This window comes from Mesorhizobium sp. M0088 (assembly GCF_040322895.1).
GTDB lineage: Bacteria > Pseudomonadota > Alphaproteobacteria > Rhizobiales > Rhizobiaceae > Mesorhizobium.
Window position 1 is genome coordinate 55,878 of sequence record NZ_JAMYUI010000032.1, and the last position, 40,724, is coordinate 96,601.

Sequence of the window (40,724 nt, forward strand, 5' to 3'; positions counted from 1 at the left end):
GATGTCGCCGAAGGCGACAGAGGGGGTCGGCACGACCGGACGCGACTCCCCTTCGCCGACAGAGGAGGTTGACGCTCTACGCGCGACGACCCCCTTTGGCCTGCCGGCCATCTCCCCCTCAAGGAGGGAGATTGGCTGTCATCACCGCTTTCGCCAATCACAAACTTGCAAATCGTGCTCGCGCGGATGAATGTGCCGGCATGACTGCCGCTTCCCCAAACAACAGACCTGACATCGCCGACTTGCTGGCCTTTTATGCCAGCGTGGGCGTCGACGAGGCGCTTGAAGACCATTCCGTGAACCGATTCGCCGAGGTTGCGCCAAAGCCCATGGAGCGCGCGGCGGCGTCTTCGGGCGATATCGCCGCACCGCAGCGTTCGACGAATATGTCTCGCCCCGAGCCAAGTGACAGATCAAGTGCGCCGCCGGTTGCGCGCCCAACGTCGGCCACCGTTCCCGACGAAGCGCAGGCGGCACTTGCCCGCCAATTGGCGACCACAGCAACGACGCTGGACGAGCTTCGCCAGCACATGGCGGCATTCGAAGGCTGCAATCTCAAGGCCACCGCCAAGAGCCTGGTGTTCGCCGACGGCAACCCGGAAGCCGCCGTGATGCTGGTCGGCGAGGCACCCGGCCGCGACGAGGACATCAAGGGCCTGCCCTTCGTCGGCCGATCGGGCCGGCTGCTCGACCGCATGCTGGCGGCGATCGGGCTCGACCGTACTTCAGTCTATATCGCCAATGTCATTCCCTGGCGGCCGCCGGGCAATCGCACGCCGACGCCGCACGAAACCGAGATCTGCCGGCCGTTCATCGAGCGGCAGATCGAACTGGTCAATCCGAAGGTGCTGATCAACCTTGGCGGCCCGTCAGCCAAGACCTTGCTCAACACCTCGGAAGGCATATTGCGGCTGCGCGGCAACTGGCGCGCCCACACGACGGCGTCCGGCATCGCCATCCCGGCCATGCCGACGCTGCATCCGGCCTATCTCCTGCGAACCCCGTCGCACAAGAAGCTGGCGTGGCGGGATTTTCTCGAAGTCAAGGCGAAGCTGCGTGCACTTGGGTGATTGGCCAATCTCCTCCACGAGGTGGGGAGATTGGCTGTCATCTCCGCTTTCGCCAATCTCCAATGTGGATAGGCGAACGCCGGCAAGAGCTATGACCTCAGACGTAATTGAAATGCCCCCCTCTCCCAGTCTAACCATGCCCTCATGACAACAGCCCAAACCTCCGCCGGCAGCCTCATTCGCGAGTGGCGCACCCGCCGCCGCATGTCTCAACTCGACCTCGCCATGGAGGCCGAAATCTCGCAGCGGCATCTGAGCTTCGTCGAAAGCGGCCGCGCCGCGCCCTCACGCGACATGGTGCTGCATCTGGCCGAGCAATTGTCGATACCGCTGAGGCAGCGCAACCAGTTGCTCCTCGCCGCCGGCTTTGCGCCGAGCTTCGGCGAGCGCTCATTGACCGACACCACGATGGCGCCGGCGATGGCGGCGGTCGAGATCGTCCTCAAAGGCCACGAGCCTTTCCCGGCACTCGCTGTCGACCGCCACTGGAACCTGGTTTCGGCCAATGCCGCCATTGCCCCCTTCCTTGCCGATGTCAGCGAGGCTTCGCTGCTGACGCCGCCGGTCAACGTCCTTCGCCTCAGCCTTCATCCCGGCGGCATCGCGCCACGCATCGTCAATCTCCAGGAATGGCGGACGCATCTGCTCGAGCGCCTGAAACACCAGAATGACGCGAGCGGCGACGCGGTGCTGATCGAACTCGAGCGTGAGCTGAGGACTTATCCGTCCGGCTTGAAAGGCAGTCGGCCGGTGTCGGTAGAGCCGAACCCCATCGTGCACCCGCTCAGGCTTGCGCACGGCGACCAGGTGCTGTCGTTCATCAGCACCATCACCGTCTTCGGCACGCCGCTCGACGTGACCCTGTCGGAACTGGCGATCGAATCGTTTTTTCCAGCCGATGAGCAGACGAGAACGGTGTTGGTGCGGTTGGCGAAGGAGCGGGCCGAGCTGTCGTAATCACCCTTCAGGCAAAGATGCCTTGCGCGTGCGGGTGCGCTCCAGGCCAAGCTGGCGTTCGCGCCAGATGATGAAAATGCCGGCGGCGACGACGATCAGGCCGCCGGCAAGCATATGGAGCGTGGCGACGTCGCCGAAGACGAGATAGCCGACGACGACGCCGAGGATCATCGACGTATATTCGAACGGCGCCACGACCGAGGCTTCGGCATGGCGATAGGCTGCCGTCATCAGGATCTGGCCGAGGCCGCCGCAGAAGCCGGCGGCAACAAGAAGAGCCGCCTGGAGCGGCGTCAGCGCCTGCCAGCCGAATGGCAGCGACAGCAGCGACATGACGCTCGCCGTCACCGAAAACCACAGCACGATGGTCGCCGTGCGCTCGCTTTGCACGAGATTGCGCACCAAGAGCATGGCGACGGCCGAGATCGCCGCGGCGACAAGAGCGGCAATAACGCCAAGCACTTCCTGGTCGTCGAGCGCCTCGTCGGAACTCAGCAGCGTCAGTTCCGGCCAGGAGATGATCAGCACGCCGACCAAGCCGACCGCGACCGCACTCCAGCGATAGACACGGATGGCCTCGCCGAGGAAGATGGAGCTGAACACCACCACCAGCAGCGGCTGCGCGTAGTTCAGCGTGATCGCTTCCGGCAGCGGCAGCCGGGTCAACGCAAAAAAGCCGAGCCCCATGGCGCAGACGCCGACCAGGCCGCGGGCGATGTGGTTGAACGGACGGTTGGTGGTGAAGGCAGTGCCGAGTTCTTTCCTGAAGGCCAGGAAGGCGATGATCGGGAAGATAGCGAAGAAAGAGCGGAAGAAGACAATCTGGCCGGCCGGAACCGTGCCTGCGGCTTTGATGCAGGTCTGCATGCCGACGAAGACCGCCACCGACACGATCTTGAACATGATGCCGGTTAGGGTGTCGTGCCCGCCGGCATTATCGCCGGCTGTGGCCGAGGGGCTGCCGGGGCCTGCTGTCACGCTCCCGACGCTTCTCGGATGGTCGCCCAGATACGCGCCGGCGTTGCCGGCATGTCGATGTGCTTGACGCCATAGGCGCGCCAGAGCGCGTCGGTCACCGCATTGAGCGCCGCCGGGGTCGAACCGATGGTGCCGGCCTCGCCCGCGCCCTTGATGCCGAGTGCATTGGTGGTCGAAGGCACGTTGCGGGTCTCGAAATGGAAGAACGGGAAATTGTCGGCGCGCGGCATGGCGTAATCCATGAAGCTCGCCGTCAAAAGCTGTCCGTCCTCGCCATAGATGGTGTCCTCGGTCAGTGCCTGGCCGATGCCTTGCACGACGCCGCCATGCACCTGGCCGGCGAGCAGGATCGGATTCACGGTGACGCCGAAATCGTCGACGATTGTATAGCGGACGATCTCGGTCGCGCCGGTGTCGGGATCGATCTCGATCTCGCAGATATGAGTGCCGTTGGGATAGGTGCATTCGTCCTGCACGAACTCGCCAAAGCCCTTGAGATCATCCGGCGTCTTGGCGGCCTTGGCGATGGCGGAAAAATCGATCGAGCGATCGGTGCCGACGATGCGGGCAACACCATCAGACAGCTCAATGTCGCCGGCCGAGGCTTCAAGCTCGTCGGCGGCGATGCGCTTGATCTTGTTGGCCAGATCCTCGCCCGCGCGGGAAGCCGATACACCCCCCAGCGGTATGGAGCGCGAGCCGCCGGTGCCGCCGCCGGCTTTCAATTCATCGGTATCGCCCTGGCGGACATGGATCTTGTCGATGTCGAGATTGAGCTTTTCCGACAGGAACTGGGCATAGGCAGTGGCGTGCCCCTGTCCGTTGGTCTGGGTGCCGATCTTCAGCGTCACCGTGCCATCGCCATTGAGTTCGACGAAGGCCGGTTCGGAGCCCGGAAAGGCACAGGCCTCGATATAGGTCGCCATGCCGAGGCCGCGGATTTTTCCGCCGGCCTTCGATTGCGCCAGCCGCTCGGGAAACGCTTTCCATTCGGATTGCTCAATGGCGCGCTCCATATGGCCTTCGAATTCACCGGTGTCGTAGAGGCGGCCGGTTTGCGTCCGGTAGGGAAATTGCTCCGGCCGGATGAAGTTGCGGCGGCGGATCTCCTCGACAGGCAGGCCGAGATCATGGGCGCAGGCATCGACCAGCTTTTCCAGCAGGAAGGCTGCTTCCGGACGGCCGGCACCGCGATAGGCATCGACCGGACAGGTGTTGGTGTAAAGGCCGGTCACCGAGACATCGAGCGCCTGGATATCGTAGACACCGGTCGACATGGTGACGCCGATATAGGGGATGAACGGGCCGTATTGCGAGATATAGGCGCCGATGTTGGCGAGCAGGTCCACCTTCATGCCGAGAAAGCGGCCGTCTTTGTCCAGCGCCATCTCAGCCGTGACGAAATTGTCGCGGCCTTGCGCGTCGGTCAGGAAGTGCTCCGTGCGGTCACCGGCCCATTTCACCGGGCGGCCAAGCCGCTTTGCCGCTTCCAGCACCAGCGGATATTCGCGGTAGACGAAGCTCTTCGGCCCGAAACCACCGCCGACATCAGGCGTGATGACGCGCAGCTGGTCCTTCTTGATCTTGAACACGCTGGCCAGGATATACTGCATGGAGTGCACGCCTTGCGACCCGGTGGTCAGCACGAAGCGCTTCTCCTCGACGTTCCATTCGCCGATCGCGGAGCGCGGCTCCATGTAGTTGCACACCAGCCGGTTGTTGACGAACTCGATGCGGGTGACATGGGCGGCCTTGGCGAAAGCCGCTTCGCTCTTTTTCTTGTCGCCCATGTGGTAGCTGAAGGCGCGGTTGGAACCAAGCTCCGGCCAGACCAGCGGCGTGCCTTCGGCCAATGCCGTTGCCGTCCCGGAGGCCGCATCTTCGCCGTCATAGTCGACATCGATCAGTTCGGCGGCATCCTGCGCCAAGGCTCGGCTGTCGGCGACGACGAAGGCAACGGCATCGCCGACATAGTTGACGCGGTCGCCGCACAGGATCGGGATGTCGCGCGTCGGAGCCTTGGTGCCGTCCGGCTGTTCCTGCATGACGCCGGATTTCAGATCGCCGAGATGGGCAAGATCCTTGCCGGTCAGCACCAGATGGACGCCAGGTGCCGTCTTCGCCGCCTCGGTCGAACCGATGGTGAAGCTGGCCTTGGCGACCGGCGAGCGCAGGACATAGCCATGCAGGACGCCAGCCGGCTGGATGTCGTCGGTATAGCGGCCCTGGCCCTGGATGAAGGCGGCATCCTCGCGCCGCAGCACGGATGCGCCCATGCCGAATTTCGGTGTGACGACGGTCATGGGTGCCTCGTGATGATGACAGGAGAAGGAACGCCTGAAATAGGCATTGCCTCAGTTTTGTCGAGGGGCCGTTTCGTGTAAAGAGCGCGGACTTCAAATTTCTTGGACCAGCGGACACAATCCGCCGCCAACGCAATCGACAGGAAAACCCACGGAATGCGCACGGACACCGGCCAGGTCTTCAAACTCGAAGACTATCGCCCCAACGACTACCTCATTCCGAAAACCGACCTTACCTTCCGCCTTTCGCCAGACGCAACGCGTGTCACCGCCGTCCTCACGATAGAGCGCCGTGACGACGTCTCCGTGTCGGCACCGTTGGTGCTCGACGGCGACGGGCTGACGCTTAAGCGCATCGAGATCGACGGCAAGAAGGTAAAACCGGCGGATCTGCTGGCGACGCCTGACCAGCTGACCATCCTCAAGCCACCGGCGGCGCGTCGCTTCCAGTTGCTCATAGAGACCGAGGTGGCGCCGGCGGGCAACGAAGCCCTGATGGGCCTCTACCGCTCGAGCAATGTCTACTGCACGCAATGCGAAGCGGAGGGCTTTCGCCGCATCACCTATTTCCTCGATCGTCCCGACATCCTGTCCGTCTACACGGTGCGCATCGAGGCAATGCGTGACGAAGCGCCGCTGCTCCTGTCCAACGGCAACCCGGTCGACAGAGGCGACCTCGGCGACGGCCGGCACTATGCCGTGTGGCACGACCCTTTCCCCAAGCCGTCCTATCTGTTCGCGCTGGTGGCCGGCAATCTCGGCCGGCTTGCGGACAGTTTCGTCACGCTATCGGGCCGCACGGTCGAACTCGGCATCTATGTCGAGCCCGGCAAGGAGAAGCTGGCCGGCTACGCGATGGATGCCCTGAAGCGGTCGATGAAATGGGACGAGGAGGCATTCGGCCGCGAATACGATCTCGACGTCTTCAACATTGTCGCCGTGTCCGACTTCAACATGGGCGCGATGGAGAACAAGGGCCTCAACATCTTCAACGACAAATATGTGCTGGCCGACCGGGAGACCGCGACGGACGCCGATTTCGCCAATATCGAGGCGATCATAGCGCACGAGTATTTCCACAATTGGACAGGCAACAGAATCACTTGCCGCGACTGGTTCCAGCTCTGCCTGAAGGAAGGCCTGACGGTTTTCCGCGACCACGAATTCTCCGCCGACCAGCGTTCGCGCGCGGTCAAGCGCATCGCCGAAGTGCGCACCTTGCGCGCCCACCAGTTTCCCGAGGACCAGGGCCCACTGGCGCATCCAGTGCGGCCGCGCCGCTACCGCGAGATCAACAATTTCTACACCGCCACGGTCTACGAGAAGGGCTCTGAAGTGGTGCGCATGATCCGCACAATTCTCGGTGCCGACGTCTTTCGCGCCGGCATGGACCTCTATTTCGAGCGGCACGACGGTGACGCCGCGACGATCGAGGATTTCATCAAGGTGTTCGAGGATGCGTCCGGCCGCGACCTGTCGCAGTTCGCGCTCTGGTATCATCAGGCGGGCACACCGAACCTGACGATCAGTTCGACGCACAATCCGGCCGCGCAGGAATTCACGCTCGAAATCGAGCAGTCGGTGCCGCCGACACCCTCCGAAAGCCGCAAGCGGCTGATGCACATCCCGCTGGCTTTCGGCCTGATCGGCGCCGGCGGCAAGCCTGTGCCGTATAGCGGCGTCGAGGGCGCCAGCGTCGAGGACGGCGTCATCCATATCCGCAAACGTCGCCACATGGTGCGGTTTTCAGGCGTCACCGAGCGCCCGGCCGTGTCGCTCAACCGCGGCTTTTCGGCGCCGGTGACATTGTCCGTCGAGCAGAAAGCCGACGACCAGTTCTTTCTCGCCCGCCATGACAGCGACGCCTTTTCGCGCTGGCAGGCCTTCAATACATTGCTGACCGATGCACTGATCACCGCCTTCCGCGAGATCCTCGGCGGCAAGCAGCCGGCCTTTGCACCGCGGCTGATCGAACTCGCCGGCAGCATCGCCGGCGACGAGACGCTGGAGCCGGCCTATCGAGCACTGGCGCTGGCATTGCCCGGCGAAGCCGACATCGCCCGCGACATCGGCCGGAACATCGACCCCGATGCTATCTATGCGGCTCGCGAGGCACTGGCGTTGGCGATCGGCACTGCGAACCGGGACGTTTTTTCGGGCCTTTACCGCAGCCTTGCCGACAAAGCAGCGTTCAGCCCCGACGCGGCGAGCGCCGGACGACGCGCCTTGCGCAACACCTTGCTGGATTATCTGTCGCTGCAGCCGGGTGGAGCAGCACTCGCCGCCAGGCATTTCCAGTCGGCGACCAACATGACCGACCGCGCGGCAGCACTTGCCGTGCTCGCGCATCGTCACCACGGTTCGCCCGAGGCGGTCGAGGCGCTGGCGGCTTTCGAGACGACCTATGGGTCCGACCCGCTGGTCATGGACAAATGGTTCCAGATCCAGGCCAGCGTTCCGGGGCCGCAAACCGTCGACACCGTGAAGGCCCTGACCAACCACCCGGCCTTCTCGATGGGCAATCCGAATCGAGTTCGCTCGCTAATCGGCACCTTCTCCAGCGCCAACCAGACCGGTTTCCATCGTGCCGATGGCGAAGGCTACTGGTTCTTTGCTCAGACTGTGCTTGAGGTCGAAAAACGCAACCCGCAAGTGGCGGCCAGGCTGGCGACGGCGCTCAGATCGTGGCGTTCGCTCGAACCTTTGCGGCAAGCCAAGGCCAGGGAAGCGCTGCTGTCGATCGCCGGCGCCGAAAACCTGTCGGCGGACCTTCGGGATATTGTCGAGCGCACGCTGGCGTAGGGAGAGCGATCTCCCCCACGTGGGGAGATCGACCATTTCGGCGTTATTTTAGTCGATTTTTAATCTTTTTTGGCCGGACCACTGGACAAGGCGAATCACCTTTGATTCTTTACTGACGATTCGGAAGTGCGGCGTTTGCCGGATCACCAAGCAGCATAGGCAATTCGGGGAGTGCCATTTATGGCGAAGGCGGACGCGTGGGGCGCGCCCGGACGGACGGTTTTTGCGCATCGCGAGACGCGCGGCGACGGTCTTGCCGGGAATACGCGGCTCATCGCCGAACCGGCCTACCGGCGGCTTCTGGCCGCCGAGCCGCTGCTGCGCCGATCGATACCCGTCCTCATCATCACCTTCCTGATCGTCATCGCGGCGCTGCGCGTGCTGTCGCTGATGAACGAGCGCGACGATGTCGAGCGCAATGCCAAGGCGATCCTGACGCTGGCGGCGGGCCAACTGGCCAGTTCGCTCGCCACCACCTCGGAAACGGTGCCCGGCGCCATACAGGATCTGCTGGAGACCACCAGCCGCCAGGGCGCGATGGGCCGCAGCCATGTGCTTGTCATCACCGACAGCGCTTTCAAGATCGTCGCGGTGACGCCGCGCTCCATGCCATGGCAGGGCCATTCGCTCGACGGCCTCGTCGAGGGCGGCCAGCCCCTGTTCATGTTCGGCGATCGTGCCGGCGTCATGGACGTCAACATCGACGGACGGGACTGGTACGCGGCGGTCAGCCTGGCGAATGGCGGCAAGGGCGCATCGGCGGCCCTGGTGCCACAGGACGCGGTTTTCGATGCCTGGCGCAAGACCGTTTCGCTGAACGTCACCCTGTTCGTGCTGACGGCCGGCGTGCTGATCGTCATCCTCTATGCCTATTTCGGCCAGGCGGCACGTGCGCAGGCGGCTGACCGCATCTATCTCGAAGCGCATCAGCGCATCGACATGGCGCTGGTGCGCGGCCGCTGCGGCCTGTGGGACTGGGACATGGTGCGCGGCAAGATGTACTGGTCGCGCTCGATGTACGACATGCTCGGCTACAAGCCCTGCGACACGATGCTGTCCTTCGGCGAGGTCGATCAGATCATCCATCCCGAGGACGGTGACCTGTTCGAGCTCGCCAACAGAATTGTCGCACGCGAGATCGATCATATCGACCAGGTGTTCCGGATGCGGCATTCCGACGGCCAATGGGTCTGGATGCGCGCACGGGCGCAGGTCATCGATCCGGAAGCCCCGGAGATCCAGCTGATCGGTATCGCCGTCGACGTCACCGAGCAGCGCCATCTGGCGCTGCGTTCCGAGGCGGCCGACCTTCGCCTCAGAACGGCGATCGAGAACATCAACGAATCCTTCGTGCTGTGGGATTCGACACAACGCCTGATCATGTGCAATTCCAAATACCAGCAAGACAACGGGCTTTCGGACCGCGACGTGATGCCGGGCACCGCGCGCGCGGCGCTGGAAGAACGCATGCTGGCCTTTGCTTCCGAACGGCGGCTTGCCCACACCAGCGGTCTGCAGGGCGGCGCCACTTTCGAGCGCCAGCTGGCGGATGGCCGCTGGCTGCAGGTCAACGAACTGAAGACCCGGGACGGCGGCATCGTCTCGGTCGGTTCCGACATCACCCAGATCAAGCTGCACCAGGAGAAGCTGGTCGACAGCGAGCGACGGCTGATGGCAACGATCCATGATCTCAGCCTGGCGCGGCGGGCAGAAGAGGAGCGTTCGCGCGAACTGGTCGACCTCAACCGCAAATACATGAAGGAAACGGAACGCGCCGAAGCTGCGAACCGGGCCAAATCCGAGTTCCTGGCCAACATGTCGCATGAGTTGCGCACGCCGCTGAACGCCATCATCGGCTTCTCCGAACTGATGGAACAAGGGCTGTTCGGCCCGCTCGGATCGGAGCGCTACGAGGAATATGCCACCGACATCAACAGCAGCGGCAAATATCTGCTGGGCGTCATCAACGACATTCTCGACATGTCCAAGATCGAAGCCGGCCAGTTCTCTCTGGACCGGGAAGAGATCGACCTCGGCCCGCTGATCAGCGAAACCGTACGCGTCGTTTCGCTGCAGGCGGCGCAAAAGGCCATCACCGTGGAAACGCGCATTGCCGATGCGCTGACGCTGGTCGCCGATCGCCGTGCGATCAAGCAGATCGTCATCAACCTTTTGTCCAATGCGGTGAAGTTCACCGGCCAGGGCGGCCACATATCGGTCAGGGCCCGCAACACATCCGGCGCGTTGGTGCTGACGATCGAGGACAATGGCTGCGGCATCCCCAAGGAGGCGCTCGGCAAGCTCGGACGGCCCTTCGAGCAGGTGCAGAACCAGTTCTCCAAGAGCCATGCCGGGTCCGGCCTTGGCCTTGCCATCTCACGTTCGCTGGCCGAGCTTCAGGGCGGCGCGCTGAAGATCCGGTCGAGCGAAGGTGTCGGCACGATCGTGTCGGTGCGCATCCCAGTGAAGAGGGCCGTGCTAGCCGTCAAGGTTGCGGCCTGAAGATTTCATTACCATTCCAAGCTTGATCCCACCTCGCAGGCCCGAGGTGAGATGCTTTGACAAAGCTATCTATTTTATCTATTTTAGATAGAAAAGAGAGGCATTGTCATGCGAGTGACTTCAACAGAATTCCAGCAGAATGTCGGGCGTTTTCAGGACGCCGCCCAGCGTGCGCCGGTCGCAATCACAAAGAATGGCCGGACCCACACGGTACTCCTGTCGGCGGCGATGTTCGAGGTGTTGGTCAAGGGACGAGTCGCCCGTGACGCGGAAGAACTGGACGATGAGACGCTGAACGCCATCGCCGAAAGCGCCGTACCGAGCGAATATGCCGGGCTCGATGCGATGCTCAAAGACTGGACACCGTGAGCCTGCCCAAACCTATCCCGGGTATGATGATTTCCTATTCGTACCTTTGGGTGAGAGAACACCAAAAAGGTGCGGGGGAAGGCCGCAAAAGCCGGCCATGCGCCATTGTCGCCGCGCGCCGGGTCGTGGAGGGCCGTGAATTCATAACGGTCGTTCCGGTCACACACTCGCCACCGGCTGATCCTGCCGATGCAGTAGAAATACCTGCGCCACTCAAAGCCCATCTCGGCCTCGATGACACGCCGTCATGGATCGTCGTGACCGAAACCAATGACTTCCTCTGGCCAGGTCCCGATCTCAGGCCCATCGCGGGGAGCAAACCGTCCCGGTTCGACTATGGCATGCTGCCGCCGCGTTTCTATGCCTATCTGCGCGACCGGATTTTGCAGTCTCACGCGAGCCGGGCGCTCCAGCAGATTCGGCGAACAGAGTAGCTGCAAGAGACTGGAAGACCACGAAACGTCTTCGGTTCCAGGGGACGATCGCTTCACGGTCATCCCGTACGAAGCAAAAGATCGAAATCCTTCCTGACCGTCTGCGACGTCTCCTTGAGGTGTGCTTCCAGCACACTGAAATCCGGCAGGTCGGTCACCGCCAGAAGCAGATCCGAAAGCCCCGGCGGAACGTCGTCGCGCTCGAAGGCTCCGGTGAGGCACAACCGCGTCATCTGGGTCAGTGCAAGATAGAGCGCGTAGGCATCGCCAAGCTCCTGCCTGGTCCCGGCATCGGCGAAGCCCGGTGCGAGGCGCGACAGGATCTCGGCGGTGCCGGTGGCACGTGGTCCGGCCCCGACCTGCCCGGTGATTTCAGCCACCTGGGCGATGAATTCGAGATCGATGAGGCCGCCGGGAATAAGCTTGATGTCCCAGAGATCGCGCGGCGGCTTTTCCTTCTCAATCATAGCCCGCATGTCCGCAGCCTCGGCCATCACCTTTGCAGCATCGCGCGGCTGTCCAAGCACCGCCGCTACTTCCGCTTCAACCTCGCCGCACAGGCTGGCGTCGCCGGCTATGGCGCGGGCGCGGGCCAGCGCCATGTGCTCCCAGGTCCAGGCTTCCTGGCGCTGGTATTTCTTGAAGGCATCGATATGGGTGGCCACCGGCCCCTTGTTGCCGGACGGCCGCAGGCGCAGGTCGAGTTCGTAGAGCACGCCCTCCGCCGTCGGCGCCGACACGGCCGCGATCAGCCTTTGCGTCATGCGGGTGTAGTAATGCGAAGGCGCCAGCGGCTTGTCACCGTCGGACTCTTCGGCATCCGGCGCGTGGTCGTAGAGCAGGATCAGGTCGACATCCGATCCGGCGGTCAGCTCGCGGCTGCCGAGCTTGCCCATGCCGAGCAGCGAAACCACGCCGCCGGCAATGGTGCCGTGGCGCGCCGCGAATTCGGCCGTCACCGCCTGCAACGCAGCCTCGATGGTGAGATCCGCCAGATCGGAAAAGGCGCGGCCGGCGCGCGCCGGATCGATCGAGCCGGCGAGCAGCCGGACGCCGATCAGGAATTTGTGCTCGGAGGCAAAGATGCGTAGCCGGTCGAGCACGTCTTCATAGAGCCGGTCGCCCTCGACAAAGGCGGAAAGCCGCGCCGACAGATAGGCGCGGTCCGGCAATTCAGTGAGCAAGGCCGGGTCGAGCAGACCATCGAAGACATGCGGCCGGCGCGTGATGATCGCTGCCAGCCGGGGGGCGGCACCCATGATCGTCGCCAGGAGCTTCAGCAGGGCCGGGTTGGACTGCAGCAGGGAAAACAGCTGGATGCCGGCCGGCAGGCCGGCGAGAAACTCGTCGAAGCGCATCAGCGCTTCGTCGGCCCGACGCGTCTGGCCGAAGGATCGCAGCAGCGCCGGCGTCAATTCCGTCAGCCGCTCGCGCGCCTCCGCCGACTGAGTGACGCGATAGCGGCCAAAATGCCAGCCTCGGATGACGCGGCAGATGTCGCTTGGCCGCTGAAAGCCGAGCCCGTGCAAGGTCTGCAGTGTATCAGGATCGTCGACATCGCCGGTGAAGACCAGGTTGCCGATGCCTGTCGACAGTTCGGGTGCTGTTTCGAACAGTGCCGCGTAGTGGCGTTCGACCTGCTGCAGCGAGGCGCGGAACGCTTGGGAAAAGGCAGATGCATCGGCAAAGGCGAGCATGCGGGCGATGCGCTCCAAGCCTTCATCATCTTCCGGAAGCATGTGGGTCTGCTCGTCGGCAACCATCTGCACGGCATGTTCGACGCGGCGCAGGAACCAGTACTGACGAGCCAGCGCATCGCGCGCCTCGGTGGTGATCCAGCCGCGGGTCGCAAGCTCGCCGAGCATCGGCACGGTCTCGCGGCCACGCAGTTCAGGGAAGCGTCCGCCGGCGATGAGCTGCTGGGTCTGGACGAAGAACTCGATCTCTCGAATGCCGCCGCGGCCGAGCTTGACGTTGTGGCCCTTGACCGCGATCTCGCCGTGACCCTTGTGGGCGTGGATCTGGCGTTTGATCGAATGGACGTCGGCAATCGCCGCGTAGTCCATGTATTTGCGCCAGATATAGGGCTGAAGCTCCTTCAGGAAGGCAGCGCCCGCGGCCAGATCGCCGGCCACCGGGCGTGCCTTGATCATCGCGGCGCGCTCCCAGTTCTGGCCGCGTGCCTCATAGTAGCGCAGTGCCGCCTCGACCGGGATCGCCAGCGGTGTCGAACCGGGGTCTGGGCGCAGTCTCAGATCGGTGCGGAAGACATAACCGTGTTCGGTGCGGTCCTGCAGGATGCGCACCAGGCGGCGCGTCAGCCTCGAAAACAACTCGGTGGCGTCGAGCGGATCGACGACGGCGGGCGCTTCCGGATCGAAGAAAACCACCAGATCGATGTCGGAGGAAAAATTCAGCTCGTGCGCGCCGAGCTTGCCCATGCCGAGCAGGATCCAGCCCGATTGTTTCGACGGATTGCCGATATCCGGCAGTTTGAGTTTGCCCTGACTATGCGCGTCGCGCAGCAGGAAGTCGACGGCCGCACGGGTACAGGCGTCTGCGAGGTCGCTCAACCGCCGAACCGTCAGCGCCGTTTCGGCCTCGCCGGCAAGATCGGCCAGCGCGATCAGGAAATGCGCCTCTGCCTTCCACTGGCGCAGCTCCATCATCAGTCCGGATTCCGAAAGGGTCTCCGCCAAATGCGCATGGTCGATGGCGGCGCCGATCGCTTTCAGCCGAGCCTCGACGGGCTGGTCGAAGAGGTCGTCGAGTATCCGCGGCCGGCGGCGTGCCGTATCGCGCAGGAACGGCGACAGATCGAAGACGGCGGCGAGGAAATCCTGGCCCTCCCCTTTGCCGGCCAGGAACTTGGCCAGCCGCGTCAACCCTTCTTCACGTGCGGCGGAAGCGATCTCGGCCAGTTCCAGCCGCGCGCGGTCCTTGTCCAGCGGGGCAAGCCTGGCCGTCGGCTTGAGCAGCCAATCTTTCACCCTCGCAGCCGTGCTCATCAGTGATCCTCCCGTGCCGGGAAACTCATGACCACGGATAATCCAGGATTGCCAGGCAAGAGTTCAAGCCGGCCATTGTGGAATGTCATGACCGCCTTGGCGAGGCTGAGGCCAAGACCGGAACCCGGCTGCGAACGGCTCTTCTCCAGCCGCACGAAGCGTTCCGTGGCACGCGCGCGGTCGCCGTCGTCGGGAATGCCGTGTCCATTGTCGGCAACAGACAGGCGAACGTCCGTACCGGCTCGCTCGAGCGTGACGCGCACCGCCGGCTGGGCATTGGCGCCGGTCGAATATTTGATGGCGTTGTCGACGATGTTCGACAGCGCCTGACCGATCAGTTCGCGGTTGCCGTTGACGGACACCGCCTCGCGCGCGTCTGCTTCCAGCGACACACCTGCCTCTTCCGCCACCGGCTCATAGAGCTCGACGACATCGCGCACGGCCTCCGCCAGATCGACGCGGTTGGTGTTTTCCGAGGAGTAGCCGGCCTCCAGCCGGGAGATCATCAGGATGGCGTTGAAGGTTTTTATCAGCTGGTCCGACTCGGCAATGGTGCCTTCCAGCGCCTGCCGGTAGTCTGATGTCTTGTGCTTGCCGGAAAGCGTCGCTTCGGCCCGGTTGCGCAACCGGGTCAGCGGCGTCTTCAGATCATGCGCAATGTTGTCTGAAACCTGCTTCAAGCCTTCGTTGAGCGTGGCGATCCTGGCCAGCATGGCATTGAGATTTTCGGAGAGCCGGTCGAACTCATCGCCAACCCCCGTCACCGGCAGCCTGCCCGACAGATCGCCGCCCATGATGCGGCGGCTGGCTTCCGACACGCTGTCGATGCGCTTCAGCGCGGCGCGACCGACAAAAAACCAGATCAGCAATCCGCCCAGCCCCATCATGCCGAGCGCCAGCATCAGCGCACGGCGGATGACCGCACGAAACCGCTCCGGCTCGCCAAGGTCGCGGCCGACCAGCATGATCATCTGGTTCGGCAGCCGCAGCACCAGCGCAATGGCGTTGTGGCCCTTTTCGCCCTGCGCCTGCGCATCGTTCTGCTCGGATTGGGTGGTGGTGCCCTGCTCGGCGGGAAGGTTGCGCAGGCGCTCGAGCTCTCCCTCGCCAAAACGCTGATAAGAGAACGGACTGCTGGTCCAGCCTTCGGTTTCGAGAACGCCCGGCTCCAGGCTCTGCACATTGCCGGTCAGGATCTGTCCGTTGGCGTCGGCGATCAGATAGAGGTTGGCGCCGGGCTGGCGCGAGCGGGCCTCGACTACACGGACCAACACCGGCAGACCGCCGCGTTGATAGGCGCGAGCCAGACCGAGCACCTCGTCATTGATGGTGTCCTGTGTCTGCCCGGTCAGCATGCGCGCCGACAACGAGGTCATATAGAAGACGAGCGCCACCGCGCAGAGCGCGAAGAGCAGGAGGTAAAGCGCCGAAAGCCGCGCTGCCGTCGTCTTCATGATGGCTGGCACGGAAAGAGCCATGCCGCAGCTAGCCGCTCTTCAGCATATAGCCGGCGCCGCGAACCGTATGCAGGATGGGCTTGTCGAAGCCCTTCTCGATCTTGCCGCGCAGCCGGGAGACATGGACGTCGATGACATTGGTCTGCGGATCGAAATGGTAGTCCCAGACATTTTCCAGCAGCATGGTGCGCGTCACCACCTGGCCGGCATGCCGCATCAAATATTCGAGCAAGCGGAATTCACGCGGCTGCAGCGTTATCTCGCGTGACGCACGGCGGACCGAATGCGACAGCCTGTCGAGTTCGAGATCGCCGACGCGGTAGACGGTTTCGGCTTCCTTGGCGCTGGCGCGACGGTTCAGAACCTCGACGCGGGCGAGAAGCTCGGAGAAGGCGTAGGGTTTTGTCAGGTAATCGTCGCCGCCGGCGCGCAGACCCGTGACCCGGTCATCGACCTCGCCGAGCGCCGACAGGATCAGCACCGGCGTTGTGTTGCCCCTGGACCGGAGACCGGCAATGACCGACAGGCCGTCGCGACGCGGCATCATCCGGTCGATCACCATCACGTCGTAGTCGCCGGCGTCGGCGAGCACAAAGCCGGTTTCGCCGTCACCGGCGACATGCGCGGTGTGACCGGCCTCGGCAAAGGCTTTCTGCAAGTAATCCGCAGCCTCGCGATCGTCTTCTATGACGAGAATCTTCATAGGGCTGTTATACGCGATTTCGCCGGAAGGTTGAGTGGCAGACATCTGCATTGTGGCCTTTGCCAAAGCGCATCGCGATCAAGATCGCTCGAAGCAGTGCGCGATAAAGCTGCTCGCTGCCGATGTCGTTGGCATCGGATCGCCGAAGCGCTTTTGAAAGTGTGCGGCAGCGGGCGATGGGAAGCCCGCTGCCGCCGGGGGAAGGCGCGATGACTGACTAACGCGCGTTCCTCCATGCTTTCCCGTACGGCGGCTCGGGGGTGTTGAACCGGCGCACTGGAAAAGTCCAACTTGCCGCCGGAACGCCCTCACCCACCTTGGAAAGGCCGAGAGAACGCTCCGGGGCCGAGCTCAGCCCTTGGCGACGGGCAGCGCGACGAAACGATTGGTGTCGTCGCGGGTGATCTGCATCAGCACTGCCTTGCGGCCGGATTTGACTGCATCGGTCATCGCCTTGGTGACGTCGTCGGTGCCGTTCACTTCGGTCGAATTGACCGATGTAATGACGTCGCCCGGCTGGATACCGCGATCGGCGGCATCGCTGTCGGGATCGACATCGGTCACCACCAGTCCCTTGCCGTTTTCAGATTTGGTAACGGTCAGGCCGAGATCGGCCAGCGTGTCGGGCTTGGCCGGGGCGGCGGGCTGCTGCTGGTCGACAGAGGCCTGCTTGTCGCTCGAGGGCAGTTTGCCGAGATCGACCTTGACCGTCTGGCTCTTGCCGTCGCGCCACACGGTGACGTCGACCGATTTGCCAGGCGAGAAGGCGCCGATCAACCGTGCCAGTTCCTTCGGCGAAGCGACATCCTTGCCGTCGACCTGGGTGATCACGTCACCGGCCGTGATGCCCGCCTTCTTGCCGGGACCATCGTCCTGGGCGCTGGAAACCAGTGCGCCGTTGTTGGACTTCAGACCAAGCGACTCAGCGATGTCGGAGGTGACCGGCTGGATTTCGACGCCGAGCCAGCCGCGCTGCACGGAACCGCTCTTCATCAGGTCCTGAACGACCTGCTTGGCGGTCGAAGCGGGAATGTCGAAGGCTATGCCGACGCTGCCGCCGGACGGCGAGAAGATCGCGGTGTTGATGCCGACGACCTGGCCGTTGAGGTTGAAGGTCGGGCCGCCCGAATTGCCGCGGTTGACCGATGCGTCGATCTGGATGAAGTCGTCATAAGGGCCAGCGCCGATGTCACGGCCGCGGGCGGAGACGATGCCGGCGGTGACGGTTCCACCAAGGCCGAACGGATTGCCGACGGCCACCACCCAGTCGCCGACGCGAACCTTGGAGTCATCGGCGAAGTCGACATAGGTAAACTTGCCGACGCCGTCGACCTTGAGCACGGCGAGATCGGTGCGCGGGTCGGTGCCGACCAGCTTGGCGTCGAGTTCCTTGCCGTCATGCATCACCACGGTGAAGGCCGAGCCTTCCGAAACAACGTGATTGTTGGTGACGAGATAGCCGTCATCCGAGATGAAGAAGCCCGAGCCCTGGGCAACCGGCCGCGGCTGATCGTTGTTGCGGTCGCGGTGGCTGAAGCGCCTGTTGCCGCCACCCTGGCCGTCCTGGTCACCAAAGCCACGGAATTCCTTGAAGAAGCGGCGCAGCTGGGGATTGTTGGGCAGGTTGTTCATGCCATCCTGGTCGTCGGACGGATCGGAGCCGTCATCGGCGGCCGGGCTGATCTTGGCCTTGACCTTGACGCTGACAACAGCGGGAGAAACGCGCTCGACGACATCGGCGAAGCCCGGCACCTGCGGCGCCTCGACACGCACGGCATCAGCCAGAACAGGGCTGGTTCCGCTGGTCAGCGCGCCGACACCGATCGCACCGGCCACGGCGACAGACGCGACGGCAGCCATGAGACGCTTGCGGGTGACGGAATATGAATTGGGGGCAATATTCATGGATCTCTTATCCTCTTTCAACGGACGCTGCTTGGTCGGCATCCTCGGAAAGGAGAATTAGAGCGGCACACATTACAGCGCCATTTCCGACACATGAAACTTTGGTAATGTTTGGGAGTGACGGCGGACGTCAGTCGCGGCGCAATATGGCGTCCAACGATGCCTGTTCTTCGGCGGACAGGGATTTTGTTGCCAGCACGCGGCGCGACCGCGCGGTCAGCACGATGAAAACGCCTCCCACCAGCAACAGCAGGACGGGCGTGCCCCACAGCAACGCATTGCGCAGGTCGAAACGCGGCTTCAGCAGCACGAACTCGCCGTAACGCGACACCACGTAATCCATCACCTGCTGGTCGGTGTCGCCGGCGACGAGGCGCTGGCGCACGAGGACGCGCAGGTCGCGGGCAAGGTCGGCATCGGATTCGTCGATCGACTGGTTCTGGCAGACCATGCATCGCAAGCCTTCCGACAGCGCCCGCGCCCGCGCCTCCAGCGTCGGATCAGGCAGCACTTCGTCAGGCTTCACCGCCAAGGCCGTGCCGGCAAAGAACAGCGCCAGCAGCAGGACGATGGAGATCGAAAGCCGCGCGTTCATGGCAGGGTCGCGGATGGCACCGCGCTCGCCTGCTTGCGCCGCCGCGACGGCGCGCCGACGCGCAGGCGCCGGTCCATCAGTGACATCGCCGCGCCCGCCATCATCATCAGGCCGCCGCCCCAGATCAACGTCACCAGCGGCTTCCACCACAAACGCACGACGACGGAACCGTCATTGCCCTCGTCGCCGAGCGAGATGTAGAGCTGCGAGAAACCAATCGTCCTGATGCCCGATTCCGTCGTCGTCATCTGCCGCACCGGATAAAACCGTTTGGCGGAGCTGATTTCGCCAACAGGGCTGCCGCTGACGCCGATCAGTTCGAAGCGGCCGAGATCCTCGCTGTAATTCGGTCCCTGGGCCGGATAAAGCCCGACGAAACGCAGCGTATGGCCGGACAGTTCGACGGTCTCACCGGCATGCATCGACAGGATCTTCTCGGTGCCGAAGCAAAGTGTGCCGACGATGCCGAGCGTGGTCAGGCCGAGGCCAAGGTGAGCGAAGGCAGTGCCGAAGACCGAGCGCGGCAGGCCGAGCAAGCGCCTGACCATGATCCCGGCGGCGACATTGCCGACCCCCGATTTGACGGCGAGATCGGTGAGCGCGCCAAGGATCAGCCAGACGGCAAGGCCAACGCCCAGGGCTGCGAACACCGAGGCGCCGTCGATGAACAAAGCGGTGACCAGCGTCGCCAGCAGCGCCGCTGCAAAGGCCACCATAAGGCGCTGCGCGACGGCGAAGACATCGCCGCGCTTCCAAGCCAGCAACGGCCCGAACGGAACCACGAGCAGCAACGGTACCATCAGCGGTCCGAAGGTGAGATTGAAGAACGGCGCGCCGACCGAGATCTTGTCGGCTGAAAAGGCTTCGACGGCGAGCGGATAGAGTGTGCCGACGAGGACGGTCGCCGTCGCCGTCGTCAGGAACAGATTGTTGAGGACCAGCGCCCCTTCTCGGGAAATCGGCTGGAACAGGCCGCCGGTCGTCAGCCGGGAAGCGCGCAGCGCAAACAGTGCCAGCGAGCCGCCGATAAACAGCGTCAGTATGCACAGGATAAACACGCCGCGTGTCGGATCGGTGGCAAAGGCGTGCACCGAGGTCAGCACGCCTGAACGCACGAGGAAGGTGCCGAGCAGCGACAGCGAAAAGGTCAGGATGGCGAGCAGCAGCGTCCAGATCTTCAGCGCCGAGCGCTTCTCCATGACGATGGCCGAATGCAGCAGCGCTGTGCCCGCCAGCCACGGCATGAAGGAGGCGTTCTCGACCGGATCCCAGAACCAGAAACCGCCCCAGCCAAGTTCATAGTAGGCCCAGTACGATCCCATGGCGATGCCGCCGGTCAGGAACATCCAGGCGACCAGCGTCCACGGCCGCACCCAGCGCGCCCAGGACGCGTCGATGCGGCCTTCGATGAGAGCGGCGACCGAGAAGGAAAAACAGATCGAGAAGCCGACATAGCCGAGATAGAGGAACGGCGGGTGTATGGCGAGGCCGAGATCCTGCAGGATCGGGTTGAGATCGCGGCCTTCGATCGGCGCCGGATTGAGCCGGATGAAGGGATTGGACGTCACCAGGATGAACAGGAAGAAGGCGGCGCCGATCCCACCTTGCACGGCAAGCACATTGGCGCGCAGCGTCGCCGGCAGGTTGGAGCCGAAAGCGGCGACGAGCGCGCCGAAGAAGGTCAGGATCAACACCCAAAGCAGCATCGAGCCTTCATGATTGCCCCAGGTTCCGGTGATCTTGTAGATCAACGGCTGCAAGGAATGCGAGTTTTCCCACACGCTTGCCACCGAGAAATCGGAGCTTGCATAGGCACTCGCCAACGCTGCGAAGGACAGCGCCGTCAAGGCAAAGCCGGTCACCGCGACCGGACCGCCGACGGCCATCAGGCGCTGGTTGTTCAGGCGCGCGCCAAACAGCGGCACCACCGTCTGCACCAGCGAAAGCGCAAACGCCAGGACGAGGGCGAAATGTCCGGTTTCAACCATGCCCGTGATCCATTGTCGCTCTCCTGCCGGAGCTATTCACTCTTGTTCTCCTGCCAGACGCCCTTGGCCTTGAGGCCGTCCGCAACCTCCTTGGGCATGTAGCGCTCATCATGCTTGGCCAGCACGCTATCGGCAACAAAAACCCCGTCCGGGCCGAAAGTACCCTCGGTGATGACGCCCTGCTCTTCGCGGAAAAGGTCGGGCAGGATGCCGGTGTAGGTGACCTTGACCGATTTGTGAGTGTCGGTCACCGAAAAGCCGACCGTGGCCCCCTGCCCGCGCTGGATCGTGCCTTTTTCGACCAATCCACCCAACCGGATGCGCTGGCCAGGCTGGACACTGGCGGTGGTGAGATCGGCCGGCATGTAGAAAAAGGAGGCCTTCTGGCCAAGCGCGTAAAAAGTCAGCCCGGTCGCGGCACCCAGGAAGACCAGGCCGCCCGCGATCACCGACAGTCGTTTCTGCTTGCGCGTCATGTCTTGTTCTACTCCGTCGCCGTCAGGCCAAGCGAGGCGGCAAAGGCGGTGAATTTCTTCGCCTGGTCACTGTCGGCTCCAAAGACGGCAACGGCGCGACCGAGCGCCTCACGCGCCTGATCGGCCTTGCCGAGCACGACATAGGAACGAACGAGCCGCATCCATCCTTCCGGGTCGCGCGGATTTTGCCGCAGTTTGTCGTCGAGGCCGGCGACCATCGTGTTGATCATGGTCTCCCGATCCTGCGGCGACATCGAGGATGCGGCGTCGAAATCGCCGGCATCGGGACCGTTGGTGGCGCCGGAAGCGACGTCGGAGCTGCCGGATTTGGCGAGCGCCTGCTCGACGGCACCGCGCCATGGCGAGTCCGGCGGCAATCTGCCCAGCATCGCCTGCCATGCCGTGGTCGCTTCCTTGGCGCGCCCCTCCTGCGCCAACGCCATGGCCAGGTAGAAACTCGCCTTCGCATTGGTCGGATCGAGCTTCAGGGCTGCCTCGAAAGCATCCTGGGCATCGGCCGAGACAATGCCGCCTGCCGCGCTGGCGATCGCCTCGCCGAGACCGGCCTGGCGAACGGCGCTGTCGCCATCGAGCCGAATGGCGTTGCGATAGGCTCCCGCCGCGTCGGAAAAGCGCTGCATGCGCAGATAGACCGGTGCGAGCACGTCCCAGCCCCTGCCGTCAGTGGGATTGGCGGCCAGATGGGCTTCGGCCCGCGCCACCAGCTCGTCGACCGAACTGTCGGCGGGATTCTTGGCCAACCGCTCGCTGAGCGGTTGCGACGGCAGGTCAGGAGAGCCAAGCTGGACATAGAGCCCCCAACTGACCAGCGGCACCGCCAGCACGGCTACGGTTGCCACCAGCCTTGCCGTGATCGACGCTCGGCCAGGGTTTGCGCCGCCGGCGGTACCCGCATTGTCAAGGCGAAGGATGCGGCGAGCGATCTCGGCGCGGGCCTCGGCGGCTTCGGCCGGCTGGATCAAGCCACGCGCGGCGTCGCGGTCAAGCTCGGACAATTGGTCCCGATAGACTTCGAGATCATGTTCGCCGCTCGACGACGCGCCCTTGGCGCTGGCGGCCAGCGGCAGCAGCACCGCCAGGCTTGCACCCAGCGTGAGAATGGCGGCTATGACCCAGAACAGCATGGTTCTTCCAATACCGGCAGAGCTCTGCCGTGCCAACAGATGCATGCTGCGACGCTTTGACGACGCCAGCCGACAATCGTCGGCAGACGGTCGTCAGGTCAGCGGCGTCCAGCTGCCATCGGCGTTGCGGCAAGCGGTTCCACGCGCCGTGACCCCGGCGCCGGCGGAAAACACCGTCTGCGTGTACTGGCGGCAGTCCTGCGAACCGACGCGGTACGGCTGGGCCGGAACCACCTCGCCGTAGCGCGAAGCCTGAGCGCCTTTCCACGTCACCTTCTGGCCGCTGGTCGTATATTCCAGCGCCTTGTATTCAGCCTCGAGCGCGCTGCGCTTCTCGGTCTCGCTGAGGCCGTTGCCGATCGTCCCGCTGATGAGGCCGCCGCCCATCGCCGAAATGATCGTCGTGGTCACCTTGCCGCTGGAAGGAGGTGTCGAGGCCGGTGTCACTGCTATGGCTGGACCCTTGCCGCTCAAGGTGGTGCAGCCGGAAACGGCCAGCAATGCGGAAACGAGAGCGACGCGAATCTTCATGCCAACAACCGATTTTCTTGAGTGGGAGCCTGCCATGGATGCGCCGGGGGCCGCGTCATCGGAGAAGTTGGCGTGGCCATAGTATTGATATTTGTCGGAAATTTGGCCGTTGGCAGCTGCGAGACCAATCGACATGCCGCCAATAACATCTCCCGTCCCTCTATGTCGATTGGCCCTGGTGAACATCACTGAAGGCTCCGCAATCGCACCACCGCCTTCAATCCGCCCATACCGGACCGTTCGAGCGCCAGAACGCCTCCATACTCGTTGACAAGGTCTGCGACAATGGCCAGCCCCAGACCTGTTCCGGGCTTTGTCTCGTCCAGACGCCGTCCTCGCTTCAGCGCCTCGCGCGCCTTGTCCTCGGGAATGCCCGGACCGTCATCCTCTATGCTGATCTCGAACAGGCCGGCCGGGTCGTCCTTGCCGGTCAAGGGCACGACCGAAACCTGCACCGCGCTCTTTGCCCATTTCATCGCGTTTTCAAGGAGATTGCCCAGCAATTCCTCAAGATCCTCGCGCTCGCCGGCGAAGACGATTTCGGCCGCCGGCAGCGACAGCGACAGATTTGTCTGCGGATTGAGCTTCTGCAGAACCCGCACCATGCGCTGCACCAGCGGCGTCACCGGCGTGCGATAGACGACGCTGTCGCGCTGTGCCGCGACGCGGGCGCGCTGGAGATAGTGTTCGACCTGCTTCTGCATGGAAGCGGCCTGTTCGGCGATCAGCTGCCCTTTGGCGCCGCCGAGCGCGCGGCCCTCGTTGAGCAGTACCGCCAGCGGCGTCTTCAGCGAATGGGCGAGATTGCCGACCTGTGTTCGCGACCGCTCGACGATGCGCCTGTTGTTTTCGATCAAGGCATTGGTTTCGTTGGCAAGCGGTTCGATCTCGGCGGGGAAGCGGCCGTCGAGCCTCTGGGCGGTGCCTTCGCGCACCATAGCGAGCGCGTTCCTGACCCGGCGCAGCGGCTGCAGGCCGAGCAGGATGGCGATCGCGTTGATGGCGATCATGCCGACGCCGAACAGGCTGAGATAGGTCAGCAGGCGGCGCTGGAAGGTAGCGATTTCCTGTTCGAGTTCGCTCTGGTTGCCCATGACGCGGAAACGCGCGGCCCGGTTCTTGGCGTCGAGAACGAATTCGCTCTCGAAAACTTCGAGTTGCTCGCCGTCGATGCCTTCAGCTGCGTAGCTGCGCTGAAAGCTGGCATTGAACGGCACGTCGGCAACGCTCGGTGATGGGATCGTCGTGGTCATCGACGACGAGTGGAGATCGCCATGCACGCCCTCCGAAGCGGGCTCGACCGACCAGTACCAGCCCGAATTCGGCTCCGAGAACCGAAGGTCGCCGAGGTCTGGCGCGCCGGTCAGCGCACCGCTGTCGGAGATGCCGATCGAACCGATCAGGTTGAACAGATGCGCCGAAAGCAGGCTGTCGAAGCCGCGCTCGCTGGCCTGGCGGTATAGGGTGGTGATCAAGGTGAAGATGACAACGAGCGTCACGATCGCCCAGACCGTGGAAAAGGCGATAACGCGGAACGTCAGCGAACGCGGCCACAAACGCAGCGAAAGCGGCGTCCTTGCGGTTGGTTTGAGCGGTTCCGAGTTACGCCTCCGGCTCACGCATGCGGTAGCCCATGCCGCGCACGGTTTCGATCATGTCGATGCCCATCTTCTTGCGCAGCCGCCCGACAAACACCTCGATGGTGTTGGAATCGCGGTCGAAATCCTGATCGTAGAGATGCTCGACCAGTTCGGTCCGCGAGACGACTTCGCCCATATGGTGCATCAGATAGGCGAGCAGGCGGAATTCGTGCGACGTCAGTTTCAGCGGCACGCCGTCGACATCGGCCTTGGAGGCCTTGGTGTCGAGGCGCAGCGGCCCGCAGGTCAGTTCGGACGAGGCATGGCCGGCAGCGCGCCGGATCAGGGCTCGCAGCCTCGCCAGCACCTCCTCGATGTGGAACGGCTTGGTGACGTAGTCATCGGCGCCGGCATCGATGCCGGAGACCTTGTCGCTCCAGCGGTCGCGCGCCGTCAGGATCAGCACCGGCATCTTGCGGCCGCCGCGCCGCCAGCGCTCGACCACACTTATGCCGTCCATCTGCGGCAGGCCGATATCGAGCACGACCGCGTCATAGGGCTCTGTGTCGCCAAGGAAATGGCCTTCCTCGCCGTCGAAGGCGCGGTCGACGACATAGCCGGCATCGACCAGCGCATCCGATATCTGCCGATTGAGATCCTTGTCATCTTCGACGACGAGTACACGCATGCGGAGTTCGATACCTGTTGAAGAGCTTTGTCAGATTGAAGGGCTTGGTCAGATGAAGAGCTTGTCAGATTGAAGACTGGGGCAGATATAGGCCGATTCCGGCGGCCTGGGAAACGTAGCCTAAGGTTGATTGGGTCAGTTCAGCGGAACGACGATCTCGGAACGGCGCGGACGTTGTCCGTCCTTGCCTGGAACGAGCACCACGATGACACAGACAGGCTGACCGCCGCGCGTCGATTGCGAGGCCTTGGCCAGCGTTCCGCCATTCTGCTCGGCCACCTGCTGGCCGATGGCGTAGCAATCGGACGCAGCCAGTACGATCGGGCTGGCCAGGTCGGGCGGCGCGATGACCGGTATCGCCATCGCCTGCGACGCGAACAGTCCGGCAGCACAAAGCGCCAGTGTCGCGGTTCGGAGGGGGGAGCGAAGCGTTTTCATGACCGGCGTTGTAACGCATCGGTGCTGAACGTGAAATGAACGGTGAACGCCGCTGAAAACATCCTCGCCACACCCCTGCAACGCGAGACAATCAACCTGGAATTTCACCGCCTCGAACAGGTGAAATCCCGCGAAAGTCCAGTCTAGACTCGGTTTTGACCATATTGAAAGCGCATCAGGCATTTTCCTGCGTTATCGCGCGAAAACGCAGCAGCCCGTGATGCACGAGCAGATCCTCGTCATGGCGGGCTTCGGCAAATTCCAGCGACAGTCGTGTCTGGCCGCGAGGGCCAATCACCAATGCTGCGTCGGCAAGGCGCGCCTGGATGGCGGCCATGATGGCTAGCGTTTCGGCGTCGCCATGGGCTTTCGACCAGACATGCAGCGTAATCAACTGATCATCGGTGTTCTCGGTGCTCGTATCCCAGTCGAAAGCAGAGGTCTGGCCGCAGGTCACGTACGGAAAAGCGGCATTGTCGGTTGGCCGTTCGAGCAGTCCGGCGCCGCCCAGCAAGGCCGATAGCGATGCATCGCTTTTCAGCCTGAGAAACAGTGCCTGCTGTAAATCGCCTGGCGCGGTCATCGTCTTTTCCTCCAGTTCTTGCGCTGCCGATTATTGCTTTTCGGAAGCTGTCCGCGTTCTGCGTGTTCTGACAGATATAGCCATTCGACGCGCGGAGGCGATGGCGATTCGTCATCGGAATGATGGATGCCGATGATCTCGAAAGGGCGACTTTGCCAACACCATCGTCCGCGGGCACCGCGCCGTGAACATGGACTCTCGATTCCTGGTTACATATTCTCGCTACAGGGTCGCATGACGATCCACGAAGCAATTTCGGAAGCTGACGATGCTCGATGCAGAAAAGACCAGGGCTGCCTCGCGGTTGTTGGTAGGCCACTGGGACCAGGGCACCCGTCTCGGCGCCATACCTGAGGCGTTGCGCCCACAAACACGGCTCGAAGGTTACGCCATCCAGTCGCATGTCCTGGATCGCTCGGCGGCCTCGCTTTTCGGCTGGAAGATTGCCGCGACCAGTCTGGCCGGACAAAGGCACATCAATGTCGACGGCCCGATGGCCGGACGTCTCCTGGCCGAAAAAGCGGTGGAGGTCGGCGGGACCGTTTCCCTGGCGACGAGCAAGATGCGCGTGGCCGAGATCGAGTTCGCTTTCCGATTCGGACGCGAACTGCCGCCTCGTCCGGCACCCTATGAAATCGCTGAAGTGATGAAAGCCGTGGCGACCTTGCACCCGGCGATCGAAATTCCGGACTCACGCTATGACGATTTCTGCGCCGTCGGGGCGCCGCAGCTCATTGCGGACAATGCCTGCGCCAATCTGTTTGTCATCGGCGAGGCGGCGGAAGACGACTGGCGCGGCGTGGACCTTGCAAAGCACCCCGTGGTCGCTTTCGTTTCCGGAAAGTCGCAGCACAACGGATCGGGAGCGGCCGTGTTGGGCGATCCTCGCATCGCGCTCACCTGGCTCGTCAACGAGCTGTCGGGCCTGGGCATAGCGCTCCAACCGGGACAGGTGGTGATTACAGGCACCTGCGTGACGCCGATAAGCGTCGAGGCAGGCGACGAAGTCACCGGCGATCTCGGCCGGTTTGGCCGCGTCTCGGTGCGGTTTGTCTAGGCTCCGCGCTGCCTGGCCACGAAACTGCGCACCGCCAGCACCAGCACGGTGATGATGATCAGGATCACCGAGAGCGCGGCGATCGCCGGGTCGATGTTGTCGCGCAGGCCCATCCACATCAGCCTCGGCAGGGTGATGGCGTTGACCGAGGTGATGAACAGGGTGACGCCGATTTCTTCCCAGGACAGCACGAAGGAGAGCAGTGCCGCTGTGATGATGCCGAACTTGATGTTGGGCATGATGATGCGGGTGGCGCGCTCCCACACAGTGGCCCCTAAGCCCCGCGCGGCAAGGTCGATGCGCCGGTCGAGCTGGCTGAGCGAGACCAGCATCAGCACGGTGGCGAAGGGCACCGTCATCACCGAATGCGCCATGGCGACGCCGAGCCATGTGTCATAGCCGAAGAACGTGCTGAAGCCCGAGATCGAGGTCAGCAGGAAGTAGAGCGTGATCGCCGAGACCACCGGCGGCACCACCATCGGCAGTAGCACGAAGCCGACCAGGGCCGCGGTGAAGCGGGGCTGGAACATCCAGACGCCGAGGCTGAAGCACAGCGCGAGCACGGTTGAAAAGGCGCTGCTGACGACACCGATGCGGATCGAGAGCAGGATCGATTGGAGCCAGCGCGGGTCCTCGACCAGCGCCCGGTAGTGGCGCAGCGACAGTTCGCCCGACGGCATCGCCAGCATGCGGCTCGGCGTCAGCGACACCGGGATGACGGCGAGCAGCGGCATCAGCAGGAACAGCGCCACGAGGGCGGCGATGATCAGCGAGACGGGACCGGGGCGGTAGGTCGGCATCAGATCAACTGCTTCGGTCTGACGTATCGGAACAAAAGCGCCATCAGCGCGCCGACGAACAGCACCAACACGACGCTGATCGCCGCCCCCAGGCCCCAGTCCGGGCTCTGGAAGATCCTGAGATAGATCAGCTCGGCGATCATGACGCTGCGGCCGCCACCGAGGATCGCCGGCGTGACGAAGAAGCCGAGCGAGAAGACGAACACGATCATCGCCGCGCCGATGATGCCGGAGCGCGTCATCGGCACGAACACTGTCCAGAAGGTGCGCATGCGGCTGGAGCCGAGCCCGCGCGCGGCCAGGAGCACGCGGTCGTCGAGGCTGCGCATAGCCGATGCCAGCGGGAAGACGGCGAAAGGAATGAGGAAATGCGTCATGCCGACGATGACGCCGAATTCGTTGCGCACCAGCGCCAACGGTTCGGAAATGAAGCCGATCGCCTGCAGCCAGCTGTTGATCAGGCCGCGATTGGAGAGCAGCGCCACCCAACCGAAGGCACGGGTCAGCACGGAAATCCAGAAGGGAACGAGAATGCAGAACTCGGCGACCAGGCGCTGTGCCGGGGTTCCACGCACCCAGACGACGGTGATGGCGTAGGCAGCGGCCACCGAAACCACGGTGACGACCGCCGCGATGCGCAGCGTGCGGATGAACACCGACTGCACGAGATCGTCGGTAAGCAGCGCCTCATACTGGCCGAGGCCGGGCGTCGGCAGCGTGAAGCTCCATTTGACGACGCCGAGGAACGGCCAGGCATAGGCCAGGACAAGAAACAGGAGCAGCGGCGCCATCAACAGCGCCGCGCCCATCCTGTCGGAGAGATAGGATCTCATGTCGACCCGATTACCCCTGCCCTGATCAGGCCGAGATGATCTTGGTGTATTCGTCGAGCGCCGGCCCGTAGTTCTTGGCGTACCAGTCCATGTCGAGCGCGATCTGCTTCTTCATGTTCTCGGGATCGACCGGGTTGATGCGCTTCTTGTCGGCCGGGATCAGCGCGTCTGCCGCCGGGTTTGCAGGACCTTGGCCGAGCTTGTCGAACATGACCAGCTGCTTTTCAGGGTCCTGGGCACTGGCGATGAACTTCATCGCAGCGTCCTTGCCGCCGGGATTGCCCTTGAGCACGGCGAGCGCACCGGGCGAGATCAGGCCCTGGTCCCAGATGAACTTGATCTTGCCGCCGCTATCCTGCTCGATCAGTGAAGCGCGGGTCGACCAGACGATTGCCATCGAGGCCTCGCCATTGAGCAGCACGCTCTGACTTTCGGCGCCGCCACCCCAATAGGCAACGACGTTTTCCTTGAAGGCGGCGATCTTGTCATGGGCGCGCTTGAGATCGAGCGGGTAGAGCGACGCAGGCGCGATACCGTCGGCGAGCAGCGCCGCTTCCCAGCTCGACACGCCCCATTTGTAGAGCGAGCGCTTGCCGGGGAATTTCTTCACGTCGAAGAAATCGGCCATGCCGGTCGGCGCGTCCTTGCCGTACTTCTCGGAATCATAGGCGATGACATAGGAGAAGAAATAGGTCGAGGCGGCGTATTCCCAACCAAAGCCGGGCCGCATCTTCTTCTTGTCGACGATGTTGTAATCGATCGGCTCGAGAGCCCCCTGGGCGCCGAGCGTGATGGCCGAGAACGGATCGACATCGACGAGATCCCAGGTCGGCGCGCCGCTCTTGAATTGCGCGGCGATGGCACCTTCGGTCGGACCCGAACCGTCCATCTTGACGGTGATGCCGGTGTCCTTGGTGAAGGCCTGGCCATAGGCGGCATCGTAGGCGGTGATGGCATCGCCACCCCAGTTGACCAGCACCAGCTCCTTGGCCTGCGCAAAGGCACCTGTCGAGCGCAGCAGCATCGGCGTGCCGGCCAGCACGAGTGCCGCCAACTGTGTGAACTGCCGGCGCGAGATTTCACCGCGGCCTGCCCTGGCGGACAGGCTCTCGATGGCTTGTTTCTTGGTATCATGTGTCATGTCAGTTCCCCTTTTTTGTTGTTGATAGTGCCGGAATCGGTGCTGCGATATCTCGCCACACCGTTCGTCATTGCCCTCCATGCGGAAGGAGGAAACCCTTTTCCGCCGGCCAGGTGAGCCAGACGGAGTTGCCCTTGCTCAACGCCGCGGCAGCCACCTCGCTCGGCACCGAGACCGTGACCTTGGCGCCTTGCCGCGTCGTCAGGTCGAGCCGCGTTGCCGCGCCGAGATAGGTGGAGTTGGTGGCGGTAGCGGCGATCCCATTCTCACCATCTGCCGCCTCGCTCGATATCGACATGTATTCGGGCCGGATCGCCAGGATGGCATCGCCGCGCACGAGTTCGGCCTTGCAGCCCATGCTGACCGCGCGGTCCTCGCACAGGCCGGTCGAGCCATTGCCGGCAGGCTTGACCCCCTTCAGCGGCAGCATGTTGATCTCGCCGAGGAACTCGGCGACGAAGCGGTTGTCCGGCCGGTCGTAGACCTCGTCGGGCGCTCCAACCTGCAGCAATTTGCCGTGGTTGAAGATGGCAACGCGTGACGACAGCGCCAGCGCCTCGCTCTGGTCGTGGGTGACGAAGACGAAGGTGGTCCCGGTCTCCTGGTGCAGCCGCTTCATCTCGGCCTGCATCTGGCCGCGCAGGCCCTTGTCGAGCGCGGAAAACGGTTCGTCGAGCAACAGCACGCCCGGTTCGAACACCAGCGCGCGGGCCAGCGCCACGCGCTGCTGCTGGCCGCCCGACAGTTGCGCCGGCAGTTTTTTCTCGTGGCCCTTGAGGCCGACGCGCTCGATCATCTCGCCGACACGGCGCTTGATGTCGGCGGCCGATTTCTTGCGCACCTTGAGTGGGAAGGCGATGTTGGCTTCGACGCTCATATGCGGGAACAGCGCGTAGCCCTGGAAGACCATGCCGGAGGCGCGTTGCTCGGCCGGCCGGTCGGTGATGTCGACGCCGTCGCTAAGCAGCTTGCCCTCGGTCGGCTGCACGAAGCCGGCAAGGATCATCAGGAAGGTGGTCTTGCCCGAACCGGACGGCCCGAGCAGGGTCAGGAACTCGCCACGGCCGATATCGAGCGACAGATTGTCCAGCGCACGGAACGAGCCGAAGCTCTTGCCGATCCCGATTGCCTTGATCTCTGCGGCACGGCCGGGTTGCTGCATACTGCCCTTTCCCTAACGCTTGTCGAAATCGTAGGCAGGGTGCCGGCTCACCGCAACCGAATAGTTTTCGCGTGATCGGCAAATTCCATTCATCTATGGCGAGATGTCGCCACCTGCCCTCAATACGGCAGAATGCGGTTCTCCTGGAGTTTCGACCGCAGCCATCCTGCGAACGCTTCCAGCACCGGATGCGAAGCCTTGGCGTGTTCGGAGACCAGGAAATAGGAACGCGGCGACTTGATCGCTATGTCGAACGGCCTGACCAGCCGGCCCTCGCTCAGCGCCCGCCGGCTGGTCAGTTCGTCGCCCATGGCGATGCCCTGGCCGGCAATCGCCGCCGAAAAGACGAGGTTCATGTCCGAAAAGAAGATGCCGCCCTCAATGTCGGGGTTTTCCACCTTGGACAGCGCCAGCCAGCGCGCCCAATCCTCGGTGTCATCGAGATGCAGCAGGTTGGCGCGCAGCACGTCCGACGGCCGGGAAAAACCACCGACCTTGTTGAGCAGTGTCGGGCTGCAGAGCGGCGTGAACGAGATTTCACAGAGCGGCTCGACCGCCCGGTTCGGCCAATTGCCGACACCAAACGCAATGAAGGCATCGGCATCGGCATTGCTGACATCGTCGAGCCGGCGCGGCGTCAGGATGCGCAGCGCCACGTCAGGATACATCTGCCGGAACTCGCCGATATGGGTGCACAAGAACAGCGAGGCGAAGCCGGGCGTGCAACTGACGGCGAACGAGCCGCCGACTCCGGTGCCGGCATCGCGCGTCACCGCGTCGCCAAGAACGGTGAGCGCCTTGCGCACATCGCTGGCGTAGCGCTGGCCGCGCGGCGTCAGCGCCACGCCCTTGCCGATACGTTCGAGCAGGTCGAAGCCGAGGTCGCGCTCCAGCAGGCGAAGCTGATGGCTAACAGCGCTGCGGGTCAGGTGCAACTCGTCGGCGGCGCGCCAGACGCTGCCGTGCCGGGCGAAGCTGTCGAGCGCACGCAGTGCTTGTGTCGATGGTATACGCAAGGAGCCTCAGGTGAACCGAATTTGCACGAACCGGGAAAACATATCACTTTTTAGCGACCCGCTTCACTGCTTTCTTCTCATGCCATGGAGAAACCGGTGGCCACCTCGGCGCAAGCAACCGCCCTTGCCTGTCTCGACGGCATCCAGCCGTTGTTGTCCGCGTGGACACGCACCATCTTCGATTACGGCGAGACCGCGTGGCGGGAGTATCAATCAGCCGCCTGGTATGTCGAGCGACTGAAACTCGAAGGCTTTTCTGTCGAAGAAGGCTCCGCCGGCATGCCGACCGCCTTCTGCGCGCATTGGACCAGCGGCCCCGGCCCGACCATCGGCATGTACGCCGAATACGACGCGGTGCCGGGCAATTGCCAGGATGCCGCTACGGTCGAGCGTCCGCGCCGGGGACTTGGCAACCAGGCCGGCGGCCACACCGACCCGCATTCCGGCCTCGGGATTTCGAGCCTCGGCGGGCTGCTGGCGACCAAGGCGGCGATGCAGCGCCACGGCATATCAGGCACGCTGCGCTTCACCGGCGAGCCGGCGGAAAAGGTGCGCGGGTCAAAGCCGATCCATGCCGCCAAGGGCTATTATGACGGCCTTGCCGGCATGATCTCCTTTCATCCGTTCTACATGCTGCCGCTCTGCAACACGGCGCGCTGGGACACGCATTGCGGCGCGGCCTACGCGATGATCTATCGCTTCATCTGCGACCAACCGGAGCGCTGGGCGCTGGCTGCGGGTGCTGCACCCATTCCGCAAGCACATTCGGCGGCGCGCGCCCCCGGCGCCAACGACGCATTGATGATGATGTACATGGCCTCCAAGGCTCTGCGCGATTCCATGCTGCCGCACCAGGGCGGCTGGTCGATCAGCGAAGCGATCCTGACGGCGGGGCAAGCAACCGCCGACAATTTGCCGGCGGGGCTGGCCGAGATCCAGTACATGATCCGCGTGCCGACGCTTGCCATGGCCGAGCAGGTCACCACGGTGCTCGACCGCAATGCCGAGGCCGCTGCCGGCATGAGCGGCTGCCGCCATGAGCGGCATTGGGTGTCGAAGTCACGACCGGGACTTGCCAATCATGCCATGGCCGAAATCGCCTATGAAGCGCTGTCGACGGCTGGGCCGCCGCGCTGGGACGAGGACGCCAAGGCAGTTGCCCGCGAAATACAGGTCAATGCCGGGCGCATGGCGAGCGACGAGCCGTTCATCGAAGAACTCGAGCGCTTGATCGAGCCGCAGGCGGCGGAAGCGATCCTGCGCCGCGATCTGGCGCCCTCGCAAGTCAATTCGACCTCCGACGATTACACCGACATGAGCTGGCATACGCCGACAGCGCGGTTCTATGTCGCCCGCCCGGCGCTGCGTTCGGAGACCGGCTACCCCTATCCGGCATGGGTGATGAATGCGCTGGGCGGCATTTCGGCGACGATCGACCCGATGGTCATCTGCGCGTCCAAGACGGTCGCGCTGGCGGCGCTCCGCCTGCTGGAAGACCAGACCGCCCGCGATGCAGCGATGAATGAATTCGTCGCCCGCACCGGCGGCGGAATCGGCGGTTCGAACTGGATCGCGCCGCTTTGCGACTACGACCCGCCGATCGGGTTTCGATGGCCAGAATATGTCACCACCCCGCGTGGACGCGACTGGTGGATACCGAGCAATCAGACACCCCAAACCACCTCACGAGGAGCATCCCATGACCGTTCATGACCGCATTGTCGCCGAGCCGTTTTCGCTGCAGCGCCGCAACCCCGCCGGCGGCACCAAGCCGCTGACCGCCTGGGGTTTTGCCAACGAGACCGACGTGCTGACCGACGTCCTGCTTGGCTCACCCAATTTCCTGCGCCATCTGTCGACCAGCTCGCTGTCGCGAAAGCATCTGCGCGAGGCACCCTGCAACGTCCAGATCGCCCAGGCCCAGCACAAGGACCTGGTCGCCGCCTACGAGCATTTCGGCGTCAACATCCACTGGCACGAGCCGACGCCTGAGCTGCCGATGCAGGTCTATTCCCGCGATTCCAGCGTCATGACGCCTTACGGCGCCTTCATTACCGCCATGGCCAACTGGTGGCGGCGCGGCGAGAACTATGCCGCGATCCGCACCTACGAAAAGCTCGGCATCCCGATCTACGACATGGTCACCGCAGGCACGTTCGAGGGCGGTGACTTCAACGTCATCGAGGACGGCGTCGTGCTGATCGGCTGCGGCGGCGCGCGTACGCAGGAAGAAGGCGCCCGCCAGGTGCAGGCATGGTTCGACAAGGAGGGTTGGGAAACCCGCATCGCCTTCATCGACGAGTATTATGTTCATATCGACCTGATGGTGGTGCCGATCGCTGAGAAACTGACCGCTGTCTGCCTCGCCTGCACCGAACCCGGCATTGTCGACTGGTTGAAGGGCAAGGGCCACGAGATCATCGACGTGCCGTTCCAGGATACGATGGCGCTGGGCTGCAACTTCATGTCGCTGGGCAAGGACCGGGTGATCGCGCCGACCTCCAGCCAGGCGCTGATCGGCCAGCTCAAGGCGCGCGGCTTCGAGGTCGCGGCCGTCGACATGAGCGAGATCTCGAAGACCGGCGGCGGCATCCACTGCATGGCGCAGGCGCTGAAGCGCGAACCGGCCTGAGGGGTGGGATAGCGCTACGCTGCTTCGCTCACATTCGCATCAGCATGATCGGCATCCTGGCGGCCGAGGGTGCAAGGTCGCGCGCGCAAAACGGCTGAGATCGCCGGCTGGCGGCACCATGTGCCCGCTGGCGAGTCGCAACGCTGGCCGACGCGAAACTTGCGCGATAGCTAATATAAGCGCACAGTAAAAACGTCTTTTGGGAGAGGACAGCTCATCTGCAAATCGGGAGGAAAGCATGAACACCATGAGCCTCACCACGCTTGAACGCGGCAAAACGACAGTCGACGCCGCAGCCCTGGAAGCGTTTTCGGCACAATTGCGCGGCAAAATGCTGAGCGAAGGCGATGGCGCGTACGACGAAGCACGGACCGTCTGGAATGCCACGGTCGACCGGCTGCCCGGGCTGATCGTGTGCTGCGTCGGAGCTTCCGATGTCATCAGTGCCGTGAATTTCGCCAGGGAGAACAGGCTTCTCGTCTCGGTGCGCGGCGGCGGCCACAACATTGCCGGAAGTGCGGTCTGCGATGGTGGCCTGATGATTGATCTGTCATTGATGAAATCGGTGCGGGTCGATGTCGCTGCGCGGCGGGCATGGGTCGGGCCTGGCGCGACGCTTGCCGATGTCGACAAGGAAACGCAGGCCTTCGGGCTGGTGGTACCGACCGGCATCAACTCGACCACCGGCATATCCGGCCTGACGCTGGGTGGCGGCTTCGGCTGGATCACCCGCAAATTCGGCCTGACCATCGACAATCTTGCCTCCGCCGATGTGGTCACCGCCGATGGCAAACTGCTCCGGGCCAGCCAGACTGAAAATCCCGATTTGTTCTGGGCGCTGCGCGGCGGCGGCGGCAATTTCGGCGTCGTCACCGCATTCGAGTTCCATCTCCATGAGTTTGGACCGCAAGTGCTGGCAGGGCTTGTCGTCCATCCCTTCGCCGATGCCGAAAAGGTGCTGCGGGAGTATCGCAAGGCGCTCGAAGCCGCTCCTGACGAGTTGACCTGCTGGGTAGTCATGCGGCAGGCGCCGCCGCTGCCCTTCCTGCCCGCGGAATGGCATGGCAAGGAGGTTCTGGTTCTGGCCATGTGCTATTGCGGCGATATCGAGGCAGGTGAAAAGGCGACGCAGAAACTTCGAGCCATCGGCACGCCGATTGCCGATGTCGTGGGCCCCAGCCCGTTCACCGGCTGGCAGCAGGCATTCGACCCACTGCTCACGCCCGGCGCCCGCAACTACTGGAAGAGCCATGACTTCACCGAGTTTTCCGAGGAGGCGGCTGCGGTCGTCAGGGGGGCAATAGCCAAGCTGCCGGGACCCGAATGCGAGATATTTATCGGCCATGTCGGCGGCGCGGCAGGTCGCGTCAAGGCGGACGCAACGGCGTTCCCACAGCGCAGTTCGCATTTCGTCATGAACGTTCACGCCCGCTGGCGCGAACCCACGATGGACAAGGCTTGCACCGACTGGGCTCGTTCAATCTACGAGGCGGCCAAACCTTATGCCGCCGGCACCGCCTACGTGAACTTCATGCCGGAGGACGAGGTCGACCGGGTCGAAGCGGCCTATGGTGGCAACCATCGACGGCTTCTGGAAATCAAGCAGCGCTACGACCCGCTGAACCTGTTCCGCATGAACCAGAATTTGCGTCCGAAAGAAAGCTTGCGAGCCGCATGAGGCGCGCCGTGCTGCAGTGAAAAAGCTCACGCCTCCGCTGGAGGCGCGGGCACATGCTGTTGGCGCCGGGCTGTATTCTTGGGCCGGCCCATCAGCAACAAACCCAATACTGTGTCTTCGCCGCCCTTGTGAGTGCTGGAAAAATGGAGGAATAGTCTCCCGGAATGCATCGCCCTGAAATTGCCGGTTTGCGGTTCTCAGGTCGTGCAATTGCTAGCCGGATTCCGAATGGCCAGTCCCGAACCGCGCAAGAGAAGAGGTCCGATCGCCGCCCGGCTGCTGGCGCTCGATGCGTGGATCGATTCCTCGCTCTATGAGATCGGCTTCAAGGCGCGCCAGTTCTGGGAATCGGCGACGATCTTCTCGCGGCGCTTCCGCGTCAACGGCTGGCGCCGTGGCATCATCGAACTGTTGAGCGAAGGTTTCACGCTCGGCGCCGTCGGCATCGTGGTGATGCTGGCGCTGGCCATTCCGGCTTTCCAGGACACGGCCGGCGACTGGCGCGCCCAGGGCGACTTCGCCGTCACCTTCCTCGACCGCTATGGCAACGAGATCGGCCAGCGCGGCATCATCCAGCGCGATTCCGTGCCGGTCGACGAGATGCCCGATCACGTCATCAAGGCGGTGCTTGCTACCGAGGACCGTCGCTTCTTCGACCACTACGGCATCGATGTGCTCGGCCTTTCGCGCGCGATCTTCGAGAATGTGCGGGCGAACTCCGTCGTCCAGGGCGGCTCGAGCATCACCCAGCAGTTGGCCAAGAACCTGTTCCTCACCAACGAGCGCACGCTGGAGCGCAAGATCAAGGAAGCCTTCCTGTCGCTGTGGCTCGAGGCCAATCTGTCGAAGAAGGAGATCCTGCAGCTCTATCTCGACCGCGCCTATATGGGCGGCGGCACGTTCGGCATCGAGGCTGCCGCCGACTTCTATTTCGGCAAGAGCGTCAAGGACCTGAACCTGGCCGAGGCGGCGATGCTGGCCGGCCTGTTCAAGGCGCCGACCAAATATGCGCCGCACATCAACCTGCCGGCGGCGCGCGCGCGCGCCAATGTGGTGCTGTCCAACCTTGTCGATGCCGGCTTCATGACCGAAGGCCAGGTCCTGCAGGCCAGGCTGCATCCGGCCGATGTCGTCGACCGCGGCGAACAGAAAAGCCCTGACTATTACCTCGACTGGGCATTCGACGAGGTCAAGAAGATCGCCAAACCTGGCCAGCACTCGCTTCTCGCCCACACCACCTTCGACGTCAACATCCAGAAGGCGGCGGAAGAATCGGTGGAGTTCCACCTGCGCCAGTTCGGCAAGGAGTACAACGTCAGCGAAGGTGCCGTCGTCGTCATCGAGACCAACGGCGCCGTGCGCGCCATCGTCGGCGGCCGCGACTATGGCGCCAGCCAGTTCAACCGCGCCACCAAGGCGCTGCGCCAGACCGGCTCGTCATTCAAGCCCTATGTCTACGCAACCGCGATGGAACACGGCTTCACCCCCAACTCCATCATTTCCGGCGGCCCGATCAGCTGGGGCAGCTGGTCGCCGCACAATTACAACGGCGGATCGGCCGGCAACGTCACGTTGATCATGGCAATGGCCAAGTCGATCAACACCGTGCCGGTGCGGCTGGCCAAGGATCATCTCGGCATCGGCCCGATCAAGGCCATGGCCGAGGCGATGGGCGTGGAATCGCCGATCGAAGCACATAAGACGATGGTGCTCGGCACCTCGAGCATGACGGTGATGGACCAGGCGACGGGCTACAGCGTGTTCGCCGACAACGGCTTCGTCGGATCCCGGCACGGCATCAGCCAACTCGTCACCCGCACCGGCGAGGTGGTCTATGATTTCGCCAAGGACGCGCCGCCGCCACACCGGGTGCTGTCCGAGCAGGCGCTCAAATCGATGAACACCATGCTGGCGGCAGTGCCGGTGATGGGTACGGCGCGGCGAGCCCAACTTCCCAACATCGTCGTCGCCGGCAAGACAGGCACCACGCAGTCCTACCGCGACGCCTGGTTTGTCGGCTTCACCGGCAACTACACGGCGGCGGTATGGATGGGCAATGACGACTTCACGCCGACCAAGAACATGACCGGTGGCTCACTGCCGGCGATGGTGTGGCAGCGACTGATGGTCTACGCGCACCAGAACATCGACCTCAAGCCGATCCCTGGCATCGACAAGCCCTTCGTCGATGAGGAGATCGCTGCCAAGGCCGAGGAAGCACAGAAGAAGAGCGACGATCAGGCGGCGGCCGATGCAGCCGCCGAACGGCCGCCGGTGCTGTCCAGCCGCACGACCCAGACGCTGCGGGACATGACCACGCTGTTCCAGTCGGCGCCCGTCCTCAGTACGCCGCAACTGCCGGAGACGCTGTCGGCGCTGTGATTGGCGCCGAGACAGTTGAGGGGTGATGGCCGGATCACCGCCATTGCCAAGCTGGAACACCCCTCATCCGACCGAGCTTCGCTCGGCCACCTTCTCCCGCAAGGGGAGAAGGGAGAGCCGTCTGCAATTCTACGTCGGCCCGCTTGCCACAAGGCCCCACGCCGCGATATCCCCGAGCGGCAACTCTTCGTGTTCCCGGCCCCTCATGCTCAAAACTGCCTTCCTGACGCTGCTTTCGCTTGCCATAGCCATCGTCGGCGGTGGCGGCAGCGTCTGGTATGCGCTGAAAATCCAGGATGGGGTCGGCGCCATCAGGATCGGCCAATGGACGGCCTTTCCCGATATCGGCACACCGGCCGCCGATCCCTATTCCAAGGCCCGCGTGGCGCGCGAGGGTGTGCTTGCGCTCGGCCGCGCCGAGGGGCTGTCCTTCGTCGCCGAGCGAGACGCGGCCGGCGCCGAGCTCAAGCGCGAATGCACCTACACAATCGAGGGTGATTTTCCGACGGCACGGTTCTGGACGCTTTATGCCGCCGACCAGTCGCTCGGCGTGGTCGAAACCGGCAAACCCCGGCTGGCGGCGCTGCAATCCTACGGGGTGGTGCGCCAGCCCGACAATTCGGTGATCATTTCAGCCGGCCATCACCCGATGCCGGGCAATTGGCTGCTGACAGACGGCTTCGGCAGGATGTATTTCGTGCTGACCTTCTACGACACGCCAATCGCCAGCAGCACCGGCCTGTCGGACGTCTCGCTGCCGCATATCGTCAAGGTCGGCTGCAATGCGTAGTTTTTACGCTGCGATGCGCGGACTTCTGCATGCCGTCCTGCTCGGTCTGCTCGGCGCCGGCATCGTGCACATCGCCGTGCTGCTGCTGGTGCCCGAGTTTTCCGAACGCGATGCCTGGTCGCGGCTGTCCATGGCGTCGGATCTCTACAAGATGACGCGGCTCGATGCCGAGGCCGGTGGCGCGCCCGTGGTGAAATCCGTCGACCCGCTGTTTTACGCGACGGCCTGCCGGTTCGATCTGGGCGAAGGCATGGTCCGCGTCAAGGCACCTGGGCATGTCCCGTTCTGGTCGGTGTCGGTCTATGACCGCAGCGGCCACAACATCTATTCCTTCAACGACCACACAGCGACCGGCGGCGTTCTGGATGCCGTCGTGCTGACGCCGGCGCAGATGATCGACGTGCGCAAGGATCTTCCCGAGGATCTTCAAGGAGCGATCTTCGTCGAAGCGCCGATCGAGGAAGGCATCTTCGTCATCCGCGCCTTCGTGCCCGACAGCAGCTGGAAGCCGATCGTGTCGCGCTTCTTCGAACAGAGTTCCTGCGAGTTGCAGGACTTCTAAAGCGTGTCGCGTCTGAACGGATTCAGACGACCCGCTTTGGATCTTTGTTTTTATGCATGTCGTTCTCCCAAAACTGGAGTGCGCCCCTGGGGGTGGACACTGATCAGGCTGCGGTTTTGCCCGTCTGCCGGATATGTTGATCCTCGAACTGTTGCGGGC

Annotated in this window: 34 protein-coding genes; 14 read left to right on the forward strand and 20 right to left on the reverse strand. The window is 63.5% G+C overall.

Annotation, left to right across the window (positions count from 1 at the left end):
• Positions 1-200 precede the first annotated feature (200 nt).
• Both NKJ67_RS30515 and NKJ67_RS30520 read left to right on the forward strand, forming a co-directional pair.
• Positions 201-1,070 carry a uracil-DNA glycosylase gene (locus NKJ67_RS30515; protein ID WP_352584977.1) on the forward strand — a complete coding sequence of 290 codons (870 nt, stop codon included), beginning with the start codon at positions 201-203 and terminating at the stop codon, positions 1,068-1,070.
• A gap of 144 nt (positions 1,071-1,214) precedes the next feature.
• Entirely contained in the window at positions 1,215-2,027 is an 813-nt protein-coding gene (locus tag NKJ67_RS30520) for a helix-turn-helix domain-containing protein (protein ID WP_127270977.1), read from the forward strand.
• Here NKJ67_RS30520 and NKJ67_RS30525 read toward each other — a convergent pair whose 3' ends face one another.
• Both NKJ67_RS30525 and NKJ67_RS30530 read right to left on the reverse strand, forming a co-directional pair.
• Positions 2,028-2,930 carry a DMT family transporter gene (locus NKJ67_RS30525; RefSeq protein ID WP_352585016.1) on the reverse strand — a complete coding sequence of 301 codons (903 nt, stop codon included), beginning with the start codon at positions 2,928-2,930 and terminating at the stop codon, positions 2,028-2,030.
• Positions 2,931-3,001: 71 nt separating this feature from the next.
• Positions 3,002-5,308, reverse strand: a complete 2,307-nt coding sequence (locus tag NKJ67_RS30530; protein WP_352584979.1) for a xanthine dehydrogenase family protein molybdopterin-binding subunit — start codon at positions 5,306-5,308, stop codon at positions 3,002-3,004.
• A 156-nt stretch (positions 5,309-5,464) separates the two neighbouring features.
• On the opposite strand from NKJ67_RS30530, the gene pepN reads away from it, so the two are divergent.
• From pepN to NKJ67_RS30550, 4 genes are all read left to right on the forward strand, one after another.
• The gene (pepN, locus tag NKJ67_RS30535) at positions 5,465-8,110 is read left to right on the forward strand and encodes an aminopeptidase N (protein WP_352584981.1); all 2,646 of its coding nucleotides are present in this window, start codon (positions 5,465-5,467) and stop codon (positions 8,108-8,110) included.
• Between the two features lie 180 nt (positions 8,111-8,290).
• Complete coding sequence (locus NKJ67_RS30540; protein WP_352584983.1) at positions 8,291-10,612, forward strand: PAS domain-containing sensor histidine kinase; 2,322 nt, start codon at positions 8,291-8,293, stop codon at positions 10,610-10,612.
• 108 nt (positions 10,613-10,720) lie between these two features.
• Positions 10,721-10,981, forward strand: a complete 261-nt coding sequence (locus NKJ67_RS30545; protein WP_352584985.1) for a type II toxin-antitoxin system prevent-host-death family antitoxin — start codon at positions 10,721-10,723, stop codon at positions 10,979-10,981.
• Complete coding sequence (locus NKJ67_RS30550; protein ID WP_352584987.1) at positions 10,978-11,415, forward strand: hypothetical protein; 438 nt, start codon at positions 10,978-10,980, stop codon at positions 11,413-11,415. The genes NKJ67_RS30545 and NKJ67_RS30550 overlap by 4 nt, the downstream gene beginning before the upstream one ends.
• A 59-nt stretch (positions 11,416-11,474) precedes the next feature.
• On the opposite strand, the gene NKJ67_RS30555 is transcribed toward NKJ67_RS30550, so the two are convergent.
• From NKJ67_RS30555 to NKJ67_RS30565, 3 genes are read right to left on the reverse strand one after another with little or no spacing between them, the layout of a single operon-like run.
• Positions 11,475-14,423, reverse strand: a complete 2,949-nt coding sequence (locus tag NKJ67_RS30555) for a bifunctional [glutamine synthetase] adenylyltransferase/[glutamine synthetase]-adenylyl-L-tyrosine phosphorylase (RefSeq protein ID WP_352584989.1) — start codon at positions 14,421-14,423, stop codon at positions 11,475-11,477.
• The gene (locus NKJ67_RS30560; protein ID WP_352584991.1) at positions 14,423-15,901 is read right to left on the reverse strand and encodes a sensor histidine kinase; all 1,479 of its coding nucleotides are present in this window, start codon (positions 15,899-15,901) and stop codon (positions 14,423-14,425) included. Before NKJ67_RS30560 ends, NKJ67_RS30555 begins: the two co-directional genes overlap by 1 nt.
• A 7-nt stretch (positions 15,902-15,908) precedes the next feature.
• A complete protein-coding gene (locus NKJ67_RS30565) occupies positions 15,909-16,583 on the reverse strand; it encodes a response regulator transcription factor (protein WP_352584993.1) in 675 nt (224 codons plus the stop codon).
• A 34-nt stretch (positions 16,584-16,617) separates the two neighbouring features.
• On the opposite strand from NKJ67_RS30565, the gene NKJ67_RS30570 reads away from it, so the two are divergent.
• Positions 16,618-16,740: a hypothetical protein gene (locus NKJ67_RS30570; RefSeq protein ID WP_276325607.1), complete on the forward strand. Its 123-nt coding sequence runs from the start codon at positions 16,618-16,620 to the stop codon at positions 16,738-16,740.
• 194 nt (positions 16,741-16,934) lie between these two features.
• Here NKJ67_RS30570 and NKJ67_RS30575 read toward each other — a convergent pair whose 3' ends face one another.
• The 10 genes from NKJ67_RS30575 to NKJ67_RS30620 form a co-directional block, all read right to left on the reverse strand.
• On the reverse strand, positions 16,935-18,488 hold the full coding sequence (locus NKJ67_RS30575) for a Do family serine endopeptidase (protein ID WP_352584995.1): 1,554 nt from the start codon (positions 18,486-18,488) through the stop codon (positions 16,935-16,937).
• Between the two features lie 130 nt (positions 18,489-18,618).
• Positions 18,619-19,083, reverse strand: a complete 465-nt coding sequence (locus tag NKJ67_RS30580; RefSeq protein ID WP_352584997.1) for a cytochrome c-type biogenesis protein — start codon at positions 19,081-19,083, stop codon at positions 18,619-18,621.
• Entirely contained in the window at positions 19,080-21,071 is a 1,992-nt protein-coding gene (locus NKJ67_RS30585) for a heme lyase CcmF/NrfE family subunit (RefSeq protein ID WP_352584999.1), read from the reverse strand. The genes NKJ67_RS30580 and NKJ67_RS30585 overlap by 4 nt, the downstream gene beginning before the upstream one ends.
• Positions 21,072-21,103: 32 nt before the next feature.
• The gene (gene ccmE / locus NKJ67_RS30590; protein WP_127321624.1) at positions 21,104-21,547 is read right to left on the reverse strand and encodes a cytochrome c maturation protein CcmE; all 444 of its coding nucleotides are present in this window, start codon (positions 21,545-21,547) and stop codon (positions 21,104-21,106) included.
• An 8-nt stretch (positions 21,548-21,555) separates the two neighbouring features.
• Entirely contained in the window at positions 21,556-22,692 is a 1,137-nt protein-coding gene (ccmI, locus tag NKJ67_RS30595; protein WP_352585002.1) for a c-type cytochrome biogenesis protein CcmI, read from the reverse strand.
• Between the two features lie 93 nt (positions 22,693-22,785).
• Positions 22,786-23,223, reverse strand: a complete 438-nt coding sequence (locus tag NKJ67_RS30600) for an RT0821/Lpp0805 family surface protein (protein ID WP_127269161.1) — start codon at positions 23,221-23,223, stop codon at positions 22,786-22,788.
• Between the two features lie 185 nt (positions 23,224-23,408).
• Positions 23,409-24,842, reverse strand: a complete 1,434-nt coding sequence (locus NKJ67_RS30605; protein ID WP_292634222.1) for an ATP-binding protein — start codon at positions 24,840-24,842, stop codon at positions 23,409-23,411.
• Positions 24,826-25,491 (reverse strand): response regulator transcription factor, encoded by a 666-nt coding sequence (locus NKJ67_RS30610; RefSeq protein ID WP_023812809.1) that lies wholly within the window; start codon positions 25,489-25,491, stop codon positions 24,826-24,828. Before NKJ67_RS30610 ends, NKJ67_RS30605 begins: the two co-directional genes overlap by 17 nt.
• Before the next feature lie 135 nt (positions 25,492-25,626).
• Positions 25,627-25,929: a hypothetical protein gene (locus NKJ67_RS30615; RefSeq protein ID WP_127380058.1), complete on the reverse strand. Its 303-nt coding sequence runs from the start codon at positions 25,927-25,929 to the stop codon at positions 25,627-25,629.
• Between the two features lie 175 nt (positions 25,930-26,104).
• Positions 26,105-26,512 (reverse strand): DUF3168 domain-containing protein, encoded by a 408-nt coding sequence (locus NKJ67_RS30620; protein WP_256745700.1) that lies wholly within the window; start codon positions 26,510-26,512, stop codon positions 26,105-26,107.
• A 268-nt stretch (positions 26,513-26,780) separates the two neighbouring features.
• On the opposite strand from NKJ67_RS30620, the gene NKJ67_RS30625 reads away from it, so the two are divergent.
• On the forward strand, positions 26,781-27,569 hold the full coding sequence (locus tag NKJ67_RS30625; protein ID WP_292337612.1) for a 2-keto-4-pentenoate hydratase: 789 nt from the start codon (positions 26,781-26,783) through the stop codon (positions 27,567-27,569).
• On the opposite strand, the gene NKJ67_RS30630 is transcribed toward NKJ67_RS30625, so the two are convergent.
• From NKJ67_RS30630 to NKJ67_RS30650, 5 genes are all read right to left on the reverse strand, one after another.
• Positions 27,566-28,369 carry an ABC transporter permease gene (locus NKJ67_RS30630; protein ID WP_127267595.1) on the reverse strand — a complete coding sequence of 268 codons (804 nt, stop codon included), beginning with the start codon at positions 28,367-28,369 and terminating at the stop codon, positions 27,566-27,568. The two genes, NKJ67_RS30625 and NKJ67_RS30630, sit on opposite strands and share 4 nt — an antisense overlap.
• Positions 28,369-29,202 (reverse strand): ABC transporter permease, encoded by an 834-nt coding sequence (locus tag NKJ67_RS30635; RefSeq protein WP_127267594.1) that lies wholly within the window; start codon positions 29,200-29,202, stop codon positions 28,369-28,371. The genes NKJ67_RS30630 and NKJ67_RS30635 overlap by 1 nt, the downstream gene beginning before the upstream one ends.
• A 25-nt stretch (positions 29,203-29,227) precedes the next feature.
• Positions 29,228-30,343, reverse strand: a complete 1,116-nt coding sequence (locus tag NKJ67_RS30640; RefSeq protein WP_023812803.1) for an ABC transporter substrate-binding protein — start codon at positions 30,341-30,343, stop codon at positions 29,228-29,230.
• A gap of 67 nt (positions 30,344-30,410) precedes the next feature.
• On the reverse strand, positions 30,411-31,505 hold the full coding sequence (locus NKJ67_RS30645) for an ABC transporter ATP-binding protein (protein WP_352585006.1): 1,095 nt from the start codon (positions 31,503-31,505) through the stop codon (positions 30,411-30,413).
• A 119-nt stretch (positions 31,506-31,624) separates the two neighbouring features.
• A complete protein-coding gene (locus NKJ67_RS30650; protein ID WP_013532647.1) occupies positions 31,625-32,521 on the reverse strand; it encodes a LysR substrate-binding domain-containing protein in 897 nt (298 codons plus the stop codon).
• 84 nt (positions 32,522-32,605) lie between these two features.
• On the opposite strand from NKJ67_RS30650, the gene NKJ67_RS30655 reads away from it, so the two are divergent.
• From NKJ67_RS30655 to NKJ67_RS30680, 6 genes are all read left to right on the forward strand, one after another.
• On the forward strand, positions 32,606-34,234 hold the full coding sequence (locus tag NKJ67_RS30655; RefSeq protein ID WP_352585008.1) for a zinc-binding metallopeptidase family protein: 1,629 nt from the start codon (positions 32,606-32,608) through the stop codon (positions 34,232-34,234).
• Positions 34,221-35,153: a dimethylarginine dimethylaminohydrolase family protein gene (locus tag NKJ67_RS30660; protein WP_027035801.1), complete on the forward strand. Its 933-nt coding sequence runs from the start codon at positions 34,221-34,223 to the stop codon at positions 35,151-35,153. The genes NKJ67_RS30655 and NKJ67_RS30660 overlap by 14 nt, the downstream gene beginning before the upstream one ends.
• Before the next feature lie 238 nt (positions 35,154-35,391).
• A complete protein-coding gene (locus NKJ67_RS30665) occupies positions 35,392-36,831 on the forward strand; it encodes an FAD-binding oxidoreductase (protein WP_352585010.1) in 1,440 nt (479 codons plus the stop codon).
• A gap of 228 nt (positions 36,832-37,059) precedes the next feature.
• Positions 37,060-39,213 (forward strand): transglycosylase domain-containing protein, encoded by a 2,154-nt coding sequence (locus NKJ67_RS30670; RefSeq protein WP_352585012.1) that lies wholly within the window; start codon positions 37,060-37,062, stop codon positions 39,211-39,213.
• Between the two features lie 205 nt (positions 39,214-39,418).
• A complete protein-coding gene (locus NKJ67_RS30675; RefSeq protein WP_127321659.1) occupies positions 39,419-40,003 on the forward strand; it encodes a DUF1214 domain-containing protein in 585 nt (194 codons plus the stop codon).
• The gene (locus tag NKJ67_RS30680) at positions 39,996-40,565 is read left to right on the forward strand and encodes a DUF1254 domain-containing protein (RefSeq protein ID WP_127271883.1); all 570 of its coding nucleotides are present in this window, start codon (positions 39,996-39,998) and stop codon (positions 40,563-40,565) included. Before NKJ67_RS30675 ends, NKJ67_RS30680 begins: the two co-directional genes overlap by 8 nt.
• Positions 40,566-40,724: the final 159 nt, after the last annotated feature.

Excerpts from the sequence above, each read along its gene's own strand:
- NKJ67_RS30515 (WP_352584977.1), top strand. The coding sequence starts at position 201 with ATGACTGCCGCTTCCCCAAACAACAGACCTGACATCGCCGACTTGCTG.
- NKJ67_RS30520 (WP_127270977.1), top strand. The coding sequence starts at position 1,215 with ATGACAACAGCCCAAACCTCCGCCGGCAGCCTCATTCGCGAGTGGCGC.
- NKJ67_RS30525 (WP_352585016.1), bottom strand. The coding sequence starts at position 2,930 with ATGTTCAAGATCGTGTCGGTGGCGGTCTTCGTCGGCATGCAGACCTGC.
- NKJ67_RS30530 (WP_352584979.1), bottom strand. The coding sequence starts at position 5,308 with ATGACCGTCGTCACACCGAAATTCGGCATGGGCGCATCCGTGCTGCGG.
- pepN (WP_352584981.1), top strand. The coding sequence starts at position 5,465 with ATGCGCACGGACACCGGCCAGGTCTTCAAACTCGAAGACTATCGCCCC.
- NKJ67_RS30540 (WP_352584983.1), top strand. The coding sequence starts at position 8,291 with ATGGCGAAGGCGGACGCGTGGGGCGCGCCCGGACGGACGGTTTTTGCG.
- NKJ67_RS30545 (WP_352584985.1), top strand. The coding sequence starts at position 10,721 with ATGCGAGTGACTTCAACAGAATTCCAGCAGAATGTCGGGCGTTTTCAG.
- NKJ67_RS30555 (WP_352584989.1), bottom strand. The coding sequence starts at position 14,423 with ATGAGCACGGCTGCGAGGGTGAAAGATTGGCTGCTCAAGCCGACGGCC.
- NKJ67_RS30560 (WP_352584991.1), bottom strand. The coding sequence starts at position 15,901 with ATGGCTCTTTCCGTGCCAGCCATCATGAAGACGACGGCAGCGCGGCTT.
- NKJ67_RS30565 (WP_352584993.1), bottom strand. The coding sequence starts at position 16,583 with ATGAAGATTCTCGTCATAGAAGACGATCGCGAGGCTGCGGATTACTTG.
- NKJ67_RS30575 (WP_352584995.1), bottom strand. The coding sequence starts at position 18,488 with ATGAATATTGCCCCCAATTCATATTCCGTCACCCGCAAGCGTCTCATG.
- NKJ67_RS30580 (WP_352584997.1), bottom strand. The coding sequence starts at position 19,083 with ATGAACGCGCGGCTTTCGATCTCCATCGTCCTGCTGCTGGCGCTGTTC.
- NKJ67_RS30585 (WP_352584999.1), bottom strand. The coding sequence starts at position 21,071 with ATGGTTGAAACCGGACATTTCGCCCTCGTCCTGGCGTTTGCGCTTTCG.
- ccmE (WP_127321624.1), bottom strand. The coding sequence starts at position 21,547 with ATGACGCGCAAGCAGAAACGACTGTCGGTGATCGCGGGCGGCCTGGTC.
- ccmI (WP_352585002.1), bottom strand. The coding sequence starts at position 22,692 with ATGCTGTTCTGGGTCATAGCCGCCATTCTCACGCTGGGTGCAAGCCTG.
- NKJ67_RS30600 (WP_127269161.1), bottom strand. The coding sequence starts at position 23,223 with ATGAAGATTCGCGTCGCTCTCGTTTCCGCATTGCTGGCCGTTTCCGGC.
- NKJ67_RS30610 (WP_023812809.1), bottom strand. The coding sequence starts at position 25,491 with ATGCGTGTACTCGTCGTCGAAGATGACAAGGATCTCAATCGGCAGATA.
- NKJ67_RS30615 (WP_127380058.1), bottom strand. The coding sequence starts at position 25,929 with ATGAAAACGCTTCGCTCCCCCCTCCGAACCGCGACACTGGCGCTTTGT.
- NKJ67_RS30620 (WP_256745700.1), bottom strand. The coding sequence starts at position 26,512 with ATGACCGCGCCAGGCGATTTACAGCAGGCACTGTTTCTCAGGCTGAAA.
- NKJ67_RS30625 (WP_292337612.1), top strand. The coding sequence starts at position 26,781 with ATGCTCGATGCAGAAAAGACCAGGGCTGCCTCGCGGTTGTTGGTAGGC.
- NKJ67_RS30630 (WP_127267595.1), bottom strand. The coding sequence starts at position 28,369 with ATGCCGACCTACCGCCCCGGTCCCGTCTCGCTGATCATCGCCGCCCTC.
- NKJ67_RS30635 (WP_127267594.1), bottom strand. The coding sequence starts at position 29,202 with ATGAGATCCTATCTCTCCGACAGGATGGGCGCGGCGCTGTTGATGGCG.
- NKJ67_RS30640 (WP_023812803.1), bottom strand. The coding sequence starts at position 30,343 with ATGACACATGATACCAAGAAACAAGCCATCGAGAGCCTGTCCGCCAGG.
- NKJ67_RS30645 (WP_352585006.1), bottom strand. The coding sequence starts at position 31,505 with ATGCAGCAACCCGGCCGTGCCGCAGAGATCAAGGCAATCGGGATCGGC.
- NKJ67_RS30655 (WP_352585008.1), top strand. The coding sequence starts at position 32,606 with ATGGAGAAACCGGTGGCCACCTCGGCGCAAGCAACCGCCCTTGCCTGT.
- NKJ67_RS30660 (WP_027035801.1), top strand. The coding sequence starts at position 34,221 with ATGACCGTTCATGACCGCATTGTCGCCGAGCCGTTTTCGCTGCAGCGC.
- NKJ67_RS30665 (WP_352585010.1), top strand. The coding sequence starts at position 35,392 with ATGAACACCATGAGCCTCACCACGCTTGAACGCGGCAAAACGACAGTC.
- NKJ67_RS30670 (WP_352585012.1), top strand. The coding sequence starts at position 37,060 with ATGGCCAGTCCCGAACCGCGCAAGAGAAGAGGTCCGATCGCCGCCCGG.
- NKJ67_RS30675 (WP_127321659.1), top strand. The coding sequence starts at position 39,419 with ATGCTCAAAACTGCCTTCCTGACGCTGCTTTCGCTTGCCATAGCCATC.
- NKJ67_RS30680 (WP_127271883.1), top strand. The coding sequence starts at position 39,996 with ATGCGTAGTTTTTACGCTGCGATGCGCGGACTTCTGCATGCCGTCCTG.